28 protein-coding genes and 1 pseudogene are annotated in these 40,490 nt (G+C 31.9%); 12 read left to right on the forward strand and 17 right to left on the reverse strand.

The features are described 5' to 3' along the window. The 10 genes and pseudogenes from AC15TD_RS13265 to ppsA form a co-directional block, all read right to left on the reverse strand. Window positions 1-4,759 (reverse strand): annotated as a pseudogene (locus AC15TD_RS13265) (T9SS type B sorting domain-containing protein); the annotation flags it as partial. Between the two features lie 279 nt (window positions 4,760-5,038). After that, entirely contained in the window at window positions 5,039-7,246 is a 2,208-nt protein-coding gene (locus tag AC15TD_RS13270; RefSeq protein WP_484452633.1) for a PorP/SprF family type IX secretion system membrane protein, read from the reverse strand. Between the two features lies 1 nt (window position 7,247). Further along, window positions 7,248-8,687 carry a T9SS type B sorting domain-containing protein gene (locus AC15TD_RS13275; protein ID WP_484452634.1) on the reverse strand — a complete coding sequence of 480 codons (1,440 nt, stop codon included), beginning with the start codon at window positions 8,685-8,687 and terminating at the stop codon, window positions 7,248-7,250. 182 nt (window positions 8,688-8,869) lie between these two features. Next, window positions 8,870-10,195, reverse strand: a complete 1,326-nt coding sequence (locus tag AC15TD_RS13280; protein WP_484452635.1) for a hypothetical protein — start codon at window positions 10,193-10,195, stop codon at window positions 8,870-8,872. A gap of 498 nt (window positions 10,196-10,693) precedes the next feature. Next, window positions 10,694-11,140 (reverse strand): hypothetical protein, encoded by a 447-nt coding sequence (locus AC15TD_RS13285; RefSeq protein ID WP_484452636.1) that lies wholly within the window; start codon window positions 11,138-11,140, stop codon window positions 10,694-10,696. 83 nt (window positions 11,141-11,223) lie between these two features. Continuing rightward, window positions 11,224-12,135: a hypothetical protein gene (locus AC15TD_RS13290; protein WP_484452637.1), complete on the reverse strand. Its 912-nt coding sequence runs from the start codon at window positions 12,133-12,135 to the stop codon at window positions 11,224-11,226. 646 nt (window positions 12,136-12,781) lie between these two features. Continuing rightward, on the reverse strand, window positions 12,782-15,088 hold the full coding sequence (locus AC15TD_RS13295) for a glycosyltransferase (protein WP_484452638.1): 2,307 nt from the start codon (window positions 15,086-15,088) through the stop codon (window positions 12,782-12,784). A gap of 2 nt (window positions 15,089-15,090) precedes the next feature. Continuing rightward, window positions 15,091-16,128, reverse strand: coding sequence for a glycoside hydrolase family 130 protein (locus tag AC15TD_RS13300; RefSeq protein ID WP_484452639.1), 1,038 nt, complete (start codon window positions 16,126-16,128; stop codon window positions 15,091-15,093). A 31-nt stretch (window positions 16,129-16,159) separates the two neighbouring features. Beyond that, on the reverse strand, window positions 16,160-17,182 hold the full coding sequence (locus tag AC15TD_RS13305; RefSeq protein ID WP_484452640.1) for a S1C family serine protease: 1,023 nt from the start codon (window positions 17,180-17,182) through the stop codon (window positions 16,160-16,162). 21 nt (window positions 17,183-17,203) lie between these two features. After that, window positions 17,204-19,600 (reverse strand): phosphoenolpyruvate synthase, encoded by a 2,397-nt coding sequence (gene ppsA, locus AC15TD_RS13310; RefSeq protein WP_484452641.1) that lies wholly within the window; start codon window positions 19,598-19,600, stop codon window positions 17,204-17,206. Between the two features lie 197 nt (window positions 19,601-19,797). Here ppsA and AC15TD_RS13315 point away from each other — a divergent pair, with 197 nt between their 5' ends. Then, window positions 19,798-20,007, forward strand: a complete 210-nt coding sequence (locus AC15TD_RS13315) for a dodecin family protein (RefSeq protein WP_484452642.1) — start codon at window positions 19,798-19,800, stop codon at window positions 20,005-20,007. Window positions 20,008-20,114: 107 nt separating this feature from the next. On the opposite strand, the gene ligD is transcribed toward AC15TD_RS13315, so the two are convergent. Both ligD and AC15TD_RS13325 read right to left on the reverse strand, forming a co-directional pair. Beyond that, window positions 20,115-21,014: a non-homologous end-joining DNA ligase gene (gene ligD, locus AC15TD_RS13320; RefSeq protein WP_484452643.1), complete on the reverse strand. Its 900-nt coding sequence runs from the start codon at window positions 21,012-21,014 to the stop codon at window positions 20,115-20,117. Between the two features lie 115 nt (window positions 21,015-21,129). Next, window positions 21,130-21,798 carry a BON domain-containing protein gene (locus AC15TD_RS13325; RefSeq protein WP_484452644.1) on the reverse strand — a complete coding sequence of 223 codons (669 nt, stop codon included), beginning with the start codon at window positions 21,796-21,798 and terminating at the stop codon, window positions 21,130-21,132. Window positions 21,799-22,050: 252 nt separating this feature from the next. Between AC15TD_RS13325 and AC15TD_RS13330 the strand changes: the two genes are divergently transcribed. The 4 genes from AC15TD_RS13330 to AC15TD_RS13345 all read left to right on the forward strand — a co-directional run bounded on the left by AC15TD_RS13330 (window position 22,051) and on the right by AC15TD_RS13345 (window position 25,346). Beyond that, entirely contained in the window at window positions 22,051-22,683 is a 633-nt protein-coding gene (locus AC15TD_RS13330; protein ID WP_484452645.1) for a phosphoribosyltransferase, read from the forward strand. A gap of 162 nt (window positions 22,684-22,845) precedes the next feature. Continuing rightward, window positions 22,846-23,484: a class I SAM-dependent methyltransferase gene (locus AC15TD_RS13335; protein ID WP_484452646.1), complete on the forward strand. Its 639-nt coding sequence runs from the start codon at window positions 22,846-22,848 to the stop codon at window positions 23,482-23,484. Next, the gene (locus tag AC15TD_RS13340; protein ID WP_484452647.1) at window positions 23,481-23,894 is read left to right on the forward strand and encodes an archease; all 414 of its coding nucleotides are present in this window, start codon (window positions 23,481-23,483) and stop codon (window positions 23,892-23,894) included. Before AC15TD_RS13335 ends, AC15TD_RS13340 begins: the two co-directional genes overlap by 4 nt. After that, the gene (locus tag AC15TD_RS13345; RefSeq protein ID WP_484452648.1) at window positions 23,895-25,346 is read left to right on the forward strand and encodes an RtcB family protein; all 1,452 of its coding nucleotides are present in this window, start codon (window positions 23,895-23,897) and stop codon (window positions 25,344-25,346) included. Window positions 25,347-25,452: 106 nt separating this feature from the next. Here AC15TD_RS13345 and AC15TD_RS13350 read toward each other — a convergent pair whose 3' ends face one another. The 4 genes from AC15TD_RS13350 to AC15TD_RS13365 all read right to left on the reverse strand — a co-directional run bounded on the left by AC15TD_RS13350 (window position 25,453) and on the right by AC15TD_RS13365 (window position 31,143). Further along, entirely contained in the window at window positions 25,453-27,384 is a 1,932-nt protein-coding gene (locus AC15TD_RS13350; protein WP_484452649.1) for an erythromycin esterase family protein, read from the reverse strand. Window positions 27,385-27,447: 63 nt separating this feature from the next. Next, window positions 27,448-28,212, reverse strand: coding sequence for an exodeoxyribonuclease III (locus AC15TD_RS13355; RefSeq protein WP_484452650.1), 765 nt, complete (start codon window positions 28,210-28,212; stop codon window positions 27,448-27,450). Window positions 28,213-28,862: 650 nt separating this feature from the next. Continuing rightward, window positions 28,863-30,848, reverse strand: a complete 1,986-nt coding sequence (ftsH, locus tag AC15TD_RS13360; protein WP_484452651.1) for an ATP-dependent zinc metalloprotease FtsH — start codon at window positions 30,846-30,848, stop codon at window positions 28,863-28,865. Beyond that, entirely contained in the window at window positions 30,829-31,143 is a 315-nt protein-coding gene (locus AC15TD_RS13365; RefSeq protein ID WP_484452652.1) for a carboxymuconolactone decarboxylase family protein, read from the reverse strand. Before AC15TD_RS13365 ends, ftsH begins: the two co-directional genes overlap by 20 nt. Window positions 31,144-31,449: 306 nt before the next feature. Between AC15TD_RS13365 and AC15TD_RS13370 the strand changes: the two genes are divergently transcribed. From AC15TD_RS13370 to AC15TD_RS13395, 6 genes are all read left to right on the forward strand, one after another. Next, entirely contained in the window at window positions 31,450-31,842 is a 393-nt protein-coding gene (locus AC15TD_RS13370; protein WP_484452653.1) for a hypothetical protein, read from the forward strand. 46 nt (window positions 31,843-31,888) lie between these two features. Beyond that, window positions 31,889-32,371, forward strand: coding sequence for a hypothetical protein (locus tag AC15TD_RS13375; protein ID WP_484452654.1), 483 nt, complete (start codon window positions 31,889-31,891; stop codon window positions 32,369-32,371). 818 nt (window positions 32,372-33,189) lie between these two features. After that, window positions 33,190-34,344, forward strand: coding sequence for a baeRF7 domain-containing protein (locus tag AC15TD_RS13380; protein WP_484452655.1), 1,155 nt, complete (start codon window positions 33,190-33,192; stop codon window positions 34,342-34,344). Between the two features lie 32 nt (window positions 34,345-34,376). Beyond that, complete coding sequence (locus AC15TD_RS13385) at window positions 34,377-34,676, forward strand: HPF/RaiA family ribosome-associated protein (RefSeq protein ID WP_484452656.1); 300 nt, start codon at window positions 34,377-34,379, stop codon at window positions 34,674-34,676. Window positions 34,677-34,686: 10 nt separating this feature from the next. Beyond that, window positions 34,687-35,400, forward strand: coding sequence for a hypothetical protein (locus AC15TD_RS13390; protein ID WP_484452657.1), 714 nt, complete (start codon window positions 34,687-34,689; stop codon window positions 35,398-35,400). A gap of 175 nt (window positions 35,401-35,575) precedes the next feature. After that, on the forward strand, window positions 35,576-38,221 hold the full coding sequence (locus AC15TD_RS13395) for a cation-translocating P-type ATPase (RefSeq protein ID WP_484452658.1): 2,646 nt from the start codon (window positions 35,576-35,578) through the stop codon (window positions 38,219-38,221). Window positions 38,222-38,792: 571 nt separating this feature from the next. On the opposite strand, the gene AC15TD_RS13400 is transcribed toward AC15TD_RS13395, so the two are convergent. Further along, entirely contained in the window at window positions 38,793-39,515 is a 723-nt protein-coding gene (locus AC15TD_RS13400; protein WP_484452659.1) for a Crp/Fnr family transcriptional regulator, read from the reverse strand. Between the two features lie 362 nt (window positions 39,516-39,877). Here AC15TD_RS13400 and AC15TD_RS13405 point away from each other — a divergent pair, with 362 nt between their 5' ends. Beyond that, window positions 39,878-40,444, forward strand: coding sequence for a DUF4468 domain-containing protein (locus AC15TD_RS13405; protein ID WP_484452660.1), 567 nt, complete (start codon window positions 39,878-39,880; stop codon window positions 40,442-40,444). Window positions 40,445-40,490 lie beyond the last annotated feature (46 nt).

The raw sequence follows: 40,490 nt of genomic DNA on the forward strand, positions 1-40,490 counted from the left end.
CATAAAATGTATATGGTATGCCCGCAACTGATCCTGACAGACCTGTAAATAATGACGTTCCTGTAAACGTTGTTCCATCATCACTATACGTATAACCCCCTGAGCCTCCTGAACCTACTAATTGTACCGATCCATCTGATGAACCGTTACAACTAACATCCGTTGTATTTGCTGTAACTAATGGATTCGTTATTGGATCAATGGTGATAATACTTGATTCAGATTGACATCCTCTCGAATCAGTGATTTGGAATTGGTAGGTTCCATCTGAAGACGTTGTGTATACAAACGGCGATCCTGTTGCTCCTAAAGTACTATAAGCACCTCCATTTATTGATACTCCATAACTAAATGGTGCATACCCTCCAGTAACAGTTCCTGTTATGACGGCATCTGGTGATACTGAACAATCTAATTCTTTTGTTATGGTAGCCGCTGCAGATACTTGTGGTTCAATAGTTTCTGCAGGTAATATTACTGTACATCCATAAGCATCTCGTACTATAATGGTATAAGTTCCCGGTGTTAAATTTGTAAAAACATTACTTGATCCAAAAGACCCACCATTAATATTATATTCATAAGGTGCAATTCCTCCGGAAACAGTCACTTCAAGTGATGCTCCACTAGTAGGGTCAAAACAATAATCAGAAGTCATTGCTATAGATGCTATTGGTGAAATTGGTGTGCTTAAACTAAATGTAATTGTCTCTACACATCCTTTAGAATCAGTTACTGTTGCTGTATAAGTTCCAGCTTGCGCTAAATTCGCAAAAGTATTGCTGCCTTGAGCTGGTAATACTGTAGTATCTGGTTGTGTAAGTGTATAACTATTTCCACCCCAACCACCAGTAGCGTTTATTACGACACTACCATTTGCATTACATGTAATAGGTGTTACTGTAGTCGTTAAACTTAATGCAGAGGCTGGTGAGTCTATTACAACAGAAGCAGTGGCTTGACAATTTGTCGCTGTATTAGTAATAACAATCGTGTATGTCGCTGCTGCTAAACCAGATAAGTTGATGGGTGAAGTTCCAGCTATGGAAGCTCCCCCATTTATGGTATAAGTAAATCCTGATGTACCGCCAACTGTAAATTGAGCGGCACCATCTGATGCTCCAAAACAAGTTATATCATTAATCTTTTGACCTACAACCGTTAATACAGGTAGTGGTACAACAGTATAAGATTCAGTATAAACACAATCATTAGCATCTTTCACTTCAAACGTATAAGTATCTGGTGCTAAACCTGAAAAAACAGTTGATGACTGATAAGCCGTTGTTGAAGCAACTGGAAATACGATTCGATACTCTAAAGCACCAACACCACCTGTTGTTGAATTAATTGTAACCGTTGAAACATTGGTTGGACACGTTAATGGTGAATTGCTAAACGATAGATCTATTGGAGGATCTAAAGGCGCAATATTTATGGGCGTTGTATTAATCGTACATCCGCTAATATCTCTTATGGTTACTGTATAACTTCCGTTTGTTAACCCTGAAAATGTATTTCCAGCTTGAAACGTGACACCATCAATACTATATGTATATGAACCATTTCCACCTGACACGGAAGAAACAGTTATGGTACCATCAGTAATACACGTGTACGGAGTCGTTACTGAAGCAGTTCCGTTAATTGGAGGAATTGCATTAATTGTTAATGTTTGTGGTGTTGACAAACATACATCAGACCCAATGGTATATTCAACCACAACATCATAATTTCCAGCAGCTAATCCATTAAATATAGGCGAATTAACAAAGGTAGTACCACCATCTATACTATAACGCAAACTATTTCCGTTGGCATTAGTAACATTAACATTTATAGATCCAGTATCACCAGTATTCGCGCATAAAACATCAACTTTTGTAACATTAAATACCGGTGGCGGTGTTGCATCAACTGTCATTGAAGTGATTGTAGTACAGTTATTGGAATCTATAACTGTAATATTATATATGCCAGGAGTTGGCACTGCAAATATTGGCGAGTTCTGATAAGCTAATGTGTTATTTAAGTCATAAACATAAGGCGGTGTACCTCCAACTGGAAAAACAGTTATTTCCCCGTCCGTGCAGGCTAATGGTTTTGTTAGTGCGGCAGTTGCTGTTAATAATGGTGGATTTATAAGTTCGATATTTCCTGAATAACTACATCCGTCATCAGTAGATACTGTATAGTCATAAATTCCGGGGTTAAGGTTTGCGAAGGTATAATCGCTCGCTGTAATTGGTCCCGTGCTATTTACTAAAGTTCCTCCCTGGAAGATACTGTAATAATACTGCGGCAACGCATCATTAGCGGCTAGTTTTATGGTACCCTGATCCCCATTACAATATGGCTGAGTAATAAATGTTGAAACCGTAAAATTTCTATTTCTGACATAGATACTAGGCGTTTGAAAAATACATGGATTTGTATCAACACCTATTTGTCTAATATATATAATATAATAATTAGGCGTATTAATAGTAAATACATTACTAGCCTGATAGTTTGTACCATCTATACTGTACTCGTAACCATTAGGAACACCGCCAACAGTGATTTCCCCTGGTGTGTTACATATAATGTCTTTAGAAGTGGCTGTAGGGTTTAATAAGTTTTGATAGACATTAAAGTAAAAAATACTGAAACATCCACCTGCATAATTTATAACAAGTCTGAATTGTCCGGCAGTATTAGATACATAATCAGGCCCGGAAGCTACTTGATTCCATGTACATGCCGTATTTTCATTAGCGCAATTATCCACTGCTGAAACAGTGCAACTGTTTTCATCTAATTTTTCCCAAATAATAGAAGAGGCATCACTAATTCCAGTATTTATTAATCTAGTGGCATTGGCTCCACATAAAAAGATATTGGGTAAAACTTTACCATCATTTGGACAAATTGGCAATAAATCAGCAAAAGGAATAACCGGATTTGTAATGGTATTACCATAAGGAACAACTGTTATTTCTTCTTGTATGGATATACATGTTGATGAGGTTGTATCTTGTACATAATACGTTCCTGTTGAAGTTGCTGTATAAGTCTGCTCAGTACCTATTACCGGTGTTCCGGTTGGACTAGTAGACCAAGAATAAGTATCATAACCATCTGCTGCAGTCAAAATCACACTTGAACCACATAAAACCTCATTTTTTGCGAAGGTACAATTAGATATATCAACTAAAAAATTGGTAGGAGCCGGCGTCCCTAAACAGGTAACAGAATCAAAACTTCCTTCATCTTGAATTATCGTAGGGTTTCTTATTCCTCTATAGGTTCCAAAAGCTTGGTTCCTTATTTCGTTGGAACAAGCCTGGCTTAAAGCATAACAATTAGAAACAATCTTTACTGCAATGCGTATTTCAAATACAGGATCATTAATCTCAACGGAAGAATCTGGAATATTAAAAATGAGTGTTCTTGTTGCAGGATTGTAAGATTGTAATGTTGCGCCTCCAGAGCTGCTTAAATCTAGATCCGTTGATGGATTAAAAATAACATTATCAGGAAGTACATCTTTGAGAGTGAATTGAGTCACATTATCATTACCTACACTTTGATAACTAATTTTATAAAATAAGTTCTGTCCTAAGGTAACATTAGCTCCATCAATATTATTGCCAGCAGTATCAAGAACAATTTTTGTTAAGTTAATGTCTGGAGCAATGATATCTACCGCAAATGCACTGAAAAAAAAGAATATAGGATCAGCTTGTCCTTTTGCGACTTGTATTGTTAAATTGGCTGAAGTATTATTATTTGTAATAATACTAGGCTGTGCTCCTAAAACTTCCGCAAAACCAGTATCATAACCTAAAGTATTTGATCCGAATGGATTTCTAGGGTGAGAAATACCGTTGGTGTTTTCTATAACAGAACCAAAAAATTTATTAGATGGTCGTAAAGGTGTTATAATTTGTTTATTATTAACTTCAAACTTAGTAGCGCTTTTAGTTTTATCTCCGTCTAAAGCAGCATAAGCAATTTGTAAATCTATAGGTCCTGATTGTGGTGTATTAAAACCTGTTATAGGAATTGTTTCGGTATGTGAAGCAGACACATGAGCAAAACCATCAAAAGTAGAAAATGATTTGGTTTGAAGGTTTGGGTCTTCATAAATTACCACTAACGTCCAACCAGCAGATAATCCAGTCGAAGCATTCAGACCTAAACTAGATCTTACATTTGCTACTGTATAAGCCCCTTCTAAATTTTGAATCCCAGATAACAAAGTTGTCACATCGGCATAACAGGCATATGGTGTGTTTCCAGGCTCATTTGGCACTGATACAATCGGGGTTGCTATGGCATCATAAATAATCTCACCAGTTATATCATTATATACTGAACTTCCGGGTAATTTTATTTTAACTTTATTGATGTCTGTTCTGCTTCCACTTTGAAGCATAGCCCCCCAATATAAAGCCGCATAAGACACCCTATAACAAGATGTAGGGTCCCCATTTTTTTGTGATGGCACTAAAAGGTCTGCACTACTTGAACTAAACGTTGAGGCATCACTATCTATATCTATATATTGCATAGATATATCCTGATTATCCAAAGTATCGTCATTAAAATCAAAATTGTCCTTACCCAATATATTGTTCCCAATAACAAGCATACTACCCTTTACATCTATCTTTTCTCTCACAGAAAAGGGCTTGTAAGTTTGAGCATTACTTTGAAGACATGCTAATATAATTAAAGCAATGAGTGCTAATTTAGTAGAAGTAGTTTTTTTCATGATAATTATATTTAGCATATCTTTTATTATTAAGGGCTTTCAAAAAGAAATAGTACTCGTAAATATATACATTAAAATCCTTTTTGTAAGTAATTTACTTCCAAAAGAGGGTTTAATCTAAATTAAATGTATTTCAACGGGATAAATATCGCAAAATATTTCTAATTATCACAAGGAAAAGCAAAAAATATGCATTTCATCTATATTTTTTGCTTTTTAACGATAAAATATCAAGTTTTTTGAAGTTGTTCTCTTATAGAATAAACTTGATAATCATTCTTAATTTTCTATTTTAACCATAGACATTTTACTATTATATGGTTCTGTTCCTTTAGATTCTAAGGTATTTATAGCACTTTCTATGTCATCATATTTTTTATTATATATGAAGTACTTACTGGAAGTTACATCATAGAAGAAGTCGATATCTTTTTGTCCAGCAGATACTGCTTTTCTTAAAAACTCATCACGTTTGGCGACATCAGTATGAACCGCAATAACCATATAATAGCCGCTTTCTGTATTATTAACGCCTTTCACAATTTGAATATTACTGCCCTGTTCTTCTCCAAAATCAAAATCTTCTACTTTAAGTGGCTCTGAACTTAAAGGTGTGTTTTGTTTAATATTATTTAATACCGTTCTATCTTTTTGATATCGCTGTTCTTCGTTATCATAAGTAGCTCTTTTTATTCTTCGCTTTCTTTCTACTTCTGTAGCAGCTTTAATTTCTTCTAATTCTGATAATAAATCTTCTCTAGATTTAACTGCCTCTGATTGTTCTGATTTAATTGTTTCTATAGTATTTTTATAGAATGTATTTATCGAATCATTTTTGTTTGGCACACTTCTAAGTCGTTCACTATACAAACTCTCTAATTGAACAATTTTATTGTCTTGTTCCTTTATTACATTATCAATCTCATTTTTCAAAGATTCTAAGACAGCATTTTCAGCCGATATACTTTTAAAAGGTTTCGGTTCTTTATAAATACCCTGTTCGCTTAAATCATTTTCTTCTTTTAAATCTTTAAGATCTTGTTCTCTACTAGCTACTGTTTCTCTTAATCTATCTAATAGCTCTTGCTGCTCTATTTTAGTGTCTACAGTTAATTGCGTTAAACTTTCCATAGATTTAGCAGTTTCATCCTTGGCAACAGAAATAACAACATCATCAAGTTCTTCTGACTTAATTTCTTCTTCTGCCTCTTCTTTGGCAAGCGCTTCTTGTTCTAAGCGTAGTCTTTCTTCTTCAGCTGCCTTAGCTTTTGCTTCTTCCTCTAACTTAAGTCTCGCATCTTCGTCTGCTTTAGCTTTTGCTTCTTCCTCTAACTTAAGTCTAGCCTCTTCGTCTGCTTTAGCTTTTGCTTCTTCCTCTAACTTAAGTCTGGCCTCTTCAGCTGCTGTAGCTTTCGCTTCTTCTTCTAACTTACGTCGCGCCTCTTCGTCTGCTTTTGCCTTAGCTTTTGCTTCTGCGTCTGATTTATCAACTGGCTTTCTTTTTGCTACAGATCGTTTTTTCTTTTTAGCAGGAGCTATTAGTGCTCCTTCATCATCTCCATCACTATATATGTACCGATTATTACTTTTAAATTTATAAGCCACTGTAAATTCATGAGAATTTCCAAACGTAGACAAATCACCTATGGCCTTTTCATAATTATACTCTATAGCTATTTGATTTGTGATATTCATTCCTATTCCTCCTGACGCACCATAAAGACTATTATATCCAACTTGTGCCCATATTCCTTTAGGAACGGTTAACATCATGATACCAGAAACAACTGTTATATCTTTTTTAAATTCTGACCTTACTAAACCAGAGAATTTACTTTCATCAAAAAAACCGCGATTATTTAAATACCCCGTATACATAACATGAGCCTGTAAACTTTGTTCTGGGTTATCCTCAATCATTTCACTCGTTTTAAGATTGTAAGAAACAATATTATTTAAAGAAACACCAAAATCAAGAAATGTTGTTCCGTAATTTATACCTGGGTTTGCCGTTAGTATTGAGTTAGAAGGTAAATTTTGTAAAGACGGATCAGGAAAGTTTGTAATGACGCTACCTTCATTTATACCACTTTTATAAAATCCCAGATTTATACCAAAGGTCAAGTTACTATCTCTATTAATAACAGCATTATATGCAAAATTTAACACACCTCCAAAGGTTGTTAATACGCCATAATTTTGTTGAAATAATCCTATTCCAGCACCTGCATTTTCAGCAAATCTACCAGAATAACTGAATAAATAAGTTTGTGGTGCATCGTCAAACTGGACCCACTCTCTTTTATTTGTAAAACTTATGTATTTATTTTGTTCCCTTACAAAACTAAATGTTGGGTTAATAGCATATCTGTTAAACTTTAAGGAATTCCTAACTGGCAATGAAAATGCAACAACACCATCTTCTTGAGAATAGAATTGCTGTATAAAACAGAAAAATATAATGATATATAGTGCGTGCTTTTTCATGTTATTTCACTACGGTTATAGATCCTTTTCTTATCTTATTATTTTCAGGAATAATAACATAGTAATAAACCGGATTTATATTCTTAAAATTTAATTCGGTATCTGGCCAATTATTTCGATACGCATTGGTTTTAAGTACTGTTTCTCCTTGAGAACTTAATATTGTTACCTCTGTATTTGTGTCGTTTACATACTCTTTAGGAATAACCCATGTATCATTTACGCCGTCTCCATTTGGGCTAATTACGTTAGGTATATTAGCGACATCTGGATATGGCTCCGTCACAGTAAACTGAAATTCGCTTGATGATATACAACCTGAAGCCTGAATAATAACAACTTTATAATCCCCTTCTTGAGTTACCACATAACTATTACCTGTGGCACTTGAAATTAAAACATCATTTAAATACCATTCAAATTCCGGACTAACAGCATCTGTAGTTACTGAAGTAGTTAAGGTCCCTTCCTCCTCTAGCATATTAATATCTGAAACATTAATACTACTGGCAAAACTACCATTGTCAAGATCTATAGATCCATTTGTGACACAATCCCCTAAATCAATAGTAACGGTATAGGTGCCTCCCTCATTAGTAATATATGTTTGATTCGTTGCGTCTGGAATAACTGCTCCGTCTAAATACCATTGATAACTATCCCCTGGTATTGTACTTAATGTTGTATCACCATCGCTTGCGCAGAACGGATTACCTAAACTAGAATTAATTGAAGTTGTAGTTGATGTAGTTGCTGCACTAATCGTTACTCTATTTGAATATGAATTGGATGTACAAGTTCCATAATTTGTTTCAACAAAATAAGTACCCTCTTCGGTTACTGATAAACTTTCTCCTGATGCAACAAAAACTGAGGTTGTTTCACTTATTTCTTTGTACCAATTAAAAGTTAATGAAGGGTATTGTAATGGAGAATTGTTTGTTCCAGTTCCTGGATTATCTATGGTTAACAAATAATTTCCACCCGAACAGAATGCGCCAGTAGAAATTAAGTTATTAATAGTGAATGGTTCATCTTGTATTTTATAATATGCAGGAAACGACACAGAACCTGTGCTGGTTGCGACTGGATCTGTACTTTTAATTCTTACTTTAAATGTTTCTCCTGCTGTTGTAGTTGGTATGGCAAAACCTAAAGTAGCCGGAGACGTTGTTACGACGCCTTGTGCTGAGGTATAAACGGTTGTTGGATTTGAGAAACTTCCGTCAACATCCGATAATTCAATTATAAATTGATTTGTAGAGCCTAAATTAGACTCTGGTGAAAAACTAAAGGTTGCATAGTAGGTATTAAATGATTCGCTTGCACAAGCTTGACTAAAACCTAAACTAGGAGAACTAATTACTATTTGAGCACTCAAAGTTCCTGTTAAAGAAAAAATAACTAAAACAACTATTTTAAAAAAAGCAAGATTTCTCATTCAATATTATTTTCTTCAGTAAAAAATTCAATCCAATCAATGATATTTCAACAAATTGTATCTCTTAAAAAATACATTTTAGCCGTCATCGAATCAAAAAAGAATTCCCTTAGAGCGCATAAGGCGTATAGACGGAATTCTATTAATTTTTGGTTTTATTAACCTAACCATCAATTTCAGATTTAATTTGTTCTCAAATCTGGATCAAGATCATTCGTTGCTATTATTTTATTAATTCTTAATCTAAAATCTGGACTTCTTTCATTATTCAAATCAATAAACGTTTCATAATCATCACTTTTAGAATACACATTAAAGAAGGCACTGTTACCATACCAATTTTCTAAATCGTCATTATTAGGATTGTTTTCTTTAAAAATATTGCCATTACAATTATTAAAATACATATTAGTAAATACAATTTTCTCTAAATTTTCTTGATTGATATAAATTTGATTGTCAAATACCACCGCTGGATTAAAACCAGAAATAACACTTTGATTCATATTAAGCTTTGCATTTTCAGTAACATATATTGCTTCTTTAACTAAACCTTTTTCTATATCAGAATTTAAATCATCACTTTGATTAAATAACGTCAAATTTTCAGCAACGACAGAAGTTCCCTTTTTAGTAAAATCAACTTCTTCTACCTTATCATAAGAAATAACATTCATACATCTTGAACCACTGCTGCTAGACGAGTAAGGAGACCTTACAGCTAAAGAATTATTTATACGGCTTTGGGTTCCATAATTAAATTCAAAATCATTTCTGTTTGATCTGTATGAAACAATTTTACTAAGATTAACCTCTCCTCCTAATATTTCTAAAGAATTACCAGCAGAATAGCTTATCATAACATTTTCAAAAATGGTTTTGTTACCTACAGAAGCTAACAATAGTCCATTAAAGTAATCGCCGCTTTTAACTCTTTTTCCAGAATATTCTATTCTTACAAATCTTAATATACCAGAATTAGACTCTATATTTTCGCCTCCAAAACTGGTATTCACATAATCGCCAGAATTGAGTTGTGAATAATATGATGCGACAGATCCTTTTCCAAATTTATTGGTTGGCCCATCACCAAGAATAATTAGTCCGCCCCAATCACCTGCTCTTTTCACACTTCTGTTAGATGTAAATACTATAGGATCTGTTTCCAAACCATCCGCTATTATAGTAGAACCTTTAGAAATGGTGAGAGAACCGTTAGACTTGTAATCACCAAGAATTACAGTTCCTGGTTCTATAGTAAGGGTGGCATTATTAGTTACAAAAACGCTTCCTAAAAGTAAATACACGTCTCTTTTGTTTAACTTAGTATCCTTAGTTATACTTCCAGAAAGTATTTGTGTAGGCTCCCTATAGTTTTCTAGGTTGGGCTTAAATTCTGTCCATCCATATAGCCAGTTATTGGCTCCTATAATTCCTTTCTCTTGTTGAGCAAAAATATTAGTGATTACAAAAAGAAAAATCAACGTTGTATGTTTAAAGCTTTTCATGATTAAATATTTACAATTTAAAACTATCCGGTTTTTCGTATAATTAATATTCAAAAATAACAAATTATCCTATGAAATACCAATTTTTTCGACGAAATGCATAAAATAAATCATTTTTCAAAATAAACGATCTGATTTTTATCGTCCTTAAGCTGCGTAAAGAATGATAAAAAAAATAAGGTATTTGAAGAAAAATATTCATAATAGCAATTCATAAATTTTTGAGCGTATTTTTTTTAAAAAGCATACAAATCACTTTTTAAAACAAACATTTACAAAAGAGAGACAAGGTTTTTTTTAAATATATTCGTGCCAATCAATTTAAAATTATCTACTAATTAGTTATAGATTAATGCTTTAATAACTAATTATATATTTACTAATAAGTAAGAAACATATAGGGAAATAATATGTTTAATGAGGGAAACTTAGTGAGAACTTTTGATGTTATTAGGTGTTGATGAAAAAATATTGCTACCTTAAACAAAGAGAGATTTCTTAACGAAACTCACTATATTCATGTAATGATTTCATTATTTCTTCATAAAACAAAATAGCATCAATTAAATTAGTTGTGTCTGAGTATGGTAAAATTCGTTTCTGAAACTCAACCGTAGCTTCCAGATAATCATCTGTAGCTTCAAATTGATTTTCTAAAGCCTTTCTATTATCATTATCATTAGGAATTCCTAGAGTAGACATAGTTACTCCTGGTTTTGTTGCGAAAGCTATATAAGGTAAAATTTTACTCAAAGTTTCAATACGCTCGATATACAAATCTAACAATTGCCCTTTTTGCATACGACCTAACTCATCTTTATCGTGATACTTTTTTATAGCTACTTTATCACCAATAATGCTTTTAGGTTCCTTGTTTTTCTGAGCAAAACTAATCCCTGTAACTAAAAACAAACAAAAACTAATTAAAATAATCTTTACTTTCATATCTAAGATTTAAGGTTTGAAAAGACAAATTTATGCAATTTATCGTAAAAAACAAGCGTTTTATCGATTTTTTTAAGTTTTTTTTAATTTAAGCACTTCAATTTATCGATAAAAAATGTTTGATAATCTATGTTTTCAATTATAGTAGAGCCCTTGGTCCCATACAATCGTATGGATTTTATTGGCGATGACATGAGTTTTGATGATGCTTTACTTGAAAGCATACCTTTTAGACTAAATGCACCACAATTAATATCCCATGTATGAAAAACAGAAACTACAGTTCCATTTTCTAGTTCTATTTTTGCAAAAGACCTATTTCTAGTAAAGTAGGTAGCACATCCTAAATCACCATTATAATTGATAAAAACATACTTTTTACCACCATTTCTGTATAATTCAATTTTTAAATTGTCATTTACTTCATAGTTATCTGTTCTTACAATCTTTACATTATAAAATTTATCATATTCATTCATTTGATAATGACAACTTGTTCTAAATTTTATTTTATTAATGCTATCCTCTGCTTTTTGAATGCTATCAATTAGAAATTTTTCCTCCTTTTCTTTTTCATATTTTAACCTAACTTCTTTCTGTTTTTCTTCTAAATATTTCTTTTGAAGTTCAATAGCTTTTTCCTTTTCATTTTGAATACTATCCTTAACTATTCTAAGACGTATTTGGTCATTATATTGCTCTATAGACGCTTTCATTGCATCATTTATTTTAAGATACTGGGCTCTTACAAAGCCTGTGTATCTTTTATAAGTAATTTTAAAATTACCCTGACCATAATAAGCAATGACTTGACATTTTTGTCCTTTATTAAACTGTGCAATCATTGGAGAATTACCACTGAAATTTTCAAGTAAAGACCCATATTGACTAAACTTAGTTTCAACGTTCTCATCTAGATAAACCGGAAAAGTATCGTTTTGAGAATGCAGTTGCTGGAAACAAAGAACAATTAACAATATAAAAAGTCTATTCATAATAACTTAAATATTTAAAATATCAATAATGAATGAAATTTTTAAAATTAAAAAAATCAAAAAAAATAAAACATGATAAATGTTTGTCTTCAAAAAAAGTGCCATTCTTAGCGCACAGTTACTTCCCCCTATAGAAAATTTGAAGTTTATATATTTTGCTAGGTTTTAATCAATTTAGGCAGCATAATAACGACAAAAAATGATAAAAGTAAACAAATTGAAGACAATAATGTTAAACATTTAATTATGTCTTTTTATTTTTATTTCTAGCACAAAACAGTTAGGGCAAACCACAATAATTTATGGAGTTACGATAAGTTTGGCTGTTCTGAGTATTACTATATATTCTCTTGTAGAGCAAAAGCTCTGTATAAATCAAATAAATAATATCGTATTATACACCTTTATATTAGCTCAATTGCTTATTGTTTTTAATATGCCTTTAATTTAAACGCCGCTATTTTATTCCTGTTATTAAATTACCTAGTATATATTACACCAATGGTTTCTAAACCACTTTCTTCAGTGGCTCTATCTATAGGTCAGTTTTTAACTGTAATAATTTTTAGTATCGCTTCTTTTATTTTATCTCAAATCATTAAACGATTAGACAGTACAATTTGAATTCAATTTACTGTCAATGTATTTATTGACTTTGTGCGAACTTTCTGCGTAGTTTGCCCTGTTCATTTTCCTTTAGAAAATAAACAGTACTCTGCTCTTCTTTTTTATTTTTATCAAGTTGTTTTGCAATTATATTTTGCTCCATTACAAAACGAGCAAGATGATAGCAAATGGTAGACTCTGCACCTTGATTCAGATTAACATGCGTTTTCTCTAACCCATCATAACAGCCTCCTGTAATAGGATTATACATAATTTGGTTTAATTGATTTTTGCCCAAAAACCAGCTAAATGCTATTCCCATTTTCATAAGATAATCGTCTCTCTTAAAAGCTTTGTAAAATGCATTCAGAGATTGTATGGTATAAGCAACATCTATAGGTTGCTCCCCAAATTGACTAGGTTCTTTTTCTTTTTGATACCAACCTTTATTTGAAATCACCTTAAAATGGCCATTTAGGAACATTTTAGATATTAAAAAATCAAATGATTCTATTGCAACTTTCTTATAATCTATATTGGCTGTTAATAAATAGGCATACAACATGGATTCCGGCAGAATACTATTCGCATAAGTCATATAGTTTTCAAACCACTTCCAATCTCTTTTTGCAATTATATCATAATTTGTCATTAAGTTCTTTGCAAGTTTTTCAACAACAGAAATAACACGTGTATCCTCGGTTCCTTTATAATAAAAATACAGTCCTTTTATGGCAAAACCAATAGCTCTTGGAGACAGTAAATTAGGTATCCAATGTGAGCACTTGAGTAGGCAGTAGTTAGCTTTATCAACAATTGTTTTCGGTAATTTTTTATGCATTGATATAACATATCCTAAAGCCCATATGGCTCTCGCATTCGAATCTTCTAAATTAACATAAGCATTCTGAATATGTTCGTGGTTATCTTCATCTACATAATTAATAAAATTACCAGATAATTGCTGACATCGTTCAATAAAATTTAAATAAACACTGAGATAAGTCAAATCTTCCTTCTTACCAAAAAGATCAAAATGCATACTTATTGCAATTAAGGCACGAGCATTATCATCTAATGTATAACCTGAAGAAATATCAGGTTTACTTATGTTACTAAATTGAATAATTCCTAATGAAGTTGTTAACCTCTTTATATGATCTAAATTTATAGATGGATATTTAAATTGAACATCTCCTAGTTCATCTAATAAGCTATTATAAATATTCAAATGCTTTATTGCTACATTTTCCCATGAAGACTCTCTTGTTTTCTGGAAAGCACTTATCGCCATCGATCTGCGTAAATTATCATTTGAGAGTATTTGTTTTACAGCTTCAGCCATTTGTTTAGGCTCTCCTATGTCTATCAATATACCTGTATCTGCCGTAAGAACTTCTCTGGTATGAGGAATAGAAGTAGCAACTATGGGACATGCACAGCTCATTGCATAAGTGAAAGTGCCACTTACGGCTTGGTTTGGGTCTTTTGAGGTGAAAAGATAAATATCTGTAGCCTTTAAATATTCTAAGAGTTCGTTAATTTCTAAATAACGGTCTATAAAAAGAACATAATCATTTAAGTTATATAAAGTAATCAAATTCTTGAGGTAATCTCGATATGCATCAATACCGTTCTTGATATTATTTGGGTGTGTTGTACCTATTATTAAATAGAGAACATTAGGTGTATGGTTTATAATTTCTGGCAAGGCCTTCAATGCTGTTTCAATACTTTTTCCTGGACCTAAAAGACCAAACGTTGATAACAATGTTCGGCTTTCTAAATTTAATTTATTTTTTATTTCTTTTGGTTCTACGTAATTTACAATATGGGTTCCATGAGGTATATATCTAATTATATTTTCTTGAATCATATAATCATCTTTTAAAATATCCCGAGATTTTTTAGTCATCACAAAAATAGAATTCGCATAAGAAGTAAGTACTTGTACATAAGATTTTAACTCTAAATCGGGATTAGGAATCACACTATGAAAAGTAATAACCAGCGGTTTTTTAAGGACTTCTAAAAAATCCAGAATATAACTTCCAAATTTCCCGCCAAATAAACCAAATTCGTGTTGAATATGTACTAGCTTAATATTAGGGTCTTGATTTATTTCTAAGGCCACAAGACGATAAGACTCCTTTTGTTTAGGGTTTAACTTAAAATGCTCATTATTAGATTTTAAAGAATTAGTAAGATTGCAAAACACAGGTTCCAAGCCTTCGCTAAAACCATTTAACAATGCCGTAACAAGATCTTTGGTAAAAGTAGCAATACCACATTCTGTAGGTGGAAATGTTGAAAGAAACAAGATTTTAGATTTGGCTGTTTTCTTCATAATTAATCATTTTTAAGTTTATTTAAAAGTGCGTTAATATTTACAGATGCTACCGCCACTCTACAATCGGCAGCACCATAGTATATATATAAATCTTGATCAAAAATTGAGGTTCCAGTGGGAAAGACCACATTATTAACATAGCCATTTTTTTCATAAACCTCTGTTGGAGAGAAAAATGGTTCTTTTAGCCTTGCTTTGATTATTTTTGGATTCATAAGATCTAAGAGTGCTGCACACGCATGATATACAAAACCTTTGGATGTTAATTGTGCTGAATGATAAATAAGTAACCATCCTTCTTTTGTTTCAATTGGTGGACATCCACCACCTATATGAGCATTTTCAAACTTGCATTTAGGATTAAGTAAAATATGTTTTTGAAGATTTGAAATATAGTCCTCCCAAAATTCAACGGTAAGATCTGATGGCTGATTGAAATACAGAATCTGAATAGAAGGATACAGCCTGTGTAATACAGCAAATTTACCTTGAATCCTCTTAGGAAAAAAAATAACATTTTTATCCCAAACATAAATTTTGCTTTTCATTATTTCTGTCAATCTATATCGATTAAACAAATCATAGAAAATCAAATGTTTTGAATTGATTTTTTCAAAGTTATTTATAATTAATTCTGAATATTCTTCAAAAGTGAACTTAGGCGTAATAATGCCCTTTCTTTCGAAATTTTTTAAGTCTTTTGAAGTGGCATATGCTCCAAATACATTAATGCCATCATAAGCGGAATATGATAAATAAAACGTCTCGTCAATTTTAGTAATTCGAGGGTCTTCAACCCCTTGAAACTCTTCAGGTGTTTCTGGATAAAATATAGGAGTTTTATAACGATTTAATATTTTTAATGGTCCATCTAACGTACAATATCCAATGGTTGAAAAATTACCCTCTCTTACAGCGCGATAAAACATATGAACCTTATCTCCTATTTGTATAGTCGCAGGATTAAACACTCCTAAACTCTCAAAACTATTCATTGTTTTTTCTAAAATAACACCGTGTTTAGTTAATAATCCCATGCTGTTGCTTTTGTATAATTAATTCATCTATTTAAGGAATCATTTTAGAAATCTCTAATATTTTGCCTCGTCTTAATAGCTTAATCCTTAAAAAATCTCCTGATGATAATGTCTGTAATTTATACCATGATTTAATTAGATTATCTTCGTTTGTCAATGGTATCTTTTCAACCATTAATATAATGTCGCCTCCTAATATAAATTCCTCATCTTCAATGATTGTTTTATAGTATCCGCCTTGCAACCCTATTTTATCTCCCAAAGAATTTGCTGCAACTCTTTCAACCAGAACACCTCCTTTTTGAGGTAAATTCAATATTCCAGCGAAAGGCCCATATACAAAATTTGATTGAACACCTGTCCAAACAGCATGCTGTTCCAGAAGCAGTTTTTTTGCTATATTAGATGTTGATGCAAACCCAAGACCTTGAAATCCTTGGGAGCGACTCAAAATAAAACTTGCAATTCCAATAACTTCTCCTTTCATGTTAAACATGGGGCCGCCAGAACTACCTATATTAATAGCAGCGTCACTTTGAATAATTTCGGAAGTTACTAACCCATTAAATAATGGTTGTCGTGTATATTTTCCACTAATGTATCCCACAGATAAAGAACGTTTTAAACCATAAGGAGCTCCAATTATAAAAACTTGATCTCCTGTTTTTGCTTTATCAGAATCTCCTAATTTAAGAACGGTTAATGGCGTACTTTTTGGCGTTACTATTCTAATTAAGGCGACATCTGCCAAAGGATAGGAATACATAACCTTTGCTTCAATTTCTTCACCATCTGCAAAGGTGACAATAATATATTCTGCTGTTTGAACTAAATGAGCTACCGTTAAGATGTCTCCTGCTCCTGAAATAACAAAACCAGAACCAAAACCATTTAATCCTGACATTGTTGTTAGTCCGCCCTTATAATGAACTTCTGTTTGAATAGTTTGGATTAACACAACAGCCTCATTTGCATTTTCATAAAGGGAACTTATTTTTTGTGAAAACCCAATAAACTGCATTAGTAATAAAATAATGTAAAGTATATTTTTCAAAGGTTATTATTTAAGCTATTATTAATTTGTTACAAGACTTCTTTTAATCAATCCTTTTTCTGCTTTATTGATATTTTTTATACCTTGTAATAAAGCATCTGGATTAAACGAAATACTATTAATTCCTTCTTTCACCAAAAAAGCCGCAAAATCTGGAAAATCACTTGGAGCTTGTCCGCACAGGCCAATTTTAGTATTTGTTTTGCGTGCTGATTGTATGGCCATTTTAATCATTCGTTTTGCAGCCGCTTCGTTTTCATCAAATAATTTGCCCAATAATTCAGAATCTCTGTCCACTCCTAATGTGAGTTGGGTTAAATCATTAGAGCCTATGGAAAAACCATCAAAAATTTCAGCAAATTCTTCAGCTAAAATAACGTTACTTGGTATTTCAACCATAGTGTAAACTTCCAAATTATTATCGCCACGTTTCAATCCATTTTCTTCCATACAAGTAAGCACCTTTTCACCTTCTTCTACTGTCCTGCAAAATGGTATCATCACTTTTAAATTAGTAAGCCCCATATCTTCACGTACTTTTTTAATAGCTTTACATTCTAATGCAAATCCGTCTTTATATAACTCGCTATAATATCTTGAAGCACCTCTAAACCCCAACATGGGATTTTCTTCCTTCGGTTCAAAATCCTTCCCTCCTATTAAATTTGCATATTCGTTAGTCTTAAAATCACTCATTCTAACAATAACTTCCTTTGGATAAAAGGCCGCAGCAATGGTGGCTATTCCTTGAGATAACTTATCTATAAAATAGTCTTGTTTATTATCATACCTACTTGTAATTTGATTAATAGTATGCTTCGCGGTAGAATCCTTTATATCATTAAAGTTAACTAATGCCATAGGGTGTACTTTAACATGATGTGTAATAATAAACTCCATTCGCAATAGTCCCACGCCATTGTTTGGATAATATGATAATTGGAAAGCATTTTCAGGATCTGCCAAAATCATTTTTGCTTCTGTTACTGGCATGTCAATATTAGAGAAATCTATTTCTTCTTGTTCGAATTTACACGTGCCTCTATAAACGTAACCCGTTTTTCCCTCTGCACAGGATAAAGTAATGGTTTCACCATCTTTAATAGTGGTTGTCGCATTACCACATCCAACAATTGCAGGAACTCCTAACTCACGAGCCACAATAGCTGCGTGACTTGTTCTACCTCCCTTATTTGTTATAATACCAGCTACCTGTTTTAATAATGGATCCCAATCCGGGGTTATTGTATCTGTAACAATTATGGTATTTGGGTCTAATTGCCCTGCGTCTTTAGGAGCGTTTAAAAAACAAGCTATTCCAATTTTTATTTTAGAACCTACTGCATTTCCTTGAGACAACAATTTCCCCTTTTCAATTAATTTATAAGCGATAAGAATATTCCTATTGCGTGATTGATGAACGGTTTCCGGACGTGCCTGAGTAATAAATAACTGTCCTGTAACTCCATCTTTTGCCCATTCAACATCCATTGGTTTGTGATAATGGTCTTCAATAAGTTTTGCCCAATGTGCTAGCGTGACAACTTCATTATCTGATAGAACAAATTGACTCTGCTTATCTTTTGATGTTTTTATGTTTATGGTTGTTGTTTGTTCTTTTTCTTTAGAATAAATCATGGTAAGTTTCTTATCACCCAGCTTTTTCTGGATAATAGGATATTTATTTTGTTTCAAACTTGGTTTAAAAACGTAAAACTCATCGGGATTAATAGTACCTTGCACGATGTTCTCGCCTAAGCCCCAAACACCTGAAAGTAAAATAATATTCTCGAAACCAGACTCTGGTTCAATAGTAAAACCAACACCAGAACAACCTTTATCTGATCTTACCATTAATTGAATGCCTACAGAAAGAGCTACAGTATCATGTTGAAAACCTTTGTCTTCGCGATATTTAATTGCTCTATCAGTGTATAATGATGCGAAGCATTTTTTTACTGCTTCAAGCACTTCTTTTTTTCCTTTTATATTTAAATATGTTTCGTGTTGACCTGCAAAACTAGCATCCGGAAGATCTTCTGCAGTGGCGCTGCTTCTCACGGCAACTTCTTTGGGATTATCATCACATAATTGCATATAAGCATTTTCTATTTCTTTTATAAAAACTGTTGAGAGCTTTCCATTTAAAACAAGTGTTCTAGCCTGTTTTCCAATGGTTTGCAAATTGGAAAAGTGTTTCCTGTCAAGTTGTTTTAACAAGACCTTTAGGGATTGTTGTATTTTATTTTCTTTTAGAAACTTCCAAAAAACTACTGATGTCGTTGCAAAGCCATTAGGAATACGAACCCCTTTTAATGATAATTGGTTATACATTTCGCCTAATGACGCATTTTTCCCTCCAACTATACTAATATCTTTAATACCAATATCACTAAACTGTTTGATACCTAATTCCATGATTCTTTTATTAAGTTTGTATACTACTAAAGGTAATTAGCATATAATCTTTATGAAATGACGGAGGTCATTTCAGTCGAAGCCAATATTAAATTGTTTATAAAAAATATGAATGAATTTTGATGAATTGATTTAGGTCATTTCATAAAGTATGTTTAAAAATTACTTTAGGCATATTAATTATAAATTTATATACCATGTCAGTATTAAAAGTCATTGAAGTATTAGGGAATTCTACAGTAAGTTTTGAAGATGCTGTTAATAATGTAATTAAAGAAGCATCAAAAACAGTAAAAAACATTAAATCTGTATATATAAAAGATATGCAAGTAACTGTTAATAACAATGAGATAAAAGAATATCGCGTAAACACTAAAGTTTCCTTTGCTATTATGGGTAATCATTAAATAAAATGATTTTAATTAATTTAAAAGAGCTTTTTTTAAATGGTAATAAATCTATTATCATTTAAAAAATGCTCCAAGTTCTAATTTTTAATGTAAGATTGATATTTTCACTCCAGCAGATCTTTTAATTTTCTTTTAGCATTAACAATATGCTTTGCATTTTGTTTAAAATCTATCCAAGAATCTCCTTTCGCTTCTAATCTTTCAAAAATATTGTGTATTGTGTACAATTGTGGACAAAGAGTTTTATCGCCTAGCTCTTCCCAAGAAAGGGGTGTTGCTACTGGAGCATGCTCTATAGCCCGCAAAGAAAAGGGTGCAACACTTGTTTGTGAGTATGAATTTCGAATAAAATCAATGTAAAGTCTACCTTTACGTTGATCTTTTCGTACAGCAGTAGTACAATCATTTGGATACTTTCCAGCAATATAACTAGCTACTTGTTTAGCGAATTCCCGTACTTCATCAAAATCTTCATAACAAATTAATGGCACTACTACATGTAATCCCCTACTGCCAGAAGTCATTACAAAACTGGTTAAATCTAATGAATCCTCCAAAATATTTCGAAATATAATAGCTATTTTTATTGCTAAATTAAACTTACCATTAGGAGGATCCAAATCAAAAACAAGTTTATCTGGATACTGGATTTTATCAATTTTACTGAGCGACAGATGAAACGAAATTGTATATTGATTTGCCAGATATATCAAGGTTTCTTTTGTATTACAAATTACATGATTAACCCAACCTCCTTTTTTTTTAACCTTTTCAGTTTCTACCCAGTCTGGAAAATAATACGATGCATTTTTTTGAAAAAACCCTGCTTCAGTAATTCCATTTGGAAAACGCTGCATTGTTAAAAGTCGATTTTCCATGTGGGGTAATATATAATCTGCTATCTTTTCATAATAAAGAATAACCTCCTTTTTAGTGATTCCAGATTTTGGAAATAACACCTTATTTTTCTTTGTGATTTTAATTTTTGGACTAGCAACTTTCACGCTTAATAATATTTACCTATTTACTAAGTAATTAAAATTCTATTTAATAAATAATAACCTCGACTCCAATTAGAAGCCGAGGTTATTAAATCAACATAATTCATAAAAACTATGCTTATGCAAACTCTGTATAGTACTGCACCTTAAGTTCGTTTTTAACATCAAAAACACCAGGCGCATTATATGCAGCTGTTTCGGCATCTTCTTTTTCTTTAAGAGAATGCACTTTACCGCGCAATGTCACGGTATGCCCATGAGTTTCAAGAATAATATTATCAGCATCTACGTCTGCCATTCGCTGAAAGGCTTTTTTAATTCTGTCTTTAACTTCAGAAGGTTTAATATTATTTTTCAATGTAATAAGATTACTTATTCCTCTTACACCCAATAGTTTTTCAGCAGCATTTTTTGCAGCATTCCTTTGGTAAGACCATTGTACTTCACCTGATAAATAAACCCAGCCATTTTCAACTTTTACCATGATATCATCATCAGGAACTGAAGAGTTCCATTCAAAAGCATCTACAATAGCTTTGGCAATCTCCTTGTCAGTTTTTTTAAAATCTGTACCATACTTAACTTCAATATCCATAGCTACAGCTTTTACTCCTTCAACACGTTTTGCCGCTTTTTCGGCATCTAGTTTTTTAGAGTAGCTATTAACTACACCGCTAAGTGTTACTACACCATTTTCAACAATAACTCCCATTTGAGTTTCATCAATGTTGGGCTGCCAAGCTAATTCATCTAATACATCATCTTTAATTTCAAAATCTGTTTTCATAATTATAAAAAATTTAAATTAAACAATATTTCATAATGCAAAATAACCCAGATATTAAACCTTAGAAATGATATAAATCAATTAGAATAATTATAATTAGAATTAACTATTAACATCTAATTTCAAAAAAAGGGAGTTGTATTGATCTATATCATTTCGTAAACTAAAATGATTTAGCAATTTTATTAAAGAGTCATAAATTAAAAATGACAAGCAACTAATTTCACAATAGGTTAATATAAAAAATAGATTATGTTTAAAGATAGAAATGAAGCTGGTAATTTACTAGTCAATAAATTAGAAAAATATAGGGGGACTAATGCTGTAATTTTAGCAATACCCAGAGGTGGAATACCATTAGGATTTATAATTTCTAAAAAACTGAACTTACCTCTCGAGGTCGTGCTTTCTAAAAAAATAGGTCATCCTTTACATGAAGAATACGCTATTGGTGCGGTAACGTTAAAAAACAGGATTTTAAGTGATGCCGCTGCTGATATATCACAATCCTACATAGATAAAGAAACGGAGAGAATAAGAACCAAACTTAACGAACGTTACAGTGATTATTATGGAGATAAAAAGCCAATACAATTAAAAGATAAAATATTAATTATAGTAGATGACGGTATTGCAACTGGTAATACCATGTTGTCTATAATTGATATGTTGCATGATGAAAAACCAAATAAAATTGTTGTTGCAATACCCGTTTCTCCTCCCGATACAATAAAAAAATTAGAAGCCTCTTCTTATGTAGACGAAATTATATGTCTCCTTGTTCCTAATAATTTTAGGGCAGTTGGCCAATTCTATGAGAATTTTGATCAAGTAACTGATTCAGAAGTAAAAAAACTATTGAAAAAAGAATTTACCATATCTTAAGATTAATTTATCATTTTTAAAAGTTTAATCTTAAACATCGACTACTGTAAGTTTTTTTAAAGATAATATTAACCAGTCTGAAAACTTACGAACTGATATATATCATTATGGAAGCATTTGAAAAGCGTTAAATTTTAAATAAAAAATTATAAATATTAGATTATGTTAAAAACAGAAATATTCGATAAATACGTTGAAGATTATGAAGCTTGGTATGATAAATATCCTGAAGTATATCAATCTGAATTAGCTGCATTAAAAGAGCAATTTAAAAAATTACCTGAAAACATTAGAGGAATTGAAGTTGGAATTGGAACAGGACGCTTTGCTAAACCATTGGGGATTAAGGAAGGCATAGAGCCGTCTGAAGCAATGGCCAAGAAAGCAGTAAGACGAAAAATTGAAGTTCTAAAGGGAGTTGCAGAGTATTTACCCTATGGAGATTTACAATTTGATTTTGTTTTATTTGTTACAATTTGCCATTTAGATAATGTAAAGCTTGCCATAGAACAAGCACATAGAGTGCTTAAACATAAAGGGGCTATTATTATAGGCTTTTTAGATAAAGATCAGTCGGTTCCAAAAGAATATAAAGAGCGAAGTGAACGCAGTACGTTTTTTAATAAAGTTCAGTTTTACTCAGTTAAATATATTAAAGAAATTATTGAAGAAACAGGATTTAAAAATTTAGAATTCAATCAAACGCTTTTTGGCACTTTAGATTCTATTAAAGAAATTCAATTGCCAAAATCTGGTTATGGCCAGGGATCTTTTGTAGTAATTAAAGCTACAAAAAAATGAGCATCAAATACCTGTCACATACGGCAGATATAAGAATGTTAATAAAAGCAAAAACATTACAAGACTTATTTTCTGAAGGTGTAAAAGGGATGAGCAATATTCTAAAAGAGTCATTATGCAATAAACCGCATAAAATTAATAAAAAGATAATTATTGAAGTTCAGGCATCGGATAATACAAATTTACTCATTGATTTTCTGTCGAACGTTTTGTCAAACTCTTTTATTGAAAAAGCAATCTATTGTCATATCAAAATCATTGAATTCTCAGAATTCAAAATTAAATCGGAGTTATCAGGGAGTAATATAGATCGATTTGATGAAGAAATTAAGGCTGTTACATATCATGAAGCAAACATTATAAAAAATAACAAAGACCTCTGGGAAACTTATGTCATTTTCGATATATAAATGAAACCGGTTAAAAAAAAAGATATAAATAAACTTGAAGATTATCTTTGGGAAATCCCAAAATCTTTTAGAAATGATATGCGAGTTCCTGCCAGAGTATTGGCTTCCGAAACACTTCTTGATGACATTCTCGAAGATAGATCTTTAAATCAACTAGTGAACGTTGCGTCATTACCAGGAATTCAAAAAGCCTCTATGGTGATGCCCGATGTACACGAAGGTTATGGATTCCCTATTGGTGGCGTCGCTGCAACACTTTGTCCAGATGGAGTTATTTCACCAGGAGGCATTGGTTACGATATCAATTGTGGCGTGCGCCTGCTTCGTTCTGAGCTTCAATATGAAACGGTAAAAAAACATATAGAATTATTATCAAAAGAAATGTATGTACAAATACCATCTGGTATGGGTAAAGGTGGAAAAATTGTATTGTCTGATAAAGACATGACAGACGTATTGATTAAAGGTGCTGAATGGGCAGTTAAAAAAGGTTATGGTAAAAAGGAAGATTTGGAGTATATGGAAAATCATGGCCGATTATCATTGGCGGATGCAGATTTAATATCTGACTTTGCCAAAAAGCGAGGCACAGATCAGTTAGGTACAATTGGTTCGGGTAACCATTTTGTTGAGGTGGATTATGTACAAGATATTTATGATAAAGATATTGCACATGCATTTAATCTAAAAAAAGGTCAAATTGTTATACTTATCCACACAGGTTCCAGAGGGTTGGGCCATCAGGTTGCTACAGATTATATTAGAATCATGATGAACGAAATGTTTAAATACAACATTAAATTACCAGATCGGGAATTAGCATGTGTTCCTTATAATTCAAAGGAAGGGCAACAGTATTTTAAAGCCATGTGCGCTGCTGCAAATTATGCATGGTGTAACAGAGAAATTATATCCTGGGAAGCCAGAACAGCATGGAAAAACTGTTTTGGAAAAGACGGTGGAGAGTTGAAACTATTGTATGATGTTGCTCATAATATTGCAAAAATTGAAAACCATGTAATAGACAAAGTAAAACAAAGAGTCATAGTTCATAGAAAAGGAGCAACACGAGCTTTTGGACCAGAATCAGATGAATTACCCCAAGCTTATATTAAATCTGGTCAGCCTGTAATTATACCAGGAAGTATGGGAACATACTCGTATGTATTATCTGGCACGGCAAAAAGCAAAGAACTAACTTTTGGGTCTTGTTGTCATGGTGCTGGCAGAAGATTATCCAGACGTGCTGCAAAACAACAAGTCAATGCGCCTGTCCTTAAGCAGAAGCTCAAAAATCAAGGAATTTATATTGAAGCAGGGTCGTTTAAGGGAATTGCCGAAGAAGCTCCATTAGCGTATAAAGATGTTAATTTAGTAGTAGATACCATCCAAACTTCGGGTATTGCTAAAAAAGTGGCAAAGTTGAGACCAGTCGCTGTTGTGAAAGGATAGATTATTATACATTTAGAATGCTTAAAAAACTAGCAACGATTAAGATTACTCAATGTATTTATGATTAATAATTCCTTACTTGTAAACTCTATTGGGTTTTATAAACCTAACCAAATGGATGAGTTTCCAAAAGTTTCGGAATTACATTTTTATGAGTAATAGGTGTAACAGCCTGTGATGTATTGAACCAAATATACTCATCAAATTGTGATGGCAAAACAGCTTTAAAATAATGACTCATGCGTTCAGTTTTTGGTCTATACATGACACCAATAGCCCGTTCTAGTTTTGGAGCATTCAATAATTTTCTTAATTTTTTTCCAGAATCATTTTCTCTTAATGGGAGGGTGAAATTGGCTATTTGAGTTTGGCTACATAAGTTTTCGTAACTACCCAACAAAGAAGGATTCACTTGCATTACTTTCATTTTTTCTCCCCAATTATGAGCTGCTGCAACCGTGCCTTTATGGGTGCCAAAACCTATATGATATGACTTATCCCTAAAATGCTCTTTGCATAAATGACCAATATTTATTTCTCCTCTTGAATACATTTCTGTTGCCAATGCGTTACCAATATGAGAATTGTGAGCCCAAACAACTGCCTTAGTTTGAGGTCCAAAATAAGACAAAAGTGATTTTAAAGTATGAAACATATGAAAGTCACGTAAATTCCATGATTCTGCGCTTCCATAATACATGGCTTTATAATAGCGTTCAGCATCTACAACAACATTAGCATTTTGGTATGCATAAAAATATTCAGGAGAATGATTTAATTTACTTTTATTTTTAAGTAAATCTATTAACATTTTTAAAATCTCTTTCTCGCAACTCATCAACTTATTACTCAATACCATTTGCCCATATTTAGAGGGATCTGACATGTAAGGCATGATACAAGCGTATCGTGCTTTTGCAAGATCAGCCAGATTGATATCAATTTTTTCTAAATAATCAATAACTAAACGTATTGAATTCTCCATTCCATATAAATCCAGTCCATAAAATCCAGCTTTATTTTCATGTTGCTTATTATAAACTCGCAACCATTCAACAAAGTTTAATACTTCTTTATTTTTCCACATCCATTCTGGAAAACGAGCAAAAGGCATCCATTGATTGTGAGAATAATTACCTTTCACATAACTATTTATTTGTTGAGCATCACTCCAGTCGGCTTCGGCACAAACAAAATTAAAACCTTTTTTTTCAATTAGTACTTTGGTAATTTCCTGACGACATAAATAAAATTCTGAAGTGCCGTGAGAGGCTTCGCCTAGCAAAACTACCTGTGCATCACCAATTCTGTCAAGAAGATCATCAACAGGAAATTTGTTAATACCATTAAAAACAATCGCTTTTAGTTTAATTTCATTAATAATTTCTTTGTCAGGAAAATCTTTTGAAGCTATTTCAGGTAAAATTTCTGGATTAGGAATAAAAAAATTATCTCTTAACTTTTCTACTTTAAAATCGGTTTCAGAAACTCTTTGTATAATTTCAAATACAGAATGAACCCAATCCGGACCAACTGGAACTAGTAATTTTCCTTCAACCTTTAATTGCTCTTTTAAATCTTTTGGTACTTCCAAAAACTCTGAAGCTATTAAAATAGTATCAAATGGGGCTTTTTCCTTCCAACCTAAAGTTTGATTGTTCCTTTTAGCGAACACATTAGTAATCCCTATATTCTTCAATACTTTTATAGCCCACTCTGAATATAATTTATGAGCGTCAACCATATAAACTTCTTTATATATTTTAGAGAGAGCAGCCAAAATAAAAACAGAATCAACACCAATAGTTAAAATTTTATCTCCTTCTTTAATTTTTAATTGCTCCAACATTTTAGCAATCACTAAAGTCCTTGCTTCTATAGTTTCAAGTTTAGATCTATCTTCAGTTTCTTGATATGAGGATGTATTGAAATCTTTTAATAAAAACTGAGAAAAAGGGATGTCTTGAAAAGCATTTAGTAATAAAGGTGTTTTTATTCCCTTGCTTTTTAATTGCAGAATCATCTTATTATTCTTCATAACTTATTTCGTTTAGACTTCAATTTAGTAATACAAACTCGTTTTTAAAATGATACCTATCACTTATAAATTAACTTCAAGATTAATAGGACAATGGTCAGACCCATAATACTGCGACAGGATATTGGATGATTTTACTTTATTCCTTAACGTGTTACTAATTAAAAAATAATCAATACGCCAACCTATATTTCTTTCCCTAGCTCTAAAACGATAGCTCCAATACGTATAGGCTATTTCATTAGGATGTAAATATCTGAATACATCTATAAATCCTGAGTGAATCAAGGTTGACATACCATCAATTTCAATTTGAGTATAACCTGCCGTTTTGTTGTAATTGGCTTTGTCGTTTTTAAGATCAATTGGTTGATGAGCCACATTAAAATCTCCAGCAATAATTACCGGTTTTTTCTTTTCAAGATTTTTTAAATAGTTAAGAAAATCTACATTCCATTTTTTTCGATAATCAAGCCTATCCAATTGCTGCCCAGAATTTGGGACATACACATTAACCAAATAAAAAGCTTGATATTCAGCACAAATTACCCTTCCCTCCTTATCATGTTCATCAATACCCATATCGTTTACTATAGTAATAGGTTCTATCTTAGAAAGTATTGAAGTTCCTGAATATCCCTTTTTCTCTGCCGAATTAACATAGATATTATAATTGGACAATTTAGATAAGCTATTATTCACCTCATCACCCTGTGCTTTTGTCTCTTGAATGCACAGAATGTCTGGATCCATTGTTTTTAAATCCTCAAAAAAATTCTTTTTTACAATAGCTCTTAAGCCATTAACATTCCAGGAAATAATGTTCATATTCAGTTATAACATAGTTAAATAATATTTCTAAATCGTCACTTTTAACGACTCAATATCAGCAATAAGCGATTCTAAAAGTTCAAAAAACTGATTGCGTTTTAGAAATATCATTATTTCAGTTCATCCATCTTAATTACGGTCTATAACAGATTCGTTTATGCTATTAAAATACGCTATCTGATTGTCTAATTTAATGACTCTATTTTTTGCTTGTTTTAAATTGGCGCTTTAAGCAAATTATCACTTTTAACAGACTTTAAATTATTCCGATTAGCATTTAAGATTGCTTCTTTTAACTCTAAATTTCTTTTAATAATTGTCTGTGTGTGTTTTTAAAAAATGCACAAGAATTTAGTAAACCATTGCTAGAATCAAAAAAAAGAAGTTTTAAGTTTTTCATATATTTTGTTTTGAAAGATTGAAAACGTCTTTAACTACATCTAAATCCATATTAAAATTATTAAAATCATAAGAGCGGAGAAATGATTTAGGTCAGTGAACATTCCATTATCAAACTGCAAATAATTAAAAAGTTATTAAAAATTGGTTTAATAGAAAAGCACTTTTAATAGCTGTCGAAATAATTTCTTATTTTATTAAAAAAATCAGGATAATGACATATATCAGTTTGATTTTATATTACTCGCCTAACTAATCTTCTTCTTTTTTAATTTATTTTTCTTTTCGTTGTCTTCAAAAAGTTCTAAACCTCGCTCTCCCAATATAGTTTCGAGATCTTCTTTTTCTACTGTTTCCTTTTTTAACAATAGCTGTGCTAATTTTTCTAATTCTGATTTGTGTTTTTTTAAGAGATTTTTTGTTCTTTCATAAGCGGTCAATATTAAATCCTGAACTTCCTTATCAATCAAACGAGCCATATCCTCACTATAGGGTTTTCCTAACATAGATTGGTTCTGACCCGTCGAATCATAAAAACTAAGGGGACCAATCTCTGTATCCAGCCCATAATAAACTACCATAGAATATGCCTGTTTCGTAACTTTTTCCAAATCATCCAATGCACCGGAAGAAATTTCATTAAAAATAATTTCTTCTGCTGCTCTCCCTCCTAAAGAAGCACATATCTGGTCGATAAATTGACCTTTTGTAACAATCTGGCGTTCTTCCGGTAAATACCAAGCAGATCCCAATGATTTACCTCTTGGAATAATAGATACCTTAACCAGAGAATCTACATTTTTTAAATACCAGCTAGAAACAGCGTGACCTGCTTCATGATAAGCAACTATTTCCTTTTCCTTTGGAGAAATTATTTTGCTTTTTCTTTCCAGTCCACCTACAACACGATCTCTGGCTTCTATAAAATCTTCCTGCTCAATGGCTTTCTTTTTTTTACGAGCAGCTATCAATGCAGCCTCATTACAAATGTTAGCAATATCTGCTCCCGAAAAGCCCGGACTTAAGGAAGACAATACATCTATATTAACATTTTTTGCTAATTTAAGACCGCGTATATGGACTCCAAAAATTTCGATTCGTTCTTGTTTATTTGGTAATTCCAGATAAATATGTCGGTCAAATCTTCCAGGGCGCAATAATGCCCTGTCTAAAATATCAGGTCTGTTGGTAGCTGCCAATACAATAACGCCCGTATTAGGACCGAAACCATCCAATTCCGTTAGTAACTGATTTAATGTGCTTTCCCTTTCATCGTTTGCCTGAAACGCATTTACCTTACCTCTGGAACGTCCTACAGCGTCTATTTCATCTATAAAAATGATGCTTGGAGCTTTTTCCTTAGCACGTTTAAAAAGATCCCTAACACGAGATGCTCCTACCCCTACAAACATTTCAACAAACTCTGAACCAGACATGGAAAAAAACGGAACACCGGCTTCTCCTGCTACCGCTTTCGCCATGAGTGTCTTTCCGGTTCCAGGAGGTCCTACAAGCATCACTCCTTTTGGAATTTTTGCTCCGAGTTTGGTATATCGCTCAGGATTCTTAAGAAAGTCAACTACTTCCATAACTTCAGTCTTAGCCTCCTTTAAGCCAGCAACATCATTAAAAGTAATCTTACTCCTTTTGATGGTTTCCGATAGTTTAGCCGTTGATTTTCCAAAATCAAACAACGGATTTGCACCACTTCGTGAAGACATTCTCCTAAATATATAGACCCAGAAAAATACAATCAATAAAAGAGGTAATAACCAGGGAACCAAATCTGTAAAGCTTGTACGCGTAGTGTAAATAACCGTTACTTTATCGTCTGGTGAAAGGTTTTCCTGAGCCTTTTCTAGTTTATTTTCAAAACTATCAACAGAACCTATCTGGATTAAATATTGTGGTCTATAGTTAAACCCAATTTTATCTTTTTTAAATTCTTTGTATTTTGAGTCTTTAAGTCGGTCTGGTTTAATATATATTTCTGCAAGTTGCTTATTTACAATCACAATCTTTTCAACATCCTGTTGGCTTAACATACCACTGTTAAATTCTTTCCAGCCAATTTCCTTTAAATTAGAACTGGGATTGAAAAAAATATATGAAAATAGAAATAGTGCGGTTATAATTATATAGAACCAGCTGATACCAGACCCTCCGGATGGTAATTTGGGTGGTTTTTTCCCTGATGGCTTATATTTATCTTTTTTATTGGGCTTTTGTTTCATTTTTCTCCAAAACTATAAATTGTTCTAAAGCCTCCAAAGCTTCAGAACCATACACAACTGCTGGACCTCCACCCATAAGCACTGCAACTCCTACAGTTTCAATAATCTCTTGAGTAGTAGCTCCAGAACTAAGTGCATCGTGCACATGAAATGCAATACATCCGTCGCATCTCACTGTTATGGCTATTCCTAAAGCAATAAGCTCCTTTGTTTTTGCAGAAAGCACTCCATCTTCGATACATACATTATGAAGAGTATTAAAACTACTCATTACTTCAGGAAGCTTTAATCCCAATTCACTTATTGATTTTGTAATATCATGGTAATTTTTTGAATAATCTTTTATCATTTCTTTAAATTATTAGTTGTCAACATTACTTTTTTTAGATGCTGAACAAATTTATTTTTGATATAGTTTAAAACTATTTAAAATAATCAACCTTCAAAATGACCTATATCATTTCGATTTTATTTTTGTAACATTTTCTTTGTGGTTACATATTTAAAATGATAATCTAAGATTCTGTTTTAGGTGATAGAATTTAAAAATATCTATTACCAGAATGAATGTATTTAATCATTTAACAATAAATAGAAACAGATGACAAAAAGAAAAAAACATCGACTAATTCTACTTGTTGCATTTATGCTCATTTTAGAAAGTTGTGGGCCTGTGGTTTTTTCTTCCAACCTAGAAACCTCTCCTCCTTATTGGTTTTATCCAAACAGAGTTGAAACCATTAGATATGTCTATTTTCCTGAGTATATGATTTATTATGATCTGTCACTTGGAAACTATATTTATTTAAATAATGGAGCTTGGATAACTGTTAAAGTTTTACCTCAGCGGTATAGATTCATCAACCTAAAGCAAAGCCAATTTGTCCGCATAAAAGACTACAGGGGAGAAAATATTTCTAAATACCACAGAGAAAATAATTCAAATAGAAGACAATTAAGTACGAGAACTAATGACAAAAGCAGAAGAAATTAGATGCCTAAAAATATTAAGTAATTGTTTAATTTAAATACATATAGAAATGAAAAAGCTAATAACCCTTTTATTGATGTTTTTAATTATTGGATGTAATAGTCAAGAAAAAGAAAAAAAATCAATAGAAAATGAAAAAGAAGATAGCCTAATTGTTAAACCAAAGGTAAAATGGGACGTAAATAAAGAATACGATGAGTTTGGAAACCTCATTAAATATGACTCTATTTACTCTTGGTCATATTCTAATATTAAAGGAGACTCACTTCGCGTAAATTTAGATAGTATTATGGATTCCTTTAAAGGATATTTTGATAAAAATTTACCTTATCAAGGGCATGATGACTTTGCATATTTTCCTAAAAATGATTCTCTTTTTATGAAGGATTTTTTTAGAGAAGATTACTTTTTTAATAATTGGCAAATGCACCATTCTGAATTAGAAGAAATGATTAAAAGAATGGATTCTTCAAGGAATATTTTTTTAAAGGACTTTTATCCAGGACTAATAGAATCAAAAAAGAAAAACTAATTTACATCAACCCTGTTGCCTTTTTATAATAAAAATATATAATCTGAAATTCTAAAATATATTTTAATTAAGGCAACTTTAAATAGTGGATGTTTATTGTAGTCCGAAAACAGTACAATTTAAAACATCAAAAAAATGAATCAACTTAAATTTAAGATTTAATAACCTTCAAAAGAATGTCATCTTTATTGTTAAGAAAAATAATTAATTATACTTGACATATAACAACGACCATGCTTTTTAAAAAGTATAATTTCTGCTGCATAGTTACTTTTAGTAGGATAAAGTGACTATGCTGTAATTATAAATCTTCCTTAAAAGTGGCACAAATTTGGTTTAATTATAATCCATAACAATAATCAAGAACAAAATACTATGTAAGTTATTATAAACAAACTAAAATTTGAACCTAAAAAGAAGAAATGAATTGTCTACTTCAAATTAAATTATCAACACGTCTACCAAGATTATTTTTTAGCTCATCTACAATAGTGAGTTATTTTTTAACCCTATTATGACGATCCACTTCTACTCTAAATTCTATACTTTCAGGTTCTATCTAAGAGCAATTTAATGAAGTTCTTCACCAGAAAAGAAAAGTAGCTGAATGCAGTAAAAACAATCTGACTAATAATAATATGCTATTAAACTCAGATCAATTATCCTATAGAACGTTTTAACTTTTATCGAGCTATTGAATAGTTGTTTTCATATACTATCTATTTAATTATTTAAACAAACAAAATGCCAGCTGACCTTTGTCATTTCAAAAAGTAACAAAAATTCTTATTTTGGATAATAAACAAAATTTATAACAAATGGCAATAATAACAAAACAGGACATTAAACAACTATCTAATATTCATAGCGCTTTCTGTATCTCAATATTCATTCCCACACATCGAGCAGGAAAAGAAGTGATGCAAAAACTGGATTCAAAAACTTTAAAAAATGAACTAAAAGAGGTTAAAAATAAATTAAGGTTACAGAAATTAAGCTTAAAAGAAATTGATGACCTTGTTTTTCCAATCCAGGAACTTATTGATAATACTGGATTTTGGAGAAAACAGTCCGATGGATTAGCAATTTTTTTAGCTGATGCTCTCTTTAAAAAATATACACTCCCCATTAATTTTGAAGCCTTTAATAACGTTGCAAACTCATTTTACTTAAAACCCCTAATGCCAATGTTTGTAGGTGATGGATCTTTTTATCTTCTAACCCTTGAGTTGGAAGAAGTAAAATTATACGAAATGACCAGACACAGCATTACAGAAGTTATAATCAATGATTTAATTCCAGCACGTTTAGAAGAAAGTGTAGGTTATGATTATAAAGCAAAAAGTCTTCAATTCAGGACCCAAAAAGAAGGTTATGGCGCAGCTGCCTTTCATGGTCACTCGGAATCTGATCGAGATCGTAAAGACGAAATATTAAGACATTTCAGAGCCATAGACAAAGGACTTAAGGCTAAACTTAATGATAAAAAATCACCAATGGTAATCGCAAGTCAGGATTATTTATTTTCAATTTATGCAGAAGTAAATACCTATAAGCACCTTTTAAAAAACCATATTACTAGTGATTCGAAAGAAACCAATACATCTTTGCTGCATGACATGGCGTGGGAGATGATGGCACCATATTTTGATGAACCACGAAAAGAAAAAACTGAACAATTTAAACAATATGAAGGTACTGGCAGAACATCATCAGATATTAAACAGATTGTACCAGCATCATTTCAGGGCAAAATTGATACGCTCTTTATAGAAAACCGGGAAGATATATTTGGTATTTACGATGCTGAAAAGCATAAAGTGGAAATACGCGATAATCAAGACAAAACACATGTTTCACTATTAAATATAGCCGCTATAAAAACATTTTTAAAGGATGGAAAAGTCTATTTACTAGATAAAGAAGATATGCCAAATCCTTATTCAAAAATTAACGCACTGTATAGATATTAATAAAGCACTAATCTAATAAAAGATATAAACGCATGAAATATAACATTCAATTTATTCAAACTCCAATAAGAGAAGCTTCGCGATTATTGGCCATAAAAAAACTGGAAAGCCTCGGCAAAAAGTTTCACTGGATTATAAGAAGTGACGTATTCTTTAAAGAGGAAAAAGATACCTATGGCAAAGGGAAAATATGCGAAATACAATTAAGTGTTCCAGGTTCTAGAATATTTGCTTCTTCAGATGAAGACAGTTTTGAAGCTGCAGTCTCAGAAACAATGCGAGATCTTGAAAAACAACTAAAAACCCGCAAAGACGATATGCAAACTTATTAAACTCGTCACCATGAAAAGAAATAAAAACCCTGCAGCAATCTTTCAAAAAATTATACTAATCGTTCTCAATATTATCATAATAAATGCTTGTCAACCTCCTGTAGTTTTTTCTGAACCACAGCCAGCAGGCAAAAAACAATTAGTTACTATACCAAGACAGTACCAAGGCATATATTGGTGCGAAACAGATAGTGTGACTCTAATCATAAACAAGAATACAATTTATAAAAAGGTAGAATTTGAAACAACATTATCAAAATCTGATGTCAATTCCAATTCAGATTTATTTTTTGAAAACGGAAGGTTATTTTCAAAAGAAATGAATCAATCGTTTCCTGCACAGCTAAAAAATGATTCCATAGTTTCGCAATTAGTCCTAAAGGACACGTTATTTAACATTTCAGAAAAACAGATTGCAAAACAGTTTAAGGGACACCTGATCATAAACAAGCAACTGGAGGACAGATCTTGGGAAGTAAAGGTCGTTTCACTGAAGCAAAAACATATACTAACTATAGCTAAAGCAGAAATCCCGGAAAACTTTCAATTACTTGAAAGCATTACAGATGTAGAAGAAATAACCTATAAAGAAAACAATGAAATAAAGCAGATAAAAATTTCGCCTACAAAAGATGAATTCAACCAAATATTAAAACAAAACTTATTGTTTGATGGTTACTGTAGCGAGTTTAAACGGCTTTCTGCTGCTTCAAAATTATGGTAGTAGTGTCTCATATTTACATTCGTTTTACAAAAACATATAACCGACTGACCTGTATCATTTTTAAGTTGCCTATTCTACACTACTTTAGTTACAAATAGAATGATTACCAAAATGTTAAATAATGACTTTAGTGAAATTTAAAAACCCGTTTTATAGGTATTGACATGATTTCCAAATGATACAAGAACCATATTCACTTACTTTTCAAAGTGTTGCCAAAAAATTAGAAACCGACGTAAACAAAGGGTTAACTAACAAGGAGGTAGCCAAACGGCTCTTAATATATAAAGAGAATGAAATCCTAAAAAAGGGAAAGCAAAATAAGTGGAAAATTTTAATAAGCCAATTCCTCGATCCAATCATTTATATCCTTTTAGCTGCCACACTTTTGGCATTTTTATTTCAGAGTTGGTTAGAAGGATTTGCCATCCTTATTGTTATTTTCATAACAGTAAGCATTGGCTTTTTTATGGAATTACAAGCATTACATTCTTTAGAGGCATTACGAAAAATTAGACAGAAAAAAGTTCGGGTTTTAAGAAATAGTAAAATACAACAGATAAAGGAGTCTAAAATAGTACCTGGTGATATAATTCTATTCGAAAAAGGAGATGTTATAACCGCAGACTCAAGGCTCATAGAGTCTGAAAACTTAACTGTAAAAGAAGCTGCATTAACAGGCGAAAGCGCTCCTATAGAAAAAAATTTAAATCCATTACCCAAAAACACTCCTCTATTCATGCAAGTTAACATGGTTTTTAAAGGGACTGTAGTTCTTAACGGAAGTGCAAGAGCCATTGCAGTTGCAACAGGCATGAACACACAATTGGGTAACATCCAGCAAATGGCAATTGATTCAAAACAGGAACGCACACCACTCGACAAAAAGCTGAATAAATTAAGTAAGCACCTTATTTGGCTTACCTTGCTTTTTGCAGTGATTATAATCATTGGTGGTTATATTAGAGGAAAGGACATGGTGTTAATGATTCAAACGGGAATAGCTCTAGGAGTAGCTACAATTCCTGAAGGCCTCCCCATTGTGGCAACCATTGCATTAGCACACGGAATGTTGAGACTGTCCAAAAAAAAAGTCATCGTAAAAAAATTAGATGATGTAGAAACCCTAGGAGCAACCAACATTATCTGCACCGATAAAACTGGAACACTTACCGAAGACAAAATGAAAGTGCATACACTGGCTTTTGAGGATGATCTGTTTTCGAATGTCGTTGCCAAAGAAGCGGAATTGTTTTCAAGATTAAAACAGAAAGTGGATTTTAATCAGATGTTACTATGTGGAATTGTATGTAATGATGTTAAATTAACATCGCAAAATAGATATGGAGATACAATAGATGTAGCGTTATTAAATTTTGCCGAACGAGCAGATTACAATGTCGAATCTATCAGAAACGACTATCCTGTGGTTAAAAAACTGCCATTTAATACCACACGCAAAATGATGGCCACTGCACATACCAATAAAAATGGATTTTCTGTTTATGCAAAGGGTGCCTTTGAAAGTATTGTAGAGCATTGTGATTATATATTAAAGAATGGAAAACCGGAACCTTTTACAAATAAAAAATCATGGCTTGAGAAAGTAGACGATTTAGCACTACAAGGCTTACGCACGTTAGCTTTTGCCTATAAACAAACCAAAACAAAGCCCGAAAATGATAATTTTTGTAAGCAGCTAATATATATTGGTGTTATCGGTTTTATCGATCCTGCCAGAAAGGATGTTAAATCCAGTATAGATAGTTATAAAAATGCAGGTATAAAAGTAGTGATGATGACGGGCGACCATCCTGGAACAGCAAAAAAAATAGCGCAGGAAATAGGATTGCTTACATTAAGTAATTCTCAAAGCAAGGTTATACTTGGTAGTGATTTTAGGGATATGGCAACCTTGAATGACAATGAAAAGAAACAGTTTCTCAACGCTTCGGTTTTTGCAAGGGTTACACCGGAACAAAAAATAGATATCGTAACATTTCTTCAGAAAAACGACAATATAGTTGGTATGTTGGGTGATGGTATTAATGATGTACCTGCATTACAAAAAGCTGATATAGGAATAGCTATGGGAATTCGAGGTACAGATGCCGCACGCGAATCGGCAGATATTATCCTGTTAGACGATAAATTTACTGCAATCGAATTGGCGATACAACAAGGAAGGGTTATCTTCCAAAATATACGTCAATTTGTAGTCTATCTTTTATCTTGTAATTTAGCCGAAATATTATCTGTTGGTGTTGCAGCAATCTTAAACCTGCCTTCTCCTCTACTGCCATTGCAAATATTATTCTTAAATGTGATAACCGATATTTTCCCAGCTCTAGCTTTAGGTTTAGGAAAAGGTGAAAAGGACATTATGGAATTGCCACCAAAAAACCCAAAAGAACCCATAATGACCAAAAGGCTATGGCAATCTACGTTAATTTATGGTTTAACAATCTGTATCGCTATTCTTGGAATTACTGCCTATTCTTATTTTGTATTGAAACTATCGAGCGTACAAATAAATAATATGGCTTTTTACACACTTATTTGTGCCCAATTACTTAATGTTTTTAATGTGCCTGCACGTCGTTTGTCATTTTTTAAAAATGAGGTTACAACCAATATTTGGGTTTGGATAGCTATTGTAATATGTATTTGTTTAACTCTTTTGGCTTATTTAATACCTTTAGTATCTCAAGCACTTAAATTAACGCCATTGACTCCTAATCAGCTTTTACTAGTTTTAATATTTTCATTTAGTTCTTTGGTAATAGCGCAATTAATTAAGCGATTGGGTGGTACTATTTGATCTATACTTCTGAATAAAAAAATTAATAAAGATTTTTTAAATGTAAGAGCTTCGACAAAACATGGAGGCAACACTATTTGTTTTGTTTTTAAAACACATAATAGTTTAGTTTTAGATTTCTATTTATTTCAAAATTTATAATAGTTAAAGCCAAAATTTAACATAAACGGTTTTTCTATTGATAAATTCCATAATCTCATCTATTACCAATTCACGTCCGTATTCCCGATTTTTGGTGCCTCCAAGAGGTAATCTAGGATTAGATTTAACCAATTCGTTGTGTAAATAGGGAACAATTATTTTTAACTATTTGCCGATACAATATTTGAAGTTTATTTGTTCGACCTGGCTTTACGCAATTTAGACAACAAAAATTTGTAAAAATTAATAAACACAAGACCACAAAGGTAATCAATTAGTTAGGGTGTTTTGTTTTTATATTTAGTCCACAATTACCCCGTTTGAAGATAAAAAACTCAAATACAAAATATACCTGAGTCTTGTTAAGCAGAGCGAATAGAAAAAATATCGAACATTTTAATATTAGGATAATCTTAATCTATAAATGATTTTAAAACTTGTCAAAATTACTAATATTAATTAGGTTCTTCTTGTCAATTATTTTAATCTTTCTGTCCTTTAAATCAATTAGTTTATCACGCTTAAATTCTGATAATGTGCGAATGACATTCGAAGTGGTCATATTTGAAAGTTGTGCAATTTCTGATCGCTTTAAGGGTATATCAATGCTACCTTCAAAATCTTCACCTATGTTTTCTTGTAATATCAGTAGGGAATCAGCCAACCTCGCCCTGAGAGTTTTTTGGGTAAGTGTCACCAGCCTTTGATCAGCTCTTACCAAACGCTCTCCTATATAGCTGAATAACTCCTTATATACACTTGGACAGGAATCCAATAATCGATAAAATTCTTTACTGGAAATTAGACAAATGCTGACATGGTCCAATGCGACCGCCGAAGATTGATATCTAGAACTGGTGGACAAAGCACGAATTCCAAGAGTGTCTGGTGGTGATTTTAAATCAATAATCTGCTCTTTGCCATTATGAGCTAATTGAGTGATTTTGACCTTTCCTTTTTTTAAACATATAAACCCATTTGGGGAAGCACCTTGTTTGAAAATGAACTCACCTGGTGCATAATTTAGTTGATCCTTTTGGTTGGATAAACAACTTAATTGCTCAACATTTAAATGACGGAAAACAAATAAGTTTTGTAGATCACAAGACGCGCATTCAGATTTGATGTTTAGTTTATTAAAAATTGAATCCATATCGTTGGAAATTTAAATTCTAAAAATACTATCCCAAAACAAAATAAGGTTAACAAATGGGTCTTCTTACGCAATGCACTTTCAATAGCGATAATGACTAATGAGTCATTAAGTTACAAAAATTTAGGCCGTTAAGTTACAAATTTTTGTGAAGATAATGTTTTATAACATATTCAGATATGCTTTTATAACATATTCAGATATGTTTTATAACATATTCATTATCAGTTAGATTTAATATTTTTATTTCTGTTAATACTCGTATTAATTTCAATTCATTTCGGGACTTTTAACACTATATAATTCACCTAAGCAATGCTAATTAATTTTCAAAATATCTCTTACATTTTAAAACTATTATTATGAAACACATTTTATCAATTTTGGCCCTTTTTATGAGTATTTATACATTTTCACAAAATCGATTTGTAGTTAGCGCTGAATCACCAGTTTTTCCTCCCAAAGAAGTTTTTATTGAAATTCCTAATTTATCGGTCGAAGATAATTATGAATTAGTTAAAGATTGGCTAAGTGTTAACTTTAATTCTGACGATAATCTTGTCATAGACCAAAAATGCAACAATTTCATAACTCTTGTCTCTACGGTCGATCATTTATATAAGGATAATAGTCATCTTTTTAAAAATGATTATGATGTAAAGTATGAACTAGTATTTCGATGTCTTGATAATAAGATTTGTATAGAAATTAATGACTTTAAAGTTCATTTTCCAGAAACATTAAGCTCAGAAGGATGGGAAAATGTTTCTATTAACTATGAAGATCTTTTTAGAAACAACGGAAAAATAAATATTAAAAAGAAAGAAACATTAGAAAAGTTACAAAACCATTTCAACAAAGTTGTATATGGATTGGAAAACCACATTGAATCTTCCAATACAAGTATAACTTATACCCAGAATAAATAACAAAATTGTATTCAGGATATAATTAATAATTACCTAATAACACTCA

Source organism: Yeosuana sp. (assembly GCF_057126245.1).

Coding starts and splice junctions, on each gene's coding strand:
- AC15TD_RS13270 (WP_484452633.1), bottom strand. CDS start 7,246: ATGAAAAAGCACGCACTATATATCATTATATTTTTCTGTTTTATACAG.
- AC15TD_RS13275 (WP_484452634.1), bottom strand. CDS start 8,687: ATGAGAAATCTTGCTTTTTTTAAAATAGTTGTTTTAGTTATTTTTTCT.
- AC15TD_RS13280 (WP_484452635.1), bottom strand. CDS start 10,195: ATGAAAAGCTTTAAACATACAACGTTGATTTTTCTTTTTGTAATCACT.
- AC15TD_RS13285 (WP_484452636.1), bottom strand. CDS start 11,140: ATGAAAGTAAAGATTATTTTAATTAGTTTTTGTTTGTTTTTAGTTACA.
- AC15TD_RS13290 (WP_484452637.1), bottom strand. CDS start 12,135: ATGAATAGACTTTTTATATTGTTAATTGTTCTTTGTTTCCAGCAACTG.
- AC15TD_RS13295 (WP_484452638.1), bottom strand. CDS start 15,088: ATGAAGAAAACAGCCAAATCTAAAATCTTGTTTCTTTCAACATTTCCA.
- AC15TD_RS13300 (WP_484452639.1), bottom strand. CDS start 16,128: ATGGGATTATTAACTAAACACGGTGTTATTTTAGAAAAAACAATGAAT.
- ppsA (WP_484452641.1), bottom strand. CDS start 19,600: ATGGAATTAGGTATCAAACAGTTTAGTGATATTGGTATTAAAGATATT.
- AC15TD_RS13315 (WP_484452642.1), top strand. CDS start 19,798: ATGTCAGTATTAAAAGTCATTGAAGTATTAGGGAATTCTACAGTAAGT.
- AC15TD_RS13325 (WP_484452644.1), bottom strand. CDS start 21,798: ATGAAAACAGATTTTGAAATTAAAGATGATGTATTAGATGAATTAGCT.
- AC15TD_RS13330 (WP_484452645.1), top strand. CDS start 22,051: ATGTTTAAAGATAGAAATGAAGCTGGTAATTTACTAGTCAATAAATTA.
- AC15TD_RS13335 (WP_484452646.1), top strand. CDS start 22,846: ATGTTAAAAACAGAAATATTCGATAAATACGTTGAAGATTATGAAGCT.
- AC15TD_RS13340 (WP_484452647.1), top strand. CDS start 23,481: ATGAGCATCAAATACCTGTCACATACGGCAGATATAAGAATGTTAATA.
- AC15TD_RS13345 (WP_484452648.1), top strand. CDS start 23,895: ATGAAACCGGTTAAAAAAAAAGATATAAATAAACTTGAAGATTATCTT.
- AC15TD_RS13350 (WP_484452649.1), bottom strand. CDS start 27,384: ATGAAGAATAATAAGATGATTCTGCAATTAAAAAGCAAGGGAATAAAA.
- AC15TD_RS13355 (WP_484452650.1), bottom strand. CDS start 28,212: ATGAACATTATTTCCTGGAATGTTAATGGCTTAAGAGCTATTGTAAAA.
- ftsH (WP_484452651.1), bottom strand. CDS start 30,848: ATGAAACAAAAGCCCAATAAAAAAGATAAATATAAGCCATCAGGGAAA.
- AC15TD_RS13370 (WP_484452653.1), top strand. CDS start 31,450: ATGACAAAAAGAAAAAAACATCGACTAATTCTACTTGTTGCATTTATG.
- AC15TD_RS13375 (WP_484452654.1), top strand. CDS start 31,889: ATGAAAAAGCTAATAACCCTTTTATTGATGTTTTTAATTATTGGATGT.
- AC15TD_RS13380 (WP_484452655.1), top strand. CDS start 33,190: ATGGCAATAATAACAAAACAGGACATTAAACAACTATCTAATATTCAT.
- AC15TD_RS13385 (WP_484452656.1), top strand. CDS start 34,377: ATGAAATATAACATTCAATTTATTCAAACTCCAATAAGAGAAGCTTCG.
- AC15TD_RS13390 (WP_484452657.1), top strand. CDS start 34,687: ATGAAAAGAAATAAAAACCCTGCAGCAATCTTTCAAAAAATTATACTA.
- AC15TD_RS13395 (WP_484452658.1), top strand. CDS start 35,576: ATGATACAAGAACCATATTCACTTACTTTTCAAAGTGTTGCCAAAAAA.
- AC15TD_RS13400 (WP_484452659.1), bottom strand. CDS start 39,515: ATGGATTCAATTTTTAATAAACTAAACATCAAATCTGAATGCGCGTCT.
- AC15TD_RS13405 (WP_484452660.1), top strand. CDS start 39,878: ATGAAACACATTTTATCAATTTTGGCCCTTTTTATGAGTATTTATACA.